General features: G+C 72.8%; 56 protein-coding genes and 2 pseudogenes (1 of these 58 cut by a window edge). 32 read left to right on the top strand and 26 right to left on the bottom strand.

Annotation, left to right across the window (positions count from 1 at the left end):
* The 3 genes in view from lnt to E1212_RS09440 are tightly spaced (at most 26 nt apart) and all read left to right on the top strand, a layout consistent with a single transcriptional unit that may run on beyond the window.
* A protein-coding gene (gene lnt, locus E1212_RS09450; protein WP_131981640.1) for an apolipoprotein N-acyltransferase crosses the window boundary here: on the top strand, window positions 1–615 show its end. The gene continues 927 nt to the left of window position 1, outside the view; 615 of the gene's 1542 nt are visible here — the last part of the coding sequence; its start codon lies off the left edge, out of view; the stop codon is at window positions 613–615.
* Window positions 612–1355: a polyprenol monophosphomannose synthase gene (locus tag E1212_RS09445; protein ID WP_203416701.1), complete on the top strand. Its 744-nt coding sequence runs from the start codon at window positions 612–614 to the stop codon at window positions 1353–1355. The genes lnt and E1212_RS09445 overlap by 4 nt, the downstream gene beginning before the upstream one ends.
* Window positions 1356–1381: 26 nt before the next feature.
* A complete protein-coding gene (locus E1212_RS09440; protein ID WP_131981638.1) occupies window positions 1382–1873 on the top strand; it encodes an FxsA family protein in 492 nt (163 codons plus the stop codon).
* 303 nt (window positions 1874–2176) lie between these two features.
* Here E1212_RS09440 and E1212_RS09435 read toward each other — a convergent pair whose 3' ends face one another.
* On the bottom strand, window positions 2177–2566 hold the full coding sequence (locus E1212_RS09435; RefSeq protein WP_119659602.1) for an RNA polymerase-binding protein RbpA: 390 nt from the start codon (window positions 2564–2566) through the stop codon (window positions 2177–2179).
* 162 nt (window positions 2567–2728) lie between these two features.
* Entirely contained in the window at window positions 2729–4126 is a 1398-nt protein-coding gene (locus E1212_RS09430) for an MFS transporter (protein WP_203416700.1), read from the bottom strand.
* 84 nt (window positions 4127–4210) lie between these two features.
* Here E1212_RS09430 and E1212_RS09425 point away from each other — a divergent pair, with 84 nt between their 5' ends.
* The 4 genes from E1212_RS09425 to E1212_RS09415 are packed head-to-tail and all read left to right on the top strand — an operon-like array spanning window position 4211 to window position 6031.
* Window positions 4211–4705 carry a peptide deformylase gene (locus E1212_RS09425; RefSeq protein WP_131981636.1) on the top strand — a complete coding sequence of 165 codons (495 nt, stop codon included), beginning with the start codon at window positions 4211–4213 and terminating at the stop codon, window positions 4703–4705.
* Window positions 4698–5648, top strand: a complete 951-nt coding sequence (locus tag E1212_RS09420) for an LLM class flavin-dependent oxidoreductase (RefSeq protein ID WP_131981634.1) — start codon at window positions 4698–4700, stop codon at window positions 5646–5648. The genes E1212_RS09425 and E1212_RS09420 overlap by 8 nt, the downstream gene beginning before the upstream one ends.
* A 36-nt stretch (window positions 5649–5684) precedes the next feature.
* A complete protein-coding gene (locus tag E1212_RS30740; RefSeq protein ID WP_275296158.1) occupies window positions 5685–5807 on the top strand; it encodes a hypothetical protein in 123 nt (40 codons plus the stop codon).
* Window positions 5804–6031, top strand: coding sequence for an SHOCT domain-containing protein (locus E1212_RS09415; protein ID WP_131981632.1), 228 nt, complete (start codon window positions 5804–5806; stop codon window positions 6029–6031). The genes E1212_RS30740 and E1212_RS09415 overlap by 4 nt, the downstream gene beginning before the upstream one ends.
* On the opposite strand, the gene E1212_RS09410 is transcribed toward E1212_RS09415, so the two are convergent.
* Window positions 6032–6817 (bottom strand): glycerophosphodiester phosphodiesterase family protein, encoded by a 786-nt coding sequence (locus tag E1212_RS09410; protein WP_131981630.1) that lies wholly within the window; start codon window positions 6815–6817, stop codon window positions 6032–6034.
* 30 nt (window positions 6818–6847) lie between these two features.
* On the opposite strand from E1212_RS09410, the gene E1212_RS09405 reads away from it, so the two are divergent.
* Window positions 6848–7549 (top strand): GNAT family N-acetyltransferase, encoded by a 702-nt coding sequence (locus E1212_RS09405; RefSeq protein ID WP_203416699.1) that lies wholly within the window; start codon window positions 6848–6850, stop codon window positions 7547–7549.
* A gap of 136 nt (window positions 7550–7685) precedes the next feature.
* Entirely contained in the window at window positions 7686–8963 is a 1278-nt protein-coding gene (locus E1212_RS09400; protein WP_131981626.1) for a serine hydroxymethyltransferase, read from the top strand.
* Window positions 8964–9002: 39 nt separating this feature from the next.
* Here E1212_RS09400 and E1212_RS09395 read toward each other — a convergent pair whose 3' ends face one another.
* Both E1212_RS09395 and E1212_RS09390 read right to left on the bottom strand, forming a co-directional pair.
* The gene (locus E1212_RS09395) at window positions 9003–9533 is read right to left on the bottom strand and encodes a winged helix-turn-helix domain-containing protein (protein ID WP_131981624.1); all 531 of its coding nucleotides are present in this window, start codon (window positions 9531–9533) and stop codon (window positions 9003–9005) included.
* A complete protein-coding gene (locus E1212_RS09390; RefSeq protein WP_131981622.1) occupies window positions 9523–10383 on the bottom strand; it encodes a TrmB family transcriptional regulator in 861 nt (286 codons plus the stop codon). The genes E1212_RS09395 and E1212_RS09390 overlap by 11 nt, the downstream gene beginning before the upstream one ends.
* Before the next feature lie 154 nt (window positions 10384–10537).
* Between E1212_RS09390 and E1212_RS09385 the strand changes: the two genes are divergently transcribed.
* Window positions 10538–14923, top strand: coding sequence for a S8 family serine peptidase (locus E1212_RS09385; protein WP_131981620.1), 4386 nt, complete (start codon window positions 10538–10540; stop codon window positions 14921–14923).
* An 80-nt stretch (window positions 14924–15003) separates the two neighbouring features.
* Here the strand turns inward: E1212_RS09385 and E1212_RS09380 are convergent, their stop codons facing one another.
* Complete coding sequence (locus E1212_RS09380) at window positions 15004–15999, bottom strand: N-acetylglucosamine kinase (protein WP_238992294.1); 996 nt, start codon at window positions 15997–15999, stop codon at window positions 15004–15006.
* Between the two features lie 274 nt (window positions 16000–16273).
* Here E1212_RS09380 and E1212_RS09375 point away from each other — a divergent pair, with 274 nt between their 5' ends.
* From E1212_RS09375 to E1212_RS09355, 5 genes are read left to right on the top strand one after another with little or no spacing between them, the layout of a single operon-like run.
* The gene (locus tag E1212_RS09375; protein ID WP_131981720.1) at window positions 16274–17161 is read left to right on the top strand and encodes a MurR/RpiR family transcriptional regulator; all 888 of its coding nucleotides are present in this window, start codon (window positions 16274–16276) and stop codon (window positions 17159–17161) included.
* Entirely contained in the window at window positions 17158–17913 is a 756-nt protein-coding gene (locus E1212_RS09370) for a sugar isomerase domain-containing protein (protein WP_131981616.1), read from the top strand. The genes E1212_RS09375 and E1212_RS09370 overlap by 4 nt, the downstream gene beginning before the upstream one ends.
* A 48-nt stretch (window positions 17914–17961) precedes the next feature.
* On the top strand, window positions 17962–19437 hold the full coding sequence (gene ngcE / locus E1212_RS09365) for an N-acetylglucosamine/diacetylchitobiose ABC transporter substrate-binding protein (protein WP_131981614.1): 1476 nt from the start codon (window positions 17962–17964) through the stop codon (window positions 19435–19437).
* Window positions 19438–19451: 14 nt separating this feature from the next.
* Window positions 19452–20375: a carbohydrate ABC transporter permease gene (locus tag E1212_RS09360; RefSeq protein WP_131981718.1), complete on the top strand. Its 924-nt coding sequence runs from the start codon at window positions 19452–19454 to the stop codon at window positions 20373–20375.
* A complete protein-coding gene (locus E1212_RS09355; RefSeq protein ID WP_131981612.1) occupies window positions 20372–21316 on the top strand; it encodes a carbohydrate ABC transporter permease in 945 nt (314 codons plus the stop codon). The genes E1212_RS09360 and E1212_RS09355 overlap by 4 nt, the downstream gene beginning before the upstream one ends.
* Here E1212_RS09355 and E1212_RS09350 read toward each other — a convergent pair.
* Window positions 21294–22472, bottom strand: coding sequence for an MFS transporter (locus E1212_RS09350; RefSeq protein WP_131981610.1), 1179 nt, complete (start codon window positions 22470–22472; stop codon window positions 21294–21296). The genes E1212_RS09355 and E1212_RS09350 overlap by 23 nt on opposite strands.
* A gap of 189 nt (window positions 22473–22661) precedes the next feature.
* Between E1212_RS09350 and E1212_RS09345 the strand changes: the two genes are divergently transcribed.
* A complete protein-coding gene (locus E1212_RS09345) occupies window positions 22662–24224 on the top strand; it encodes an MFS transporter (RefSeq protein ID WP_131981716.1) in 1563 nt (520 codons plus the stop codon).
* On the top strand, window positions 24221–26101 hold the full coding sequence (locus E1212_RS09340) for an ABC transporter ATP-binding protein (RefSeq protein ID WP_131981608.1): 1881 nt from the start codon (window positions 24221–24223) through the stop codon (window positions 26099–26101). The genes E1212_RS09345 and E1212_RS09340 overlap by 4 nt, the downstream gene beginning before the upstream one ends.
* A 143-nt stretch (window positions 26102–26244) precedes the next feature.
* Here E1212_RS09340 and E1212_RS09335 read toward each other — a convergent pair whose 3' ends face one another.
* From E1212_RS09335 to E1212_RS09300, 8 genes are all read right to left on the bottom strand, one after another.
* A complete protein-coding gene (locus E1212_RS09335) occupies window positions 26245–27399 on the bottom strand; it encodes an alpha/beta hydrolase (RefSeq protein WP_131981606.1) in 1155 nt (384 codons plus the stop codon).
* 165 nt (window positions 27400–27564) lie between these two features.
* On the bottom strand, window positions 27565–28338 hold the full coding sequence (locus tag E1212_RS09330) for an SRPBCC family protein (protein ID WP_131981604.1): 774 nt from the start codon (window positions 28336–28338) through the stop codon (window positions 27565–27567).
* Window positions 28335–28841 carry an SRPBCC family protein gene (locus E1212_RS09325; protein ID WP_131981602.1) on the bottom strand — a complete coding sequence of 169 codons (507 nt, stop codon included), beginning with the start codon at window positions 28839–28841 and terminating at the stop codon, window positions 28335–28337. Before E1212_RS09325 ends, E1212_RS09330 begins: the two co-directional genes overlap by 4 nt.
* Window positions 28838–29152, bottom strand: coding sequence for an ArsR/SmtB family transcription factor (locus E1212_RS09320; protein ID WP_131981600.1), 315 nt, complete (start codon window positions 29150–29152; stop codon window positions 28838–28840). Before E1212_RS09320 ends, E1212_RS09325 begins: the two co-directional genes overlap by 4 nt.
* A 54-nt stretch (window positions 29153–29206) precedes the next feature.
* Window positions 29207–29680: a CHRD domain-containing protein gene (locus E1212_RS09315; protein ID WP_131981598.1), complete on the bottom strand. Its 474-nt coding sequence runs from the start codon at window positions 29678–29680 to the stop codon at window positions 29207–29209.
* Between the two features lie 255 nt (window positions 29681–29935).
* A complete protein-coding gene (locus E1212_RS09310) occupies window positions 29936–30151 on the bottom strand; it encodes a hypothetical protein (protein ID WP_131981596.1) in 216 nt (71 codons plus the stop codon).
* Window positions 30152–30283: 132 nt separating this feature from the next.
* Window positions 30284–31216 carry a hypothetical protein gene (locus E1212_RS09305; protein WP_131981594.1) on the bottom strand — a complete coding sequence of 311 codons (933 nt, stop codon included), beginning with the start codon at window positions 31214–31216 and terminating at the stop codon, window positions 30284–30286.
* Window positions 31213–31734: a SigE family RNA polymerase sigma factor gene (locus tag E1212_RS09300; RefSeq protein ID WP_131981592.1), complete on the bottom strand. Its 522-nt coding sequence runs from the start codon at window positions 31732–31734 to the stop codon at window positions 31213–31215. The genes E1212_RS09305 and E1212_RS09300 overlap by 4 nt, the downstream gene beginning before the upstream one ends.
* Before the next feature lie 219 nt (window positions 31735–31953).
* On the opposite strand from E1212_RS09300, the gene E1212_RS09295 reads away from it, so the two are divergent.
* The 4 genes from E1212_RS09295 to E1212_RS09280 all read left to right on the top strand — a co-directional run bounded on the left by E1212_RS09295 (window position 31954) and on the right by E1212_RS09280 (window position 37131).
* Window positions 31954–34140 (top strand): MMPL family transporter, encoded by a 2187-nt coding sequence (locus E1212_RS09295; RefSeq protein ID WP_203416697.1) that lies wholly within the window; start codon window positions 31954–31956, stop codon window positions 34138–34140.
* Window positions 34141–34202: 62 nt separating this feature from the next.
* Entirely contained in the window at window positions 34203–35774 is a 1572-nt protein-coding gene (locus E1212_RS09290; RefSeq protein WP_131981588.1) for a phytoene desaturase family protein, read from the top strand.
* A gap of 258 nt (window positions 35775–36032) precedes the next feature.
* On the top strand, window positions 36033–36407 hold the full coding sequence (locus tag E1212_RS09285) for a DUF4399 domain-containing protein (protein ID WP_131981586.1): 375 nt from the start codon (window positions 36033–36035) through the stop codon (window positions 36405–36407).
* Window positions 36397–37131, top strand: coding sequence for a cytochrome b/b6 domain-containing protein (locus tag E1212_RS09280; protein WP_131981584.1), 735 nt, complete (start codon window positions 36397–36399; stop codon window positions 37129–37131). The genes E1212_RS09285 and E1212_RS09280 overlap by 11 nt, the downstream gene beginning before the upstream one ends.
* A 3-nt stretch (window positions 37132–37134) precedes the next feature.
* Here the strand turns inward: E1212_RS09280 and E1212_RS09275 are convergent, their stop codons facing one another.
* The 4 genes from E1212_RS09275 to E1212_RS09265 form a co-directional block, all read right to left on the bottom strand.
* Window positions 37135–37959, bottom strand: coding sequence for an oxygenase MpaB family protein (locus E1212_RS09275; RefSeq protein WP_131981582.1), 825 nt, complete (start codon window positions 37957–37959; stop codon window positions 37135–37137).
* The gene (locus tag E1212_RS29955; protein WP_203416695.1) at window positions 37956–38231 is read right to left on the bottom strand and encodes a hypothetical protein; all 276 of its coding nucleotides are present in this window, start codon (window positions 38229–38231) and stop codon (window positions 37956–37958) included. Before E1212_RS29955 ends, E1212_RS09275 begins: the two co-directional genes overlap by 4 nt.
* Window positions 38228–38629, bottom strand: coding sequence for a class I SAM-dependent methyltransferase (locus E1212_RS29950; protein ID WP_203416693.1), 402 nt, complete (start codon window positions 38627–38629; stop codon window positions 38228–38230). Before E1212_RS29950 ends, E1212_RS29955 begins: the two co-directional genes overlap by 4 nt.
* 127 nt (window positions 38630–38756) lie before the next feature.
* Entirely contained in the window at window positions 38757–39263 is a 507-nt protein-coding gene (locus E1212_RS09265; protein WP_131981580.1) for a TetR/AcrR family transcriptional regulator, read from the bottom strand.
* Window positions 39264–39490: 227 nt separating this feature from the next.
* Here E1212_RS09265 and E1212_RS09260 point away from each other — a divergent pair, with 227 nt between their 5' ends.
* The 4 genes from E1212_RS09260 (at window position 39491) to E1212_RS09245 (ending at window position 43223) form a co-directional block, all read left to right on the top strand.
* The gene (locus E1212_RS09260) at window positions 39491–39949 is read left to right on the top strand and encodes a helix-turn-helix transcriptional regulator (protein ID WP_131981578.1); all 459 of its coding nucleotides are present in this window, start codon (window positions 39491–39493) and stop codon (window positions 39947–39949) included.
* A gap of 5 nt (window positions 39950–39954) precedes the next feature.
* A complete protein-coding gene (locus tag E1212_RS09255) occupies window positions 39955–40365 on the top strand; it encodes a VOC family protein (RefSeq protein WP_131981576.1) in 411 nt (136 codons plus the stop codon).
* Window positions 40366–40380: 15 nt separating this feature from the next.
* Window positions 40381–42747: an ATP-binding cassette domain-containing protein gene (locus E1212_RS09250; RefSeq protein ID WP_131981574.1), complete on the top strand. Its 2367-nt coding sequence runs from the start codon at window positions 40381–40383 to the stop codon at window positions 42745–42747.
* Between the two features lie 89 nt (window positions 42748–42836).
* The gene (locus E1212_RS09245; protein ID WP_131981572.1) at window positions 42837–43223 is read left to right on the top strand and encodes a VOC family protein; all 387 of its coding nucleotides are present in this window, start codon (window positions 42837–42839) and stop codon (window positions 43221–43223) included.
* Window positions 43224–43611: 388 nt separating this feature from the next.
* Here E1212_RS09245 and E1212_RS09240 read toward each other — a convergent pair whose 3' ends face one another.
* Both E1212_RS09240 and E1212_RS09235 read right to left on the bottom strand, forming a co-directional pair.
* Window positions 43612–44976, bottom strand: coding sequence for an amidase family protein (locus tag E1212_RS09240; protein WP_131981570.1), 1365 nt, complete (start codon window positions 44974–44976; stop codon window positions 43612–43614).
* Between the two features lie 69 nt (window positions 44977–45045).
* Entirely contained in the window at window positions 45046–45387 is a 342-nt protein-coding gene (locus E1212_RS09235) for a winged helix-turn-helix transcriptional regulator (RefSeq protein WP_131981568.1), read from the bottom strand.
* Window positions 45388–45478: 91 nt separating this feature from the next.
* Here E1212_RS09235 and E1212_RS09230 point away from each other — a divergent pair, with 91 nt between their 5' ends.
* Complete coding sequence (locus E1212_RS09230) at window positions 45479–46429, top strand: NAD(P)-dependent oxidoreductase (protein WP_131981566.1); 951 nt, start codon at window positions 45479–45481, stop codon at window positions 46427–46429.
* Here the strand turns inward: E1212_RS09230 and gndA are convergent.
* From gndA to E1212_RS09215, 3 genes and pseudogenes are all read right to left on the bottom strand, one after another.
* Window positions 46357–47805, bottom strand: a complete 1449-nt coding sequence (gndA, locus tag E1212_RS09225) for an NADP-dependent phosphogluconate dehydrogenase (RefSeq protein WP_131981564.1) — start codon at window positions 47803–47805, stop codon at window positions 46357–46359. The two genes, E1212_RS09230 and gndA, sit on opposite strands and share 73 nt — an antisense overlap.
* A gap of 99 nt (window positions 47806–47904) precedes the next feature.
* A pseudogene (locus tag E1212_RS09220) lies at window positions 47905–48060 on the bottom strand (arginine deiminase family protein); the annotation flags it as partial.
* Window positions 48061–48101: 41 nt separating this feature from the next.
* Entirely contained in the window at window positions 48102–48890 is a 789-nt protein-coding gene (locus E1212_RS09215) for a TetR/AcrR family transcriptional regulator (protein ID WP_131981562.1), read from the bottom strand.
* Between the two features lie 98 nt (window positions 48891–48988).
* Between E1212_RS09215 and E1212_RS09210 the strand changes: the two genes are divergently transcribed.
* The 6 genes from E1212_RS09210 (at window position 48989) to E1212_RS09185 (ending at window position 54321) form a co-directional block, all read left to right on the top strand.
* Entirely contained in the window at window positions 48989–49978 is a 990-nt protein-coding gene (locus tag E1212_RS09210) for an ATP-binding cassette domain-containing protein (RefSeq protein WP_131981560.1), read from the top strand.
* Entirely contained in the window at window positions 49975–50829 is an 855-nt protein-coding gene (locus E1212_RS09205) for an ABC transporter permease (protein WP_203416688.1), read from the top strand. Before E1212_RS09210 ends, E1212_RS09205 begins: the two co-directional genes overlap by 4 nt.
* A gap of 101 nt (window positions 50830–50930) precedes the next feature.
* Window positions 50931–51128, top strand: coding sequence for a DUF1918 domain-containing protein (locus E1212_RS09200; protein WP_131981559.1), 198 nt, complete (start codon window positions 50931–50933; stop codon window positions 51126–51128).
* Window positions 51129–51236: 108 nt separating this feature from the next.
* Window positions 51237–52904 (top strand): substrate-binding domain-containing protein, encoded by a 1668-nt coding sequence (locus E1212_RS09195; protein WP_131981557.1) that lies wholly within the window; start codon window positions 51237–51239, stop codon window positions 52902–52904.
* Between the two features lie 83 nt (window positions 52905–52987).
* A complete protein-coding gene (locus E1212_RS09190) occupies window positions 52988–53845 on the top strand; it encodes a polysaccharide deacetylase family protein (RefSeq protein WP_162605398.1) in 858 nt (285 codons plus the stop codon).
* Window positions 53842–54321, top strand: coding sequence for a phosphatase domain-containing protein (locus E1212_RS09185; protein WP_131981553.1), 480 nt, complete (start codon window positions 53842–53844; stop codon window positions 54319–54321). The genes E1212_RS09190 and E1212_RS09185 overlap by 4 nt, the downstream gene beginning before the upstream one ends.
* 232 nt (window positions 54322–54553) lie before the next feature.
* Here E1212_RS09185 and E1212_RS09180 read toward each other — a convergent pair whose 3' ends face one another.
* Together E1212_RS09180 and E1212_RS09175 are read right to left on the bottom strand one after the other, a co-directional pair.
* Window positions 54554–55282, bottom strand: a complete 729-nt coding sequence (locus E1212_RS09180) for a prepilin peptidase (RefSeq protein ID WP_131981551.1) — start codon at window positions 55280–55282, stop codon at window positions 54554–54556.
* Window positions 55279–55768, bottom strand: a pseudogene (locus E1212_RS09175) (shikimate dehydrogenase); the annotation flags it as partial. The pseudogene E1212_RS09175 and the gene E1212_RS09180, both read right to left, overlap by 4 nt.

Raw genomic sequence — 55768 nt, 5'->3', positions numbered from 1 at the left:
GGGCCGGGGCAGACCTACGTCAAGCGGCATCCGATGCCCTTCGGCGAGTACATCCCGTTCCGGTCCATCGCCGAGCGCATCACCGACGCCGTCCGCCAGCAGCCGCGCGACCACCTGCCCGGCGACCGCATCGGCACCTTCCAGGTCGGCGACGTCACCCTCGGCGACGTCATCTGCTTCGAGGTCGCCTTCGACGGCATCGTCCGCGATGCCGTGAACGAGGGCGCGCAGTTCCTCGCCGTCCAGACCAACAACGCCACGTTCGGGCGCACCGAGATGACCGAGCAGCAGCTCGCGCAGTCGCGGCTGCGGGCGTTCGAGCACGGCCGGACGGTGCTGGTGTCGGCCCTGGCCGGGGTCAGCGCCGTCGTCGCCCCCGACGGCAGCGTGCTCGACCGCGCCGAGCTGTTCACCCAGGACGTCCTGGTCACCGACGTCGCGCTGGCCGACGGCCGCACGCCGGCCACCCGCCTCGGCGCCTGGCCCGAGTGGCTGCTCACCGCGATGGGCGCCGGCGCCGTCGCGCTCGTCATCGTCAACGCACGCCGCGACCGGCGCGACGACAGACCCGTCGACGACCAGTCCCGGCCCGCCGTCGAGGCGGGGGTACAGTGACGTCCGTCCTGGTGGTGATCCCGACCTACAACGAGGCTCTGACCATCGCCAAGGCCGTCGACCGCACCCGCACGTCGGTGCCCGACGCCCACGTCCTGGTGGTCGACGACGGCTCGCCCGACGGCACCGGCGCCATCGCCGACGAGCTCGCCGACCTCGACGACCACGTCCACGTGCTGCACCGCGGCGGCAAGCAGGGCCTCGGCGCGGCCTACCTGGCCGGCTTCGGCTGGGGGCTGTCGCGCGACTACGACGTCCTGGTCGAGATGGACGCCGACGGCTCGCACCAGCCCGAGGAGCTGCCGCTGCTGCTGCACGCGCTCGAGCGGGCCGACCTCGTCATCGGGTCGCGGTACGTGCCCGGCGGGCGGACCGTCAACTGGCCGTACAAGCGGCAGGCCATCTCGCGCATCGGCAACACCTACACCCGCATCGTCCTCGGGACGACGCTGCGCGACTCCACCGGCGGGTTCCGGGCGTATCGCGCCTCCGCCCTGCGCGCACTGGACATGCAGGCCGTGGCGTCGCAAGGTTATTGCTTCCAGGTCGACATGGCGTGGCGGACCATCCGGGCCGGTCTTCGGGTCATGGAGGTCCCCATCACGTTCGTCGAGCGCGAGCAGGGAGAGTCGAAGATGGACGGCAGGATCGTGCGCGAGGCGCTGTGGCGGGTCACCCAGTGGGGTGCCGCCCACCGCGGCCGGCAGCTGCGCGGACTGCTCGGAGGGAGCCGGCGGTGAGACGCTTCGGCCCGTTAGCCCTCGGCGTGATCGAACTGATCGCGCTGGTCATGGTGGCCAACTGGGTCGGACTCGGGTGGGCGCTGCTGATCCTGGCCGGCACCAGCGTCCTCGGCGTCGCCCTGCTGCGCATCGAAGGACTGCGCGCCTGGTCCGAACTGCGCGCCGCCGCGGCCGACGGCCGCTATCCCGAGGGCGAGGCCGAGACCGCCAACGCCCGGTCGGCGCGCATGGCCGACACCGGCGCGCGCATCCTCTCCGGCATCCTGTTGACCTTCCCCGGGTTCGTCACCGACCTCATCGGCCTGGTCCTGCTGGTCCCGCCCGTCCGCCGCGGCGTCGGCCGGCGGCTGGCCGCCTCGGCGTTCCGGACCTTCCCCGGCCGGCGTGGGCCCGGCGGACTCGGCCGCCCCGGCGGGCAGGGTGGTCCGGGTGCGACCGGGCCGGGTGGCATCCACCACGGCGTCGTCATCGAGGGCGAGGTCGTCGAGAACGACTCGCCCCGCGACCAGCGCTGACCCCGTCGCCCCGGCGGCCGCCGACTCGGGTCGGGCGCGCGCGAGCGTGCAGACATCGAGGCCGACTGCTGGCATGGTGCGTCGACAGGCCGACGATGGTCCCCGCCCTCGGCCGCCCAGCGGAAACGCTCGATCATGGAGAAAGGGAGGCTTCCGCCGCGCGACGGAGCCGGCCTTCTCCATGATCGATCCGGGCAGGGTGAGACGACGCCGGTAAGGGATGAGCGGACATGACAACGCGCCTGCCCCGGATGGGTTCCGGGGCAGGCGCGGTTCAGCGGACGAGACGAACGGCCGTGGCCGTCAGGCGGTCTTCTTGCGACGCGCCCCTCGGTCGGCCAGGTGGGCGGCACCGGGGATGAGCCCGGAGCGCAGCAGTTCGAGCCGCTCGTCGAGAAGCGCCTCGAGGTCCTCGATGGAGCGGCGCTCGAGCAGCATGTCCCAGTGGGTGCGCGCCGGCTTGGCCGGGGCCTCCTCGGGACGGTCAGTGGCGACACGCAGCGACTCCGAGCCGCACCGCGGGCAGTCCCACAGTGCCGGCACCTCAGCCTCGGTCGAGAAGGTCATCTCGAAGCGGTGGCCGGCGGTGCAGCTGTAGGCGACCGTCTGGCGCTCGGCGAACTCGACGCCGCGCTCGTCCTCGTAGCTCGTCGCGCCGAGGCGGGAGCCGCGCAGGGTGGAACGCTCGGACATGTGTGAAACCCTTCCGGGGCGGTAGCCCCTGGGACGAGACGTCGGTCCATTACCTCGCCGTGGTGGTCAGGTAGCGATCACAACGACATGGTGACAACGGACAGCCGAAGAGTAATGTTCCGCGTTCTCTGTGATAATGCAATTCGGGTGACGTGATGTTCCTCACCGGTAACGATCGACCGACCGGGGCACCTGGTTGCCCGCCGCGAGAATGCCGGCCCGCAGGTCGACCCGCGACAGCAGGATCATCCCGGCGATGAAGAACGTCACCAGCACGAGCACCGACCACCGGTAGCTACCCGTCAACTGGAACGCCAAACCGAACGCCAGGGTTCCGAACCAGCTCGTGCCGCGCTCGGCGGCCTGGTAGAGACTGAAGTACTCCGCCTCCTTGCCCTTGGGGACGAGCAGGCTGAACAGCGAGCGCGACAGCGCCTGGCTGCCGCCCAGCACGAACCCGATGGCCACGGCCAGGACGAGGAACGGCACCACCTGCTCGACCGGCAGGAAGAACGCCGAGGCGACGACCACCGTCCACAGCCCCAGGCTGGTCATGACGACGTTCTTGGCACCGTACCGGTTCGCCAGCCGACCCAGCGCCAGCGCGCCGCCGAAGGCCACGAACTGCACGATGAGGATCGCGATGATCAGGACGTCCTCGCCGAGCCCGAGCTCGCGGTTGCCGTAGATCGACGACGCCGAGATGACGGTCTGGACGCCGTCGTTGTAGAGCATGTACGCGATCAGGAACAGCAGGGTCTGCGGGTAGCCGCGGGCATGCCGAAGCGTCTCGCGCAGCTGGCCGAACGCCTGCCGGCCGGCCCCGCCGCCGACTCGCTCCACGCCGGTGGCGGGCCGGTCGCGGATGCCGCGGTAGGGGATGATCGTCCACGCCGCCCACCACAGCCCGGCCGACAGCAGGCTGATGCGGACGGTGTCGGACCGGCTCAGCCCGAACGGCTCCAGTGTCACCAGGGCGAGGTTCAGCGCCAGCAGCAGGCCGCCGCCCAGGTAGCCGAACGCCCAGCCGCGCGACGACACGCGGTCGCGGTCGTCCTCGTGCGCGATCTGCACCAGGATCGCGTCATAGACGACCATCGATGAGCCGAGACAGATCGCCGCGACCACCAGCAGTCCGGCCCCGAGCTGCCAGTTCGCCCCGACGACGAAGAACATCGCCGCGGCCGCGGCGGACCCCGTCCACGCGAAGCCGGCCATGAGGTGCCGCTTCTTGGACGTGCGGTCGGCGATCGCCCCCACGATCGGCAGCAGGATCGCCGACAGGATGGTCGCGAACGTGACGGTGTACGCGGCCACCGACCCGGCGGCGATGGGGATGCCCAGCACGGACAGGTCGCCGCGGCACGGGTCGCCTGTGGTGCCGGCCTCGCCGCAGGCGGCAGTCTCGGCGACCGCCGTCAGGTACGGACCGAACAGGACGGTGGCCGTCGTGGTGACGAAGGCCGAGTTCGCCCAGTCGTAGAAGTACCATGCACGGTGCTCCCTGGCCCGCTCGACGGGGTCGGCCAGCGGGCCCGACGGGGCGAGGACGCGGGTCACGCGCGGACGCTACCGGGTGCGGGGCCGTCGTGGCCAGACGACACGATGGCTCGACGATGAACGAGTGATGAGGAGACGACGACGGTGACGGTGCGGGAGATCCGCCTCTACGGCGACCCGGTGTTGCGGACGGTGGCCGATCCGGTCAAGGAGTTCGGCGAGGCGAGCCGCGCGCTGGCCCAGGACCTGCTCGACACGCTCGACCTGCCCGGGCGGGCGGGCGTGGCGGCGCCGCAGATCGGCGTGCCGCTGCGGGCGTTCTCGTACGACCTCGAGGGGCAGCGAGGCGTCGTGTTCAACCCCACCCTGGTCGCGACCGAGGGGGAGCAGGGCGGCGAGGAAGGGTGCCTGTCGGTGCCCGGCCTCTGGTTCCCGACGCCGCGGGCCGCCTGGGCCGCCGTCGAGGGCTTCGACGCCGACGGCGAGCCGGTGCGGGTCGAGGGCGAGGGCGAACTGGCCCGCTGCCTGCAGCACGAGACCGACCACGTCGACGGCATCGTCTACATCCACCGACTCGAGCCGTCGATCCGCCGGGGCGCCATGCGCGAGATCCGCCGCACGGCCTGGTTCAGTGCCTGACCGGGACCCGGCGCGACGCCGGCCGGTGCAGGTCGGGCTGCTGCTGCCGCACCTCGAGGGCTCCTACCTCGGTGGCACCGCCCGCTGGGCCGACCTCGCCGCCCTCGCCATCGCGGCCGAGGATGCCGGCTTCGACTCGCTCTGGCTCGCCGACCACCTGCTGTACCGGTTCCCCGACACCCCGCAGCTCGGCGTGACGGAGTGCTGGTCGCTCATGGCGGCGCTCGCGGCGGTGACCCGCCGGGTCGAGCTCGGCACGCTGGTCACCGTCACGCCGTGGCGCAACCCGGCGATGTTCGCCAAGGCGGTCGACGCCGTCGAGGAGATCAGCGGCGGACGGGTGATCCTCGGCCTCGGCGCGGGCTCGCACGGGCCCGAGTTCCCGGCGTTCGGCTACGACAGCTGGGAGCACCGGGTGAGCCGGTTCGAGGAGGAGATCGGCATCATCCACACCCTCCTGCGCACCGGCCGCATCGATCACCAGGGCCGCTTCCACACGATCCGCGACTGCGAGCTGCGCCCGCGCGGGCCGCGCCCCGAAGGCCCGCCGATCATGGTCGGCGCCCTGCGGCCCCGGATGCTGCGCCTGGTCGCCGCCTACGCCGACGAGTGGAACATCCCGTGGCGCCAGAGCGTCGAGGAGCTGGCCGAGGTGAGCCCGCGCGGCGACGAGGCGTGTGCCGCCGCCGGCCGCGACCCGGCCACGCTGCGGCGTTCGGCAGCACTGCAGGTCGACCTGCCCGACGTCGCCTCGCACCCGGGCAGCGAGCTGTACCGGTCCGGGCGCGGGCGCGCGATCCGTGGCGAGCCGACCCAGGTGGCCGAGACGCTGCGCGGGTACGCCGCGGCCGGCGTGTCGCACATCCAGGTCTGGCTGGACCCGAGCTCCGTCGCCGGCATCGAGTGGTTCGCCGACGTCCTGGCCGACCTCGACCGCGGCTAGGCTTCGCGACGACGTGAGCGCGTCGTGAGGGGGGCCATGACCATCGACGACGAGGACGACCTGCGGTCCGACATCGCTGCGGCGAAAGCGCTCATGCGGCTGACGTCCGGCGGCGGCCGCGAGCGAGCGGGACCGTCGTCGTCCACGCCTTCGGCGTGAAGGCGGAGGTCACCAACGTGCACAAGGACGACGGCCGCGAACTGACCGAGCGGCTGCGCGAGCGCCTCGCCGCCCCCGGACCAGCCGCGGCGGCCCCGCCGGCCCTGCCGGCCGCGGACGGGATCATCGAGCAGATCCGCCGGCTGGGCGAGCTGCACGGCGACGGGATCCTCACCGACGAGGAGTTCGCCGCGAAGAAGGCCGAGCTGCTGCGCCGGCTCTGATCAGCTCGGCGGGTCCCACTGGCCGCGCGACTCGAGGACGTCGCGGAGCAGGTCGGCGCGGTCGGTGATGATCCCGTCGACGCCGAGGTCGAGCAGCCGGCGCATCTCGGCCGGCTCGTTCACCGTCCAGACGTGCACCTGCCGGCCCGCGGCGTGCGCGGCCGCCACGGTCGCCGTCGTCACCACCGTCCGGCCCCGGAACGTCGCCGGCACCTGCAGGCAGTCGACCCCGCGCAGGACGGAGGCGGCGAACCGGCGCGCGCCGGGGGTGGACGCCGCCCCCACGAAGGCCGCGATCAGCGCCTGGCCGGCCGACGTGGCGACCGGCGAGGCCACCCGGCGCACCACGGCCCGGCGGCGCGCGTCGGAGAACGAGGCGACGCACACCCGGTCGTGGGCGCGGGTGCGGTCGAGCACCCGGGCCAGCGGCACGACGGCGCCGGCGGACTTCACGTCGATGTTCACCCGCAGGTCCGGCCAGCTGCCCAGCACGTCCTCGAGCGCCGGCACCGGCTCGACCCCGCCGATCAGCGCGCGGCGCACCTCGGCCCAGGGGAGGGCGGCGACGGCGCCGGTGCGATCGGTGACGCGATCCAGCGTGGCGTCGTGCAGGGCGACGGCCACGCCGTCGGCCGTGGCGTGGACGTCGGTCTCGACGTACCCGTAGCCGAGATCCACGGCTGCGGCGAAGGCGGCCATGCTGTTCTCGAGACCGTCGAGGGAGAATCCCCGGTGGGCCAGCGCGAGCGGGCCCGGACGGTCGAGATACGGATGAGGTCCGGGCACGGGGCCAGGCTAACCGGCACAGGAGGCGGTGTGAGCGAGGACGGGGACCTGCGCGACGTGGTGCTGCGCTGGCACGCGGGCTGGGTGACGGCGCGCGACTACCGCAGCAGCGTCGACGGCGACGTCGTGACGGTGCGCATCGGGCTGCCGGACCGCATCACCGAGACGATCCTGCTCAGCGACGACCCGGACCTCTACGCCGACGTGGCCGCGCGGATCGGCGGGCCGAGCCGCTGGCTCACGGCGCCCACCAGTGACCGCGCGCGGACCGAGGCCGCCGCCGTCGCCGCCGGGTTCGAGCTGCACCCGCCGGAGTGGCTGATGTCGCGCGCGCTCGACGACCAGCTCGGGCCGGCCGCGCCGGACGGCTACGAGGTGTGGCTCAGCGGCCGGCCGCCGGTCCTGGTCGCCGAGGTCGTGACGGCCGGCGGCGACCCGCGCGCGCTCGCGGCCAAGGGCCACCTGGCCGTCGCCGGCGCGGGCGACGCCGACGCCGTCGCCGACCGCATCTTCACCGTCCCCGCGCACCGCCGGCGCGGGCTCGGCTCCGTCGTCATGGGGGCGCTGACGGCGGCGGCCCGCGAGCGGGGCGCGCGGACCGGGCTGCTGGTCGCGTCGGCCGACGGGCGCAAGCTCTACGAGCGCCTCGGCTGGCGGCTGGAGGCGGAGATGGCGGTGGCGCACTGGTCCGGCCACGCGGCGCCCGAGGCGCCCGGAGAACCGTTAGAGTGATGCCCGTCGCGACTGGCGCAACGGCCCGGGAGACCGGGCACGGGTGGAACCGACCACCGGGGAGCAGACGTCCGTGGCACCGCGCGCCTGGGTGCCCCGGAAGACACCGACACATCGAGGGGATGTGGCTCTCGCCATGACCACCAACGACCGCGCCGCGCTGCAGGCCGCCGACCCTGAGGTGGCCGCGCTCATCACGGCCGAAGAGGAGCGGCAGCGCCAGACGCTGAAGCTGATCCCGTCCGAGAACTACGTCTCCAAGGCGGTTCTCGAGGCCACCGGGACGGTGCTGACCAACAAGTACTCCGAGGGCTACGCCGGGCGCCGCTACTACGAGGGCCAGCAGGTCATCGACCAGCTCGAGACCCTCGCCGTCGAGCGGGCCAAGGCGCTGTTCGGCGCCGACCACGCCAACGTGCAGCCGTACTCCGGCTCGCCGGCCAACCTCGCCGTCTACCTGGCCACGGCCGACGCCGGCGACACCGTCATGGGCATGTCGCTGCCCATGGGCGGGCACCTGACCCACGGCTGGAAGGTGTCGGCCACGGGGACCTGGTTCCGTCCCGTGCAGTACGACGTGCGGCGCGACACCGGCCGCATCGACCTCGACCAGGTCCGCGAGATCGCGCTGGCCGAGCGGCCGAAGCTGATCTTCTGCGGCGGCACGGCCATCCCGCGCACCATCGACTTCGCCGGGTTCGCGGCCATCGCGCAGGAGGTCGGCGCCGTCCTGGTCGCCGACATCGCGCACATCGCCGGCCTGGTCGTCGGCGGGGCGCACCCGACACCCGTCGGCCACGCCGACATCGTCACCACCACCACGCACAAGACCCTGCGCGGGCCGCGCGGCGCCATGATCCTCACCACCGAGGAGTACGCCAAGCCCATCGACAAGGCCGTCTTCCCCGGCCTGCAGGGCGGCCCGCACAACCACACGACCGCCGGCATCGCCGTCGCGCTCGCCGAGGCCGCGCAGCCGGACTTCAAGGACTACGCGCACCAGATCGTCGCCAACGCGGCGACGCTGGCCGACGAGCTGCTGGCCCGCGGGTTCGACCTGGTCTCCGGCGGCACCGACAACCATCTGATCCTCATCGACCTCACGTCGAAGGGCGTCGCCGGCAAGCCCGCCGCGCAGGCGCTCGACCGGGCCGGCCTCGAGACCAACTACAACACCGTCCCGTTCGACCCCCGCAAGCCGTTCGACCCCTCGGGCCTGCGCATCGGCACTCCGGCGCTGACCAGCCGCGGCATGGGTGACGCCGAGATGCGCGAGGTCGGCCGCTGGCTCGACGAGGTCGTCACGGCCGCCGCCGGGTCCGACGCGGACGCGCTCGAGGCGGTCATCGGGCGGGTGCGCGGCGAGGTCACCGAGCTGACCGGCCGGTTCCCGACCCCGGGCCTCGACGGCTGAGATCGCTCGACAGCCGACGGGTGACGGCGAGCGGCGGCGTCAGCGGGCGGCGGGCCGGACGAGCGAGAGCTCCGGTCCGCCGTCGAGGCGGAAGCCGACCCCGCGGGTGGCGCGGATGCTCACGGAGGCGCCGACCTCGCGGAGCTTGGCCCGCAGCCGCTTGATGACCGACTGCACCGCTGCCGGGCCGGCGATGTAGGTGCCGCCCCAGGCGTGTTCGTGCAGCTGCTGGTAGGTCCAGACCTGGCCGGGGCGGCCCGCCAGGCAGCCGAGCACCTTGAACTCGTACGGCGTCAGAGCCAGTCCGCGGCCGTGCCAGGTGGCCTCGTGCCGGGAGAGGTGGAGGGCGAGGCCGCCGACCCGCACCACCTCGTCGGGCGGCGGCGGCGACGGCGAGCGGACCGGCACGGCGGCGGCACTTCCGGCCAGCCGGCGCAGGAAACTGCCGGCGCTGCCGGCGTCGGGCGCGAGCACGAGGATGCCGGCGCCGTCGAACTGGCCCGCGAGTCGCGCCCGCTCGGCCGGGGAGCTGGTGATGCACACGACCACCGGTGCCGGGTCACTGGGCATGGCCGCCGCCCATCGTCTCGATCACCGGCTCGCGAACCGGCTCGACCGTCACCGACGCCGACCAGAGGGTGTCGAAGAGCAGCCCGAGCGCCCCGGCCAGCTCGCGGCTGCGCACGATGAGCGCGACCACGCCGCCGACGCCGGAGGCGAACAGCGGCATCAGCACGGTGTGGGAGTCGAACACGGCGAACTTCATGGGCAGGTCGCTGTGGTAGACGCGGGCCTCTTCACCGGCGGCGATCCAGGCCCCGATGTTGTCGGCGACGGCCGGGTGGTGCATGAGGCCGTGGTCGTAGATGGCGCGCGCCCGGACCCCGCGGGCCAGCGCGTCCAGCTCGGGCTGGTTGGAGCCGCCGACCTGGACCGGCCGGCGCACCACGATGTCGATGCTCTCTTCGGCCGCGGCGTGCAGCCGGTCGAAGCGGTCGCCGACGAGCTTGGGCGTGCGCAGGATCTCGACCAGCTCGCCGTCGCCGCCGGCATGGGAGCCGAACCGCCGCATGAGCTCGGGCAGCGCCGTCTCGACGTTGCGCTCGCGCTCGCGCAGCTCCTCGCGGTCGCGCTCGAGCAGCCCCGCGAACGCGACATCGGGTGCCGACGGCGCGAACCTGCTGCTGTAGCCCGCGCCGGCGTCGACCAGGCCCTTGTCGACCAGCGACCGCAGGATGAGGTAGACACTGCTGCGCGAGGTGCCGGTGATGTCGGCGATGGTGCCGGCGGCCAGCGGTGACTGCTCGAGCAGACACAGGTAGACACGCGCCTCGGTCTTGGTGAGGCCCAGCTCTTCGAGCAGCGACTCGGTCTGCACACGCGCCTCCGGGATGTCCGCTATGCCGGATGTGCGGTTCATCGTGACCCCGCACGGCCCGCCGCGTCAAACACGTCGTACAAGCTGTGGACGACATCCTCCAATTGCCCGTGAACTGCCCTGATCCCGACCCGGAATCCGCCCGTTTCCGCCCCTAGGGTCACTGCCACTGTCGGCGTCATGGGAGGTCAGGTCGATGAACATGCGGGTGCGGGCCGGGCTGGGCGTGCTGGGCGCGCTCGCGCTGGCGGCGGCGTTCGTCCCGGTCCCGACGACGGCCGCGGTTCCCGCGGCCGTCCCGGCGGCCGTCCCGGCGGCCGGGACGGCCGCCGACGCGCCGGCGCCCATCGAGGCGCAGCTGCGTCGTCAGCTGGCCGCCGAGGACACCGCCGAGCTCTGGGTCCGGTTCGAGGACGAGGCCGACCTGGCGGCGGCCGCGGCGGTCGCGGACTGGACCGAGCGAGGCGCGGCGGTGGCGGCCGCGCTGCGGCAGACCGCCGAGAGCAGCCAGGCCGCCGTCCGCGAACGGCTCGACGAGGAAGGCGTCGCGTACGAGGCGTTCTGGGCCACCAACGCCATCCGGATCCAGGCGGGCACCGCCGAGCTCGCGGCCGAGCTGGCCGCGCAGCCGGAGGTCGGCTCGCTCCACCCGGCCCGTGCCTACGAGTTGCCCGACCCCGACACCCGGCCGGCCGCCCACGCCCGCGCGGCCGCCGCCGTCGAGTGGGGCATCGCGAACATCAACGCCGACGACGTCTGGGCGCAGTACGGCGTCGCGGGCGAGGGCATCACGGTCGCGAGCATCGACTCCGGCGTCCAGTACGACCACCCGGCCCTGGCCGGCCAGTACCGCGGCGCCCGCGCCGACGGCACCGTCGACCACGCCTACAACTGGTTCGACGCCCGGGGCGTCTGCGGCGGGGCCCCGTGCGACGACAACGGCCACGGCACCCACACCATGGGCACCATGGCCGGCGACGACGCGGGCGGCAGCGCCATCGGGGTGGCGCCCGGAGCGCGCTGGATCGCGACCAACGGCTGCTGCACCGACGAGGCCCTGATCGCATCGGGCCAGTGGCTGCTCGAGCCCACCGACCCGCACGGTGAGCACCCCGACGCGAGCCGCCGGCCGCACGTCGTCAACAACTCGTGGGGCAGCCAGACACCGTCGACCGACCCGTTCATGGAGGACATCAGCCGGGCCTGGGCGGCCTCGGGGATCTTCGCGGTCTGGGCCAACGGCAACCTCGGCTCCCGCTGCCTGACGTCCAGCTCGCCGGGCAGCCGGACCGTCAACTACTCGGTCGGCGCCTACGACGTCACGGACACGATCGCCGGGTTCTCCGGCCGTGGCACCGGCCAGGACGGCGAGATCAAGCCGAACCTCTCCGCGCCCGGGGTCGACGTCCGGTCCGCCTGGCCGGGCGGGGGTTACGAGATCGCCGACGGCACGTCGATGGCCGCACCGCACGTGGCGGGCGCCGTCGCGCTCGCGTGGTCGGCGGCGCCCGCGCTGGCCGGCGACGTGGAGAGCACCATCGAGCTGCTCGACGGCACCGCCCGCGACACCGCGAACGACGAGTGCGGCGGCACCGCCGAGGACAACAACGTGTTCGGCGAGGGCCGGCTCGACGCGCTCGCGCTGCTCGACTCCGCACCGGTCGGCGACACCGGCACGCTGGTCACCACGGTCACCGACGCCGCGACCGGCGAGCCGGTCCCGGGCGCGCTGATCTCGATCACCGGACCGGTCGAGCGCGAACGGACCACCGGCGACGACGGCAGCTACACCGTCCCGTTGCGGGTCGGCGACTACGAGGTGACGGCGACGGCGTTCGGCTACGTACCGCGCTCGGGTTCGGTGACGGTCACGCAGGACGAGACGGCGACCCTCGAGCTCGCCCTGACGGCACAGGACACCGTCACCGTCAGCGGCCGGGTCACCGACGGGTCCGGGCAGGGCTGGCCCCTGCACGCCGAGGTCACGGTCGACGCCATGCCCGGCGGCACCGTGCACACCGACCCGGAGACCGGGCGGTACGCCGTCGAGGTTCCGGCGGGCGCGTCGTACACCCTCGCCGTCGCCTCGGAGTATCCCGGCTACCAGCCGGGCGCCGCCACCGTCGTCGCCGGGGACGAGGACGTGACGGCCGACATCGCGCTCGCCCGGGTGGCCGGCCGATGCACGACCCCCGGCTACGCGTACACCTACACCGGCGGCGGCACCGACCTCGACCACGGCCTGCCCGCCGGCTGGACGGTCGCCGACGGCAACGGCAGCGGCGAGGTCTGGGCGTTCGACGATCCGTACGACAAGGGCAACCTCACCGGCGGCAGCGAGGCCTCGGCCAGTGTGCAGAGCCCCGGACTCGGCGTCTACGTCGACACCACGCTGACCACGCCGGTCTACGACCTCAGCGACGACGCCGCGCCGGTCATCGGGTTCCGGCAGGCGCTCAACCAGCTCGGCGACGTCGCGGACGTCGACCTCAGCCTCGACGGCGGCGTCACCTGGGAGACCGTGCTGCGCCAGACCGGCGTCAACACGCGCGGCGGCGTGGAGCGGACGATCCCGATCCCGCAGGCCGCCGGGGATCCGGACGTCCAGGTGCGGTTCCACTACTACGACGCCCGGTTCAGCTCGTACTCCTGGCAGCTCGACGACGTGTACGTCGGCAGCCGCGAGTGCGTGCCGGTCGAGGGCGGGCTGGTGGTCGGAACCGTCACCGACGCCAACACGGGCACGCCGCTCACCGGGGCCCGCGTGGCCGACGCCGCGGCGCCGCTCGACCCGGTCGAGTCGGTGGACGGGTTCTACGCGCTGTTCGCGGCCGGTGTCACGCCCGTCCTCACGGCCGACGCCGACCGGTACGCCCGCGGCGAGCACGCTGTCGCCGTCGTCGCCGGGGGCGTGACCAGGCACGACATCGCACTCGCCGCGGGCCGGCTGGCGGTGTCCGGCGGTATCGACACGGCGCTCGAACTGGGCGCGTCGGCCGAGCACACCGTCACGCTGACCAACACCGGGACCGCGCCGGTCGCCGTCGAGCTCACCGAGCGGCAGGGGAGCAGCACGATCCTGCGGCCCGACGGCAGCAGCCTCGGCCGGGCCGACGTCGCGGCCGCCGAGGGCGCGGAGATCGTGCGGGTCGACGGCGACGCGTCGCCGCTCGGCTTCGACCCGGCGACCGACGGTGCCACCGGCGGCGCGGCCGGCTCGGCGGGCGCCGGAACGCCTGCCGACGGGCCGTGGACCGACCTCGCCGACTACCCGATGCCGGTGCTCGACAACGCCGTCGGCGAGCTGAACGGGCGCATCTTCTCCGTCGGCGGCATCGGCGGCACCGGGAACCTCGACTGGGTGAGCGCGGGCTGGACGTACGACCCGGCGACGCTGCGCTGGGAACCGATCGCCGACCTGCCGCAGGCCCGCGAGGCCGCCATGGGTGCCGTCATCGGCGAGTTGTTCTACGTCACCGGCGGGCGGTGGAGCGACCAGCGGCCCAAGAGCGACACCTGGGCCTACGACGCGCACACCGACCGGTGGACGGCCCTGGCCGCGGCGCCGATGCCCGTCTACGGCGCCGGACGGGCGGTGCTCGACGGGCAGCTGTACGTGGTCGGCGGCTGCGACAACAACTGCGGCCGCGACACCGTCTACCGCTACGACCCGCCGACGGACACCTGGGCCACGCTGGCGCCGTACCCCACCAGCACGTCGCGGCAGGCCTGCGCCGGTATCGAGGGCCGGGTGTACTGCGCCGGCGGCATCCAGCGCGACGGCCGCATCTCCGACCACACGTACGCCTACGACCCCGCCACCGACAGCTGGAGCCGGGTCGCCGACCTGCCGGCGGCTCGTTGGGGCATGGCCTATACCGGCGCGTCCGACGAGCTGATCGTCGCCGGCGGCTACGACGGCACCGCCATCACCAACGAGAGCTGGGCGTACGACCCCGACACCGACGCCTGGCTCGACCTCCCGGCGCCGGCGAACGTGCTGTACCGCGCCGGCAGCACGTGCGGCCTGAACCGGGTCGGCGGCAGCGACCGGACGGGATTCTTCCCGGTCACGACCGTGGACCAGCTCCCGACGTACGGCGACTGCCGGTCGGCCGACGTGTCCTGGCTGTCCGTCGGCGACGCGCCGGGCGTGCTGGAGCCCGGCGAGTCGGCCGACGTGACGCTGCACGTCACCGCCGGCGTCGCCCAGCCGGGGACGTACGAGGGCGGGCTCTGGGTGCGCGAGGACACCCCGTACGCCCTCGACCCCGTCGACGTGTCGCTGACCGTCGAGGTGCCACGCCGCTGGGGTGCGCTGAGCGGGACGGTGACGGGCGAGGCCTGCGGTTCGGGCGGCGAGGACGGGCCCGTCTCCGGGGCGCACGTGCTGATCGACGGCCGCGGCGCCGACGCGACCGTCCGCACCGACCGCGACGGCCGGTTCCTGCGCTGGCTGGACCGGTCGGAGATGCCGCTGACCCTCACGACGACGGCGGACGGCTATGAGTCCGACTCGCGCCGCGTCCGGCCGCCCGCTGCCGGCCCGTCGGTCGTGGAGGTGCGGCTGGCCTGCCCCTGACCGCCCACCCGACGTCGATCTTGGAGTGAGTGCGGTAGTCATCGGACATTCCGGACCGGAACCCTGCCATCACTCCAAGATCAACGTTGGGCGGGGGGCGGGAAGAGGGCGGCGTGCAGGCGGTCCGCGGCGTCGTCGCCGGCGAGCAGGGAGCGGGCGGCGAGCCAGGCGGCCCCGGCGGCTCCGTCCGATGCCACCCCGACCGGCGCCGAAGGCCAGGACGTCGCCACCCCTGCCCGCACCAAGGAAGCGAGCGGCGTGTCGCCGGTGAGCAGCGACCCGGCCAGCACGATCGGCGTCACGTCGTCGGCCTCCCGAACCACCGAAGCGGCCGCGAGCAGGTGATCGGCGGCCGCGGCGAGGATGCGGTCCGCCTCGGCGTCGGCTCCCGCGTGTGCCGTCACCAGCGGGGCCAGTTCCGACAACGTGACCGGCGGGCGGGCATGCACCGCCAGCACGATGTCGTTGGTGACGGCGCGCGACGGCGCGGCCGAGGACCCGGACGGCCCGAGCAGTGCCGTCACCATGGCCCGACCCATCGGCCCGGGAACGACGCCCCGGTCGAGGGCGGCCAGCGTCGACAGCACCGCCTCGCGGCCGAGCCAGAACCCGGAGCCGAAGTCGCCCAGCAGCCAGCCGTGGCCGTCGATGATCTGCCCGAGAACGCGGTCGGTGAACCGGGCGGTGATCGCGCCGGTGCCCGACAGCACCAGCGTGCCGTCCGGCGACGGCGTGCCGGCCACGAAGGCGGCCAGGGCGTCGGCGACGACGGTGTAGCCGCAGGTCAGACCCGCCGCCTTCCACCGTGCGGAGAGCTCGGCCGCGATCTCGGGCCGGGTGAAGTTGTGGTCGCCGGCGGTCGCGATGACGGCGGCACCGACCGCGGCCGGAGCGACGTCGGACAGGGCGGCCGCCACCGCCGCCGAGACCGCGTCGAACGCCTTCTCCGTGGCGTGCGAGGTGAGGTTGGCGCCGTCGGCCCGCCCCGAACCCAGCCGCCGGCCCGCGCCGTCGATGACCAGCGCCCGGGTGGACGTGCCACCGATGTCCAGACCCAGCGCGAGCGGCGCCTCCATCGTCCCCACGTAGCAATCCTCTCCGTCCGGTCTCACCCGGGCTGCGGCTGGGTCACGCTTCTGAAAACTCTCGTCAAACACTTGACATCCGGGCCAGGGTAGAAAGAATTCTCACCACCGCGGCCCTAGAGGGCACGGGCGAAACTGACTACCAGGCCGGGAGGTCGCGTTGGCGGAAGGGACACTACCGACGGCCGAGGCACGCACCTCCGGTGAGGCCGCGAAGCAGCCGGCGGAAGTGCCCGAGGCCGGGCCGCCGGCCGACTCCGTGCTCATGCGGATCCGGGCCGCACTGCCGGACCTGCCCGCCGCGCTGCAGCGGGTGGGGGAGCAGGTGCTGTCCGCGCCCGCCGTCGTCGCCCGGGCCACCATCCTCGAGACGGCGGAGCGCAGCGGGACGTCGGCGGCGACGGTGACCCGGTTCTGCCGGGCGCTCGGACTGCCCGGCTACGCCGACCTGCGGCTGGCCATGGCCGAGGAGACCGGGCGCTCGTCCGCCGTCGCCGGCTGGGAGATCGACATCGGCCGCGAGATCCTGCCGACGGACTCCCTGCAGGCCATGCTCGACCTCATCACGACGGCCGACCTGCGAGCCATCCAAGAGACCGCCGCCCAGCTGGACCTCGCCGAGGTCGAGAAGGCCGCCGACGCCATCGCCCACGCCGGCCGGGTCGAGGTCTACGGCATCGGCGGCAGCGCCCTGGTCGCCGGCGAGATGCAGCTGTGCCTGCACCGCATCGGCATCCCGACGTGGTCGTGGAGCGACGTCCACTCCGGCCTCACCAGCGCCGCCCTCCTCGGCCCCAGCGACGTCGCCATCGCGGTGTCGCACTCCGGCGCCACCTACGAGACGGTCGAGATGCTGTCGGCGGCCGGCAGCCGCGGCGCGTCCACCGTCGCACTCACCAGCTTCCGCAACTCCGCGCTGGCCGAGGTCGCCGACATCGTCCTCACGACCGCCATCCACGAGACGACGTTCCGGCCCGACGCCCTGGCGGCCCGGCACCCGCAGCTCATCGTGCTCGACCTCATCTACGTGGCGGTCGCGCAGCGGCGGTACGAGACCACCGGGGTGGCCCTCAACCTGACGGCGCAGGCGGTCAGCTCGCACCGGGCGCTCAGTCCCGAGCTGGCCCGGGCCCTGCGGAAGGAGCAGCGGTGAACGACGTCAGCGCGGCCGCGTACCTGGCCCGCATCACCGAGATCATTGACGGCGTCGCGACGTCGCAGCTCGACGGCGTGCACCGCGCGGCGGACATCGTCGCCCGGTCGGTGCGCGACGGCGGCGTGGTGCAGGCCTTCGGCACCGGGCACTCGCAGGCGACGGCCATGGAGATCGCCGGGCGGGCCGGCGGGCTCATCCCGACCAACCGGATCGCACTGTCCGACCTGGTCATGTACGGCGGCGATGACCCGGCGACGATCCTCGACCCGCGCACCGAGCGCGACCCGAACCTGGCTCAGCGGCTGTACGACCTCGCGCCCATCGAGGCGAACGACGTCTTCGTCATCGCGTCGAACTCCGGCATCAACGGCAGCATCGTCGGCATGGCCGAGGTCGCCCGCAAGAACGGCCACCCCGTCATCGCCATCACGTCCTTGCAGCACGGCGCGCAGGTGGAGTCGCGCCACCCCTCGGGGCGCAAGCTCACCGACTTCGCCGACGTCGTGCTCGACAACGGGGGACCGTTCGGCGACGCCGTGCTGCCGCTGCCCGCGGGCGGCGCGGTCTGCGCGGTCTCGTCCATCACCGCGGCGCTGCTCGCGCAGCTGCTCACGGCAGAGGTGGTCCGCCGGCTCATCGAGGCCGGCGACACGCCGCCTGTCTATCTCTCCGCCAACGTCCCAGGGGGAGACGTCCACAACGACGGCCTGCTGCAGCGGTACGCAGGCCGGATCCGGCGCGGTGGCTGAGCGACCGCCGGACCCATTTTCCGACATCAGTCCAGGAGAGGTTTCACGATGTCCAGCAGCATCGAACGCACCCCTGCGGCGGCCGGGACCGACCGCCGGGCCTTCCTGCAACGCCTCGCAATCACCGGCGTGGCCCTCGGGCCCGGTGGCGCCTTCCTGGCGTCGTGCGCGACCGGCGGCGGTGACGACGCCGACGACGAGGCCTCCGAGGCGCCGTCCGGCGACGTCTCCGACGACAACCCGCTCGGCATCCCCACGGACCAGCCGATCGAGGTCTACATCTTCGACGGAGGCTTCGGCGACGAGTACGCCACCGAGCTGCACCAGCCGATCTTCAACGAGAAGTGGCCGGACATCCAGATCGACCACCACGCTGCGGTCGACATCGGCGCGGAGCTGCAGGCGCGGTTCGTCGCGGGTGACCCGCCGGACTTCATCAACAACTCCGGCGACGGCCAGATGGACCCGGGCCAGCTCGTCAGCGACGGCCTGCTCGCCGACCTCACGCCGCTGTTCGACGCCCCGAGCTGGGACGACCCGAACGTGACGGTGCGCGACACGCTGTTGCCGGGCACCGTCGAGTCCGGCACCCGCGACGGCAAGCCGTACGTCCTGAACTACGCGTTCACCGTCTTCGGCCTCTGGTTCAACCAGACCCTCATGGACGAGAACGGCTGGCCGGTGCCGACGACGTGGCAGGAGATGATGGACGTCTGCGCCGACATTGCCGCCACTGGCATCGCACCCTGGGTCTACCAGGGCGTCACCGCGCCGCGGTACATGAACTGGCCGCTGCTCTCCATGGCCACCAAGCTGGCCGGTCCGGAGATCCTGGTCGCCATCGACAACCTCGAGCCGGGCGCCTGGGGCCACGAGGCGGTCATGGAGTCCGCGGCCGCCATCCGCAGCCTCGCCGAGAACGGCTACTTCCTGCCCGGCGTCGAGGGCATGGAGTTCCGCGACGCGCAGGGCCTGTGGGCGCGCGGCCAGGCCGTGTTCTGCCCGTCGGGCTCGTGGCTGGAGAACGAGGAAGCCGACGCGATCGCCGAGAACCCGACGTTCCAGCTGGCCATGATGCCCGACCCGCTGCTCTCGCCGGACTCCGTCATGCCGCTCGAGACCGTCCGCGCCACGGCGGGCGAGCCGTACGTCGTCCCGGCCGATGCGAAGAACCCGCTCGGCGGCATGGAGTACATGCGGGCCATGTTGTCGATGGAGGGCGCCCGCGGCTTCACCGAGCGGGTCACCAGCCTGACATCGGTGGCGGGGTCCTCGGAGGGCGTGCAGATCGAGGCGCCCGGTCTGGCCTCGGCACAGGCCGCGCTGCAGGCCGCCGGCGACAACGTCGTCAACTGGTTCTACCCGAGCTGGTACGGGACCATGGAGAACCCCGGCATCGACCAGGCCACCGGCGCCCTGCTGCGCGCGGAGCTCACGGTCGACCAGTGGGTCGAGCAGTGCGAGGCGGTGGCGACGGAGATCCGCGAGGACGACTCCATCGTCAAGCAGAACCGCGAGGGGTAGGTGCCCTGGTGAACATGCGGCACGGCAGGTATCTCTTCATCCTGACCTTCCTGCTCCCTCCGGTCGGGATCTACGCGATCTACATGCTGTCGCCGTATGTCCAGGCCATCTACATCTCGATGACCGACTGGAGCGGCCTCACGGCCGCCCAGACCTTCATCGGGTTCGACAACTACGTGGAGATGTGGAACGACGACCAGCTCCACAAGGCACTGTGGAACAACCTCATCCTGGTGCTGGTCGTCCCCGTCCTCACGCTGCTGCTCGGCCTGTTCTTCGCGTCCATGCTCAACGTCGGTGGCCGCAGCCGCGGCGGCGCGGTCACCGGCGTGCGCGGGTCGTCGATCTACAAGGTCGTGTACTTCTTCCCGCAGGTGCTCTCTGTCGCGATCATCGGCATCGTCTTCAAGTACGTGTTCGCGCCGGAGAACGCCGGCGGCATCCTCAACCGGGTGCTGGGGGCCGTCGGGCTCGACGGGCTGCAACGGCTCTGGCTGGCCGAGCCGGACTACCTGATCTGGATCATCGTCCTGGTCATGACGTGGTCGTTCGTCGGCTTCTACGTGGTGCTGTTCTCGGCGGCCATGCAGGCCATTCCGCGCGACATCTACGAGGCGGCGCTGCTCGACGGGTCCAGCCGGCTCACCACGTTCCGCAAGGTCACCGTGCCGCTGGTCTGGGACACCGTGCAGGTCGGCTGGGTCTACATGGCGATCCAGGCGATGGACGGCTTCGCGACGGTGCACATCATGCTGGGCATCAACGGCGGCGTCCAGGGCGCCGGCGACGTGCTCGGCGTGGCGATGTACCGCGAGGCGTTCGCCGAGGCCGACTTCGGCTACGCCGCGGCCATCGGCGTGCTCATGCTGGTGCTGACGATGGTGGCGGCGATCCTGTTCATGCGCGGTCTGCGGCGCGAGAGGGTGGAGCTGGCATGACGACGACACAGTCCCCGCCCCGCGTGTCGGGCGACGGCGGCTCGCCGCGGCGCGGCGGCCGGCGCGACCGGATGCCCGGCGTCGGCGCGGGTGAGAAGGCGGTCGGGCTGATCAACGGCGGCTTCCTGCTGCTGTGGGGGCTCATCACGGCGCTGCCGCTGCTGTGGGCGATCCTGTCGTCGTTCAAGACCAACGGCGAGTTCCGGGTCGACCCGCTCGGCCTGCCGTCCGGCGTCCAGGTGGACAACTTCTCGCGGGCGTGGTCGGCGGCCAACATCGGCCAGTACTTCCTCAACAGCGTCATCGTCGTGTCCATCTCGCTGACGCTGACCATGCTGTTCGGCGCGATGGGCGCCTACGTGCTGGCCCGTTACGACTTCCCGGGCAACCGGTTCCTGTACTACCTGTTCGTGGGCGGGCTGGTGCTGCCGGTCTTCCTGGCGCTCGTGCCGATGTTCTTCGTGGTGCGCAACCTCGGCTCGCTGCCGGTGGTCGGCCAGTTCCTGGGCCTCAACAGCTATCTCAGCCTGGCCCTGGTGTACGTCGCGTTCTCGATGCCGTTCACGGTCTTCTTCCTGACGGCGTTCTTCCGCACGCTGCCGACCTCCGTGGCCGAGGCCGGCATCATGGACGGCTGCTCTCACTTCTCGCTGTTCTGGAAGGTCATGCTCCCCATGGCCCGGCCGGGCATGATCAGCCTGGCGCTGTTCAACTTCCTGGGCCACTGGAACCAGTACGTGCTGCCGCTGGTCATCATGCAGGACGGCGACAAGCGGGTGCTGGCGCAGGGGCTGGGCACGCTGGCGGCCACCACCGGGTTCCGCGCCGACTGGACGGCCCTGTTCGCCGGCCTGGTGATCGCCCTGCTGCCGGTGCTGATCGTCTACATCGTCTTCCAGAAGCAGGTGCAGGCCGGGCTCACCGCGGGGGTGCTGAAATAGCGCTGCGCTCGGCGTGCCCGGCCACCGGGGCCAGGGCGGCGACGACGACGGCGAGGACGGCGACCCCGCCCAGCGCGACCGGCAGGGACCAGACGCCGGACACCGCGCCCACGGCGGGCGGTCCGAGCAGGAATCCCAGGTAGGCGATCGTCGTGACGGTGGAGATCGCGCCCGCCCGCCGCTCCGGGCCGGCCCAGGATCCCGTCATGCCGATGATCGTCGGCGCGCAGACCGACGTGCCGAGGCCGGCGATCGCGATGCCGGCGAGACCGGGCCCAGGGCCGTCCGAGAGCGCGGCCAGCGCCGAGCCCACGGCGGCGACGAGCGCGCCGGCGACCAGCACGGGCACCGGGCGCACCCGGCTGAGCAGTGCGTTGCCGCCGATGCGCCCGGCGACCGCCGCGGCGGCGAACACGGCCGGCGCGCTCGACGCGAGCCCGGGCCCGGCGCCGAGCGTGACCTCCAGGTGCAGCGCGCTCCAGCTCTGCCAGGCGTTCTCGACCACGTAGGCGAGCGCGCAGAGACCGCCGAACACCAGCAGCGCCGGGTCAGGCCGCCTGAAGCGCGGCCGCAGCTGCCGCCGTCGCCGCTGATCGCGTCCCACCGCGGGGGCCGCCTCGCGCGCGCCCGGCGCCAGGACCACCAGCACGGCGACCGCGATCAGCGCGAGGACGGCGCCGAGCACCGGCAGGGCCCCGGCACCGACGGCGCGCAGGCCGGCGGTGCCGAGGCTCGCCACCACGACGGCGATGGAGAAGAAGGCGTGCCCGAGGTTCATCACCGGCCGCCCGGCGACCGCCTCGGCGTGCGACCCGGCCGTGTTGATCGCCACGTCCGCGGCGCCCGACGTGGCGCCCAGCAGGAACAGCGCGACGGCGAGCGTGGTCATCGAGGTCGCGAACGCCGGCAGCACCCCGCACACGGCGAACAGCGCCACCGTCGCCGGCAGCACCACACCGCCGAACCGGTCGACGAGATGGCCGGTGACCCGCATCGACAGCAGCGCGCCCAGGCCGATCATCAGCAGGGCCAGACCGAGCTGCCCGTCGCCGACGCCGGCGCCGTCCTTCACCGCCGGCAGGATCGCGCCCCACGCGCCCCAGAACAGGCCGAAGCAGGCGAATCCGCAGATCGCCCGCAGCCGCACGCTCGCCATGGCCACACCGTACGGTGGCGGCGTGGGCGGGCGCTTGAACGGAACGGCCAGCCGGGGCGCGGCGGACTGGCGGCCGCGGCTCTCAGCCTGGTCGCTACGCTGCTCGCGCTGGATCTCCTGGGTCGCCGGACTTGACCTCAACCTTCGTTGAGGTACGAGACTGCGGACATGACGACCGACACCGACGCCATGACCCAGGATCCGCCGCCCCGCGCCGGGGCGAAGGAGTGGATCGCACTGGCCGTCCTGAGCCTGCCCGCGATGCTCGTGATCATGGACCTGACCGTGCTGCACCTCGCCGTGCCGCACCTGAGCGCCGACCTGAGCCCGACCGCCTCGCAACTGCTCTGGATCACCGACATCTACGGGTTCCTCATCGCCGGGTTCCTCATCACCATGGGTTCGCTGGGGGACCGGATCGGACGGCGCAGACTCCTGCTCATCGGCGCGGCCGGGTTCGGGCTCGCGTCCGTCCTGTCCGCGTACGCCACCAGCGCGGAGATGCTGATCGCCGCCCGCGCCCTGATGGGGATCGCCGGCGCCACGCTGATGCCGTCGACGCTCTCGCTGATCCGCAACATGTTCCACGACGACCGCCAGCGGACCACGGCGATCTCGCTGTGGATGATGAGCTTCATGGTCGGCGGCTCCATCGGGCCGCTGGTCGGCGGGGTGCTGCTCGAGGCGTTCTGGTGGGGCTCGGTGTTCCTGGTCGGCGTGCCGGTCATGGTGCTCCTGCTGGTCGCCGGGCCGTTCCTGCTGCCCGAGTACCGCGACCCCGTCGCCGGCCGGCTCGACCTGCTCAGCGCCGTGCTGCTGCTCGCCGCCGTGCTGCCCGTCATCTACGGCGTCAAGAAGCTCGCCGAGGACGGGTTCGGCTGGCTGTTGGTGGCCTCCCTGGTCGTGGGGGTGGGGTTCGCCGTCCTCTTCGTACGGCGGCAGCGCTCGCTCGACGACCCGCTCATCGACATGGAGCTGTTCCGGAACCGGGCCTTCGGCGCGACGCTCGGCGTCATGACGACGGCGACGTTCGCGATGATGGGGCTGAACCTGCTCGTCATGCAGTACCTGCAGCTGGTGCACGGCCTGTCGCCGTTCCGGGCCGGGCTGTGGGTGTTGCCGATGACGGGCGCGATGATGCTCGGGATGATCCTGGTCCCGCTGCTCGCGTCGCGGGTCCGGCCGGGCCGGCTGATCGCCGGCGGGCTGCTGGTGTCGGCCGCCGGCGTCGGCCTCATGACGCAGGTCGGCGGCTCGTCCGGCTTCGGCGTGCTGATCACCGGGACGTGCGTCATGGCGGCCGGGTTCACGCCGCCCGCCGCGCTCGGCACCGACCTCGTCATCAGCGCGGCGCCGCCGTCGAAGGCCGGTGCCGCATCGGCCGCGTCGGAGACGAGCAACGAGTTCGGCGGCGCCCTCGGCCTGGCGATCCTCGGGAGTGTCGGTACCGCCGTCTACCGTTCGGGCATGAGCTCTTCTTCGGATCTCTCGGGGCTGGACGCGTCCGCCGCCGAGGCGGCCGGCGACACCCTGGCCGGTGCCGTCGCGGTGGCGGCGGCGCTGCCCGACGGCGCCGCGCTGCTGACGACGGCGCAGGACGCGTTCACCGACGGCCTGCGGGTCACCGCCGTGGTGGCCGCGGCCATCGTGCTGGTGGGCGCCGTCCTGGCGGCGGTGCTGCTGCGACGGGTCGGGGTCTCCGGCGCAGAGGTCGCGCCGCAGCCCACCACCGTGGAGGCCGTCGCGCCATGAGCATGGAAGTCACCGCCTGGAACGCGCTCTACAACGCGATGCACGCGCAAGAGGACACCCGGCCGTTCTCGCGTGCGACGCTGCGCCGCATCGCCGGGTTCGCCCGGCCGCACCGCAGGTATCTGGTCGCTTTCGTGCTGCTCAGCGTCGTGACGGCGGTCCTGGCGGTGGCTACTCCGGTGCTCGCCGGGCGGGTCGTCGACACCATCATGAACGGCGGTCCGCAAGGCACGGTCGTCGGGCTGGCCGTGGTCATCGCCGTCATCGCGGTGGCCGAGGCCGGTGTCGGGCTGCTGCAGCGCTGGCTCTCGGCCAGCATCGGCGAGGGCCTCATCGTCGACCTGCGTCAGGCCGTCTTCGACCACGTGCTGAAGATGCCCATCGCGTTCTTCACCCGCACCCGCACCGGGGCGCTGGTCAGCCGGCTCAACAACGACGTCATCGGCGCGCAGCGGGCGTTCAGCGACCTGCTGTCCGGCGTGGTCAGCAACCTCGTCATGCTGGTGCTCGCACTCGTGGTCATGCTCGGCATCTCGTGGCAGATCACGCTGCTGGCCCTGGTGCTGCTGCCGGTGTTCGTGCTGCCCGCCCGGCGCATGGGCGGCAAGCTGGCCCGGCTCGAACGCGAGGCGGCCAACCACAACGCCGTCATGAGCACCCAGATGACCGAGCGGTTCTCCGCACCCGGCGCCACCCTGGTCAAGCTGTTCAGCCGGCCCGAGCGAGAGTCCGCCGAGTTCGGCGTCCGGGCCCGCCGCGTCCGCGACATCGGGCTGCGCACCGCCATGGTGCAGTGGCTGTTCGTCACGGCGCTCACGTTGGTCGGCGCGCTGGCGCTGGCCCTGGTCTACGGGCTGGGCGGCTTCTACGCGCTGCGCGGCCAGCTCGACGCCGGCGACGTCGTCTCCATGGCGCTGCTGCTCACGCGGCTGTACGCGCCGCTCACCGCACTGGCCAGCGCGCGGGTCGAGGTCATGAGCGCGCTGGTCAGCTTCGCCCGGGTGTTCGAGGTGCTCGACCTGAAGCCGCTGATCCAGGAGAAGCCCGGCGCGCGCGACGTGCCCGTCGGCCCGGTGTCGGTCGAGTTCGACGACGTGCACTTCAGCTACCCGGCGGCCGACAAGGTGTCGCTGGCGTCGCTGGAAGAGGTCGCCATGCTCGACACCCGCGGCGGCGACGAGGTGCTGCACGGCGTCTCGTTCACCGCCGCGCCGGGCCAGATGGTGGCGCTGGTCGGCTCGTCCGGCGCCGGCAAGTCGACCATCGCGCAGCTGCTGCCGCGGCTCTACGACGTCGACTCCGGCGCCATCCGGCTCGGCGGCGTCGACGTGCGCGACCTCACGACGGCATCCGTGCGGGCCACGCTGGGCATGGTCACGCAGGACGGCCACCTGTTCCACGAGTCACTGCGCGAGAACCTCCTCATCGCCCGGCCCGAGGCCACCGACGACGAGCTCTGGGACGTGCTGCGGCTCGCCCGGCTCGACGCGCTGGTCCAGTCGCTGCCCGACGGCCTCGGCACGGTCGTGGGGGAGCGCGGCTACCGGCTCTCCGGCGGCGAACGACAACGGCTCACCATCGCGCGGCTGCTGCTGGCCCGGCCGCGCGTGGTCATCCTCGACGAGGCGACGGCCCACCTCGACTCCACCTCCGAGGCGGCCGTGCAAGAGGCGCTCGGCGCGGCCCTCGAGGGACGGACGGCGGTGGTCATCGCGCACCGGCTGTCGACCATCCGGGCGGCCGACCAGATCCTCGTCATCGAGGCCGGCCGCGTCGTCGAGCGGGGAACGCACCTCGAGCTGCTGGCGGCCGGTGGGCGATACGCCGAGCTGCACCGCACCCAGTTCGAGACCGACTCCGTGGTGCCGTCGGGCTGATCTTCTCGCGACGCTCTCGGATCCGCTCACCACGGCGGCGCGGGTGCCTGACCCGCGGCCCACCCGGGCCGCGGGTGGCGGGCGCTGCTGGAGCGGGACCGGAGCGGCCGCCCGTGCGGCCCACCCGCGGCCGTGGCTCGCGCTCAACCCGGCCGTCGAGACACGGCCGGCCCCGCGGTGACCGACGCGAGCACGCGGGCGACGAACGCCTCGACGCCGTCGACGACGGCCTCGTGCCGGACCGAGTGGTACAGGTCGAACGCGTGCTGCGCGCCCGGGAGCTCGGCGTACACCACGGGGTTCGGCGATGCCGCCCGCAGGTGGGCGACGAGCTCGCGGGCCGCCTCGACCGGCACCAGCGGGTCGCGGTCGCCGTGCGCCACGAACACCGGCGGCGCCACGTCGGCGGCGTACCCGAGCGGCGACGACACCGGGAGCTCGGCCGGACCCATGCCGTAGTAGTACCCGTAGTAGCCGTAGAGGCAGACCGCCGCCAGCGGCCTCCGCTCCGTCGCCGGGCGCGGCGTCAGCGCGGCGATCGACGCCAGGTGCGCACCGGCCGAGCTGCCCGCGAGGACGACGCGGTCCGGGTCGCCGCCGTGCTCGGCGATGTGCTCGCGCACCCAGGCGAGGACACGCTCGACGTCGGCGAGGTGGTCGGCGAAGGTGGCGCGGGGCCGCAGCCGGTAGGTGGCGCTCACGCCGACCCAGCCCCGCGCGGCCAGGCGGTACAGCATGAGGCGACCCTCGCGGCTCTTGCTCCCACTGAAGTAGCCGCCGCCGTGGAGGTAGACGACCACGGGCGCCGGGCCGGCGGCGCTTCGCGCGCGGGAACGATAGACGTCGAGCCGGTTCCGGCGGCCGGCGTCGCCATACGGGACGTTGCGGGTCCGGGCGACGTCGCGGCGGTGCACCCAGAGCGGCCGCAGCAGGATCGAGGCCCAGGGAATCGCGCGGACGGCGTCGGCAGGGACATCACCGAAGGCCTCGGCCAATGCCGCCCGGACGACCCCCGGCGCGCTCAGGGACTGCCGTGCGACGACGACCAGCCCGGCCGCCGTCAGTCCGGCGACCCCGACGGCCGCCCAGGCGCCCGCGCCCGCGATGTCACCCTCGACGAACGCCAGTGCCGTCGACGCGGCCAGCCAGAACATCGCCAGGAACGGCAGCTCGTTGACCACCAGCCCTGCGACGAACCCCAGCGTGCCGACGACGGGGTAGCGGCGCGGCACGGAAACGAGTGCCGCCAGAGTGCCGAGGGCGAGCAGGACGGTCGAGGTGAGGTATCCGTAGGGCATGCCGCCACGCTAGGAAGATCGCCTCCGGCGCACCCATGACGGAAGTCACCAGCCGCCCATGAGGATCCGTCCGGCGCCGCCCCGACCCACATTGATCACGGAGAAGTCGGGCTTCCCAGCCGCGGGAAGCCCCGACTTCTCCATGATCAACGCGGCCGGCGCGCGTCAGGAGCGGAGTTCGCGGGCGAGCTCTGCGACGCGGCCGGCCCACGCCGGGTCGTCGACGCCGGGGTCGCCGCTGACGGTGAGGACCAGACGGGCGCCGTGGCCGGTGCCCTCGCCGAGCTCCCAGCGCACGCGGGCGCCGTCGGGCGCGGCGTAGGCGAGCAGCTTCGGCTCGTCCCGCTCCAGCACGTCGTCCGGCGCCACCCCGGCGAGTCGTTCGACGACCGGCCAGGCGGCCTCGGCCGGGGCGGTGAGCTGCCGCTCGAACCGGACCCGCCGGCCGCCGTCGTCACCGGTCGAGATCACGCCGGCGGCGAGGCCGAACTGCTCGACATAGGCGTCGTGCTGGGCGGCCGACGGCGAGGCGGCGGTGACGGGCGCGCCGTCGAGTACTTCCGTCAGGGCGACGAAGCACTGCGCCCAGCCGGAGGCGAAGCTGGCGGCACCGTACCGGTCGGTGAACGTGTGCGTGAACACCAGCCGGCAGCCGTCGCCGTCGTCGTGGAGTTCGAAGCGCAGGAGGTCGTCGCCCCAGGTGAAGGCCAGCACGCGGCCCGGCTCGGCCTCGGTGACACGGCCGTCGAACCGCTCGCCGTCCATGTCGAAGCGGACGCCGCTGCCGACGACCGGGTCGAACTCGGCGCGGGACGGGAACCACCGGCTCAGGTGGTCGGGCTCGGTCAGCGCGCGCCACACCTGGGCGCTCGGATGCCCGAACCGGCGCTCCATGTGCAGGACCGTGCGGTCGCCGTCGGTGTGCAGGGTCTCGGTCATGACTGCTCCTCGTACTGTGTCTGCAGGTCGGCGGCGCGTTGCCACGCGTCGTCGGTGTCGATGCCCCGGCCGGCGAGGGCCGCCTCGAGCAGGTCGAGCCCGGCGTGCCAGCCGCCCGCAACGGCCGGGCCGGCGCCGTCGTCGTCGATGGTGTTGACGAAGACCAGCCGGCAGCCGTCGCCGTCGGGCGTCAGCTCCCACCGCAGCGTCTCGGTGCCCCAGGTGTACTCGAGCAGCCGGGGCGGATCGGCCGCGATCATGCGGCCGGTGACGGGTTCCGGCGCGACACCGAAGCGCTCGCGCTGCTCGTCCGTGGGGTGGAAGTACAGGATCGCGCCGGGCGTCGGATCGAGCGACACGACGGCCGGGAAGCGCCAGCCGCGCAGCTCGGCGGGGTCGGTGAGGGCCCGCCAGACCTTCGCCGGCGCATGAGAGAGACGTCGCTCGAACCGGATCTCGACCCGTCCGCCGCCGACCCGCCGCACGCTGCCGGGCGCCGTCATGCGTCGCCCATGGTGTCGAGGTGGCGCTCGAGGGCGTCGAAGCGCTCGGCCCACATCCAGCGGTACGGCGCGAGCCAGGCGTCGATCTCGGCCAGCGGCTGAGGGCGCAGCTCGTACCAGCGCCGTTGCGCCTCGGGGCGGACGGTGACCAGCCCGGCCTCGCGCAGCACGCGCAGGTGTTTGGACGTGCCGGGCTGCGAGAGCCCGATCGCCTCGGTCAGCTCGCCGACCAGCCGGGGACGCTCCCGGAGCAGGTCCAGGATGCGCCGCCTGGCCGGATCGGCGAGCACGACGAACGGTTCGGACGGCATGCCACCCGAGCATAGCTGCTCAGCTATATACCGTCAACGGCATGTAAGGATGGGTCAGCGGAACTGGCCGCGAACCGCTCCGGCCGGGTGCGGCGCGTTGTGGACGTTGACGTAGTAGGCGCTCGGGTTGGCGACGAGGGCGGCCAGTTCGCTCTCCGACAGCGTCATGGTGGTGTTCTGCGCGTCCGGCACGGCCGTGATGCAGCCGTGGCTGGTGCGGTTCGGCGTGTTCAGACCCACGACGATCGGGCCGGCCACGCCGGCCGCGCCGACGTGGATGTGCGCCGCAGTCGCCGGGTCGATGCGGGTGGCGAGGAGGGCGTAGCAGAGCGTGTCGCCCTTGATGACTCCGGCGAACGCGCCGCGGCCGTCGGCGTCGCCCGGTCCGGGCACTTCCTGTGCGCCGGTGAGAACGGTGACGAGCGGCGTGATGCGCGGACCGCTGGAGGATGCGGGTGCGGCGCCCGCGACGAGCGCGGTGGCGGCGACCGTGACGAGGATCGCCGAGCGGGTCAGCACGTTGCGCATGATGCTCCTTCCGACCGAGATGGCGGAACGGCCGGCTGAGCCGTCCCGTCCTTCTACGAAGGTGATCGCCGAAAGGATGCCGTGGGGTGCGGACCACCTGCGCGCGGCATCGGCCGTTCGGTCAGGCCACGCCACCACCGAACGGACGAAATTTGCGTTTCAGAGTCACCACCTGGGGGCCGACCAGGCGAAACGCGGCGTGGCGGTGGTCGTTCGCGTTGCGGGCCCGGCATCATCGGGAGATCATTCGAGGATCTAGCCGAAGTAGTGGGCGAGCTCAGGTACCGACGGATCGCGGCCCGGCCGGGCGGCGAGGAGCAGGAGGATCACGATGTTGCGCCGGGACACGGAGTACGTGTTGACCTGGAACGCACAGAACCACAGCTGGCTGGTGCGGCCGATCGAACGCGACGGGAACCAGATCATGCAGATCGGCGGCGGCACCCAGATGGGCGATCCTGCCTGGGCCATGAGCTCGCTCGGTACGGGCTGGGACGACTAGGACCGCGCACCCTCGCGATCCGTCGTCCTGCAGTTCAGACACGCGGTGCCGGCTGTCCTACGCCATGAGCGTGGGGCAGCCGGCACCGCGTCGTTACGGCACTAGTCGACGGGCTCCTCGGACGTGCCCTCGGGGATGCTCCCGTCCTCCCGTTCGCCCGGGCGGAGGACGTCGTAATCCTCGGCCGACTCGCCCGGAGCGAGCGCGAGGTCGGGGTCGGTGACAAAGGCGAACCCCTGCTCCAGCGACACGTCCATCTCCGCCAGCGGGATGAGGCTGTTGTTGCCGAAGAGGTCGCTCACCGCGATGCCGACGAAGGAGCCGTCGGCCCGCTCGTAGACGATGCTGAACAGCAGGTGCGTGTCGGGATTCGCCGCGCCGACCAGTGCGGTCTCGTCGGTGCCGGGGATCGGCTGCTCGATACACCGGTCGGTGTCGATCTCGCAGCCGATGTTGGCGGCGAAGTCCTGGCGCGCGAACTCGTACTCGTCGGCGTATCCCGGCCCAGTGACCGCAACTTGGACCAAGCCCATGCCGTCGTCGCCGTCGACGAGCCACTCGAGCTTGGTGCCGACGTTCGTCCCGCCACCGGTGAGGCCGGTGCTCTCGGCCGGTAGGTGCTCGTGCGCCGGGTCGAGGTGCTCGACGGCGGTGTCCAGCAGCAGTTGCCTGGTCAGCGGGAAGCCCAGCTGGTATTCGTCGTCCACGGTCGGCTCCTGGGACGGCTCCTGGGACGGCACCCCGGTCTCGTGGGTGGCGGGTGCCGTCTCGTCGGTGACCTCCACAGGTGCCGGGCCGGCGCCGGCCACGTCCAGGTCGCTCGACGCCGCCGGACCGAAGCCGGGCAGCAGCAGCGCCACGCCCACCCCGGCCGCGGCCACGCCCAGCGCGCCGCCGCCCAGGGTCGCGATGCGGCGGCGGCGCAGGTGGCGCCGTCCGCGCACCAGGTCATCCGTCGCGGTGGAGCCCATCGGCGGCTCGCCGGCGAACCCCACCCTGTCGAACTGCCTGCGCAGCTCGTCGTCCTCGATCATCTCGATCGCCTCTCGGTCGTCGTCACGTCATCGGTCGACAGGGAGGCCCGCAGGCTGGCCATCGCCCGCGAGGTCTGGCTCTTCACCGTGCCCGTGGTGCAGCCGAGGTCGTCGGCCGCCTCCTCCACGGAGAGCCCGACCCAGTACCGCAGCACGATGGTCGCGCGCTGCCGCTGGGGCAGGGTCTTGAGCGCGGCGAGGAGCGCGTCGTTGTCCTCGAACGAGAGCGTCTCGGGCTCGGCGGCGTCGACACCGTCGAGCCCGACCCGTTCGCGGCGCCACGGCCGGCGCCGCTCGTCGAGGTGCGCCCGCACGATGATCCGGCGGACGTAGGCGTCCTCGGCGCCGTCGGTGTGGATCCGGGGCCAGGCCGCGTACAGCTTGATCAGCGCGGTCTGCACCAGGTCCTCGGCGGCGTGCCAGTCTCCGCACACGAGGTAGGCGACGCGGCGCAGGTAGCTCCGCCGGGCATCGACGTACGTCACGAACTCGTCAGCTCGCGCTTGACGTCTGCTCACACCACACTCCCTCGAGCGGCCTCTTCATCCTGTCACCCCCTAGACGGAGCTCGCAGGCATCCGGTTGTCGCCGCCGGCGGACGAACCCGGCGGACGAACCCGAGGACACGGCCGGGGGATAGCCCCACCCCGAGCCGGTACCTGGCACCAATGTGGGTGGTGCCGGGCGCGAGAAGCATGGGTGGCGACCTGTCGATCAGCTGCCCGGAGGGCCGCCCGGTGTCTCACACCACCAGCTCCCGCTACTCCCGACCACCCGTCACCGTCCGCATCGCGCGCTGGAGCGCGACCCACCCCGGCCGTGCGATCGGCGGCTGGTTCGCGTTCGTGGTCCTGTGCCTGGCCGCGATGAGCGTGGCCGGCATCCAGCAGGCCAGCCAGCTCGACCTCGGCATCGGCGAGTCCGGCCGGGCCGACCGCATGCTCGACGAGGGCGGCCTGGAGTCGCAGATCACCGAGAACGTGCTCATCACCCCGGCCGGTGCCGGCGCCGACTCGGCGGCTACGGAGATCGCGGACCGGATGGCCGCTCTGCCCGAGGTCGACGCCGTCGGCGATCCCGTCACCTCGCCCGACGGCGGCGCCGTCACCGTCCCCGTCACCATGACCGGCGACGAGGAGCAGGCCGAGGAGGACGTCCAGGCGCTGCTCGACGTCACCGCCGGCGTGCAGGAGGACCATCCGGACCTGCTGGTCGAGCAGGCCGGTGAGGCGTCGGTCATGAAGGGCTTCTTCGCGCTGCTCGAGGAGGACCTCGGCACGATCGCGATGCTGAGCCTGCCGATCACGCTGATCGTGCTGCTGGTGGCGTTCGGCGCGGTCCTCGCGGCCGGGGTGCCGGTGCTGCTGGCGATCTCGTCGGTCGGGTCGGCCATCGGGCTCTACGCGCTGGCGTCGCACGCGGTGCCCGACGGCGGCACCGTCACCCACCTGGTGCTGCTGATCGGCATGGCGGTCGGTGTCGACTACTCGCTGTTCTACCTGCGCCGCGAGCGCGAGGAACGGGCCAAGGGGCGCGGCACGCTCGAGGCCGTGGAGATCGCGGCCGCGACCTCCGGCCACTCCGTCGTGGTGTCCGGGCTGGCCGTCGCGGTGTCGATGGCCGGGCTCTACCTGGCCGCGGACGTCAACTTCGCCTCGATGGCCACCGGCGCGATCCTCGTCGTCGCCATCGCCGTCATCGGGTCGCTGACGGTGCTGCCGGCGCTGCTGGCGAAGCTCGGGCACCGAATCGACCGCCCGCGCGTCCCGTTCGTGTGGCGGCTGACGAACCAGCAGCGGCCGCCGCGGTTCTGGCCGGCCGTCCTGCGCCCGGCACTGCGCCACCCGGCGGCCACGCTGGTCGTCTCGGTCCTGGCGCTGCTCGCGCTGGCCGCGCCCGCCCTGAACCTGCGGCTCACCGACCCCGGCGAGGAGTCGTTCCCGCGCAGTCTGCCGGTGATGCGGAGCTACGACCGCCTGGTCGAGGCGTTCCCGAGCACGGGCGCCGCGCACACCGTCGTCGTCGAGGCGCCGGCAGGGGAGGCCGGCCGTGTCCGCGCGGCCCTCGAGGACCTGGCTGCCCGCACCGGCGCCGACAAGAACTTCGCCCACGACCAGGAGCCGGTCATCGCGCAGTCCGACGACGGCCGGTTCAGCTCGCTGACGGTGGGCGTGCCGTTCGGGCCGGACACCGACGAGGCCGCGCACTCGCTGGACGTGCTGCGCGGCGAGCTCATCCCGGCGACGACGGGCGCCCTGCCGGATGCCACGACGGCGGTCACCGGGGACGTCGCCGGCGGCGTCGACTACAACGACAACCTCTCGAGCAAGCTGCCGTGGATCATCGCGTTCGTGCTCGGCCTGGCCTTCGTCATGATGACGGTGACGTTCCGCTCCGTGGTCGTCGGCCTCACGACGGTCGTCGTCAACCTGCTGTCGACGGTGGCGGCGTTCGGCGTGCTGGCGCTGGTGTTCCAGTACTCGTGGGCCGAGGGCCTGCTGGACTTCACGTCGACGGGGTCCGTGGTGGTCTGGATCCCGCTGTTCCTGTTCGTGATCCTGTTCGGCCTGTCGATGGACTACCACGTGTTCGTCGTCAGCCGGATCCGCGAGGCCGCCGACCGCGGGCTGCCGATCCGGGCCGCCGTCCGCGAGGGCATCACCAGCTCGGCCGGCACCGTCACCAGCGCCGCCCTTGTCATGGTCGCGGTGTTCGGGCTGTTCGCGGCCATGCGCGTCATCGAGATGAAGCAGATGGGCGTCGGGCTCGCCGTCGCCGTCCTCATCGACGCGGTCGTGATCCGGGCGGTCGTGCTGCCGTCGCTGATGGCGCTGCTCGGGAACGCGAACTGGTGGGCGCCGCGGTGGCTGCGCCGGTCGCGGCCGGTTCCCGCCGCGGACCGCGAGCTGACGCCGGTCGGCTGATGCTCTGGCTGACGGCGGTCCCGGGTGGCCGCGGAGGCGGGGTTCGCGTGAGGATGGCCGGCATGGCTGACGATCTCTCGACCTTGCGGGCCCGGTACGACGCCGTCGTGGTGGGCGGCGGGCACAACGGCCTCACCGCCGCCGCCTACCTCGCCCGGGCCGGGCGCAGCGTGCTGGTCCTGGAACGGCTCGACCACGTCGGGGGAGCGGCCGTCTCGGAGCGGCCGTTCCCCGGCGTCGACGCCCGGCTGTCGCGCTACTCGTACCTGGTGTCGCTGCTGCCCCGGCAGATCGTCGACGAGCTCGCGCTGCCGATCACGCTGCGGCGGCGCCGGTATTCGTCGTACACGCCGGTCGGCGACGGCGGGCTGCTGGTCGACACGGGATCCGCGGCCGCGACGCGGGCGTCGTTCGGGTCGCTCGGCGCGGCCGCCGACCACGACGCGTGGTCGCGGTTCTACGCCATGACCGGCGAGGTGGCGCGCCGCCTGGCGCCCACGCTGACGCAGCCGCTGCTGCCGGCGGCGGAGGTCCGGTCGGCGGTCGGTGAAAGGGCCTGGCGGGCGCTGTTCGAGGAGCCGGTCGGGACGGTGGTCCGCGACACCTTCGCCGACGACACAGTGCAGGGCGTCGTCCTCACCGACGCGCTGATCGGCACCTTCGCCGCCGTCGACGAGCCGTCGCTGCGGCAGAACCGGTGCTTCCTGTACCACGTCATCGGCAACGGCACCGGCGACTGGGACGTCCCGGTCGGCGGCATGGGAGCGGTCAGCGGCGCCCTGCGCGACGCGGCGGTGGCCGCCGGTGCCGCCGTCGTCACCCGGGCGACGGTCACCGCCGTCGACCCCGCGACCGGCGAGGTGGAGTTCACCGACGGCGACGGCGTCAGCCGGCGGGTGGGTGCGGGGCACGTCCTGGCCGGGTGTGCGCCGTCGACGCTGGCCCGGCTGCTGGGCGGGGCGCCTCCGTCGCCGTGGGATGAGCCCGAGGGCGCGCAGTTGAAGATCAACCTGCTGCTGACCCGGCTGCCGCGGCTGCGCTCCGACGTCGACCCGGTGGCCGCGTTCAGCGGCACCTTCCACGTCAACGAGTCGCTGACGCAGCTCGAGACGGCATACGCGCAGGCCGCGGCCGGCGCGGTGCCCGACCTGCCGCCGTGCGAGATCTACTGCCACTCGCTGACCGACCCGTCGATCCTCGGGCCGTCGCTGCAGGAGGCGGGCGCGCACACGATCACGCTGTTCGGCCTGCACCAGCCGGCCCGGCTGTTCCGCGCCGACAACGAGGGGTCCCGGACGGCGGCCGTGAAGGCCACGCTGGCCTCGCTGAACTCCGTGCTCGCCGAGCCGATCGAGGACTGCCTCGCCGTCGACGCCGATGGCCGGCCCTGCCTGGACGCCCGCACCCCCGTCGACCTCGAGGCGTCGGTCGGCCTGCCTGGCGGGCACATCTTCCACCGCGACCTGTCGTGGCCGTTCGCCGAGTCGCCCGACGAGGTGGGCCGCTGGGGCGTCGAGACCGCCCATCCGCGGGTGCTGCTGTGCGGCGCCGGCGCCCGGCGCGGCGGGGGAGTCAGCGCCATCCCGGGCCGAGCGGCCGCCATGGCCGTGCTGGAGACCCCATCCCCGTTGTGACTAGTACCAATGCATAGGCGCTGGAGTGGGACGTCCCACTGTGTTATACGGTTGGCGCCCGCACAAGGATTGACCTGATTCCACGTCAATCCCTCCGGTCCGCGGCGGCGTATTCCAGAAAGAACGCCGAACGACGGAAGGAGAGGGATCATGTCCAGACCCTTGATGGTGTCCAGCTTCGCGCTTGCGCTCGTTCTCGCAGCGTGTGGCGGCGACGATGACACGAGTACCGCGTCCGAAGGGGGTGGCGGACCGTCCGTGGAGATCGTCGAGCCGGCGGGCGGCGCCGAGATCGGCGTGCCGTTCACGCTCGTCGTCGATTCCAGTGAGGAACTCGGCCCGACCGACACCGGGAATCATCACGTCCACGTCTATTTCGACGGCGACGACAGTTCCTATGAGGTGATCGAATCCGGCAACGGCGAGGAGCACGAGATCACCGCCGACTCGCCGGCTCTGGAGGGACTGGAGCCGGGCGAGCACACGCTGAACGTCTCGCTGCGCAACGCCGACCACTCCGCGGCGGGCGCCGACGCCGAGATCACGGTCACCGTGGGGGAGGCGGGCTCGGGCGGCTCCCCGTCCGACGACGAGAACGACGAGTCCGAGGAACCACCGGACTATGACTACTGAGCCCGGCACGCCGCGGCCGACCGTCGAGCGCAACAACGCCCGCACCCGCTGGCTGCACGCCGCCGTCTCCACGACGGTGCTGGTGTTGCTGCTCACCGGCTGGTGGCTGACACTCGGCCAGGAGGGCCGGCCGAGCCCGCTGTCGGAGCTGACCGGGCAGTCGGACGCGGAGCTGCACACCACGATCGGGTGGGTCTTCACCGGGGTCGCGGTGCTCGGCGCTGTGGCCGGCTGGCGGGCGGCGCGGACGCTGCTGACGGACTCGGTGCGGTTCCGGCGGGCCGACGTGCGCTGGTTCGCGCACTGGCCGCGGGCCGTCGTCACCGGGCGGTTCGCCCGTCATGAAGGGCACTTCGACCCGGGCCAGCGGCTGGCGAATCTCGCATTGATCGTCCTGCTGCTGGTGCTGATCGTGACCGGCATCGGGCTGTGGTCGGTGTCGGGCGGGCCGGCGTTCGTCTGGTTCAACCGCCTGCACCGCTGGGCGACGTACCTGTTCACGCCGGTGATCGTGGGGCACGTCCTGATCGCGTCCGGCATCCTGCCCGGCTACCGCGGGGTGTGGCGGGCCATGCACCTGGGCGGCCGGCTGCGCCGCCGCGACGCCGCGCGGGTCTGGCCGGGCTGGCTCGAGCGCACCGACGCCGCTGCGAGCGCTGTCGAGGATGAAGGCGTGGACGGCCCGGGCGAGGACGACGAGCCGCGGCAGGCGCGGTTTCATTGAGGATCAGGCGGCGACCTGGCCGCGCGCCTGCTCGGCCCGGCGCAGCGCGTCGCGGTAGATCGGGCCGTCGCGCACGGGCAGCGCGTTGACCACGCCGCGCAGTCCCAGGACGGTGAGCGACGCGGCGACGTCCGTCGTCGGCAGGCCGGGCAGCCGGTACAGCCGCCGCGCCCAGCGGGGGAGCAGCGCGAACCCCGCCGTCGCGACCCCCAGCCAGGCGGGGCGGCCGAGCGCGACCACCCGGCCGGGCATCGGCGGCATGGTGAGGAACCGGGCGACGTCGCGGGCCTCGGCCGTGAGCGCCAGCTCGGGGCGGATCGACCGGTAGAACTCGTCGACCTCAGCGGCGCCGGCCGGGACGGTGGCGGGATCGAGCCCGACGAGCGCCGCGGCGCGGGTCTGCTCGGCGTAGTAGCGGTCGACGTCGGCGTCGGTGAGCCCGATGCGCGCCCGCCGAGCCGTCGACACGAACGACTCCACCTCGGTGACGTGCACCCAGCGCAGCAGGTGGGGGTCGTCGACGCGGAACTCCTCGCCGGTGACGGGATCGTGCGCGCGCAGGCGGTCGTGGATGCGGCGCACCCGCCGGCCCGCTTTCTCGGCCTGCTCGGTGGTGCCGTAGACGACGGTGCCGACGTACTCGGCGGTGCGCATGAGCCGGGGCCAGCAGTTGCGCCGGATGTCGCCGTTCTGGACGACGCCGGCGACGGCGCGCGGGTGCAGTGCCTGCAGGTAGAGCGCCCGGAGCCCGGCCAGCCACAGCACCGGCTCGCGATGCACCCGCCAGCTCACGCTGTCCGGTCCGAACAGGCCGAGATCGTCGCTCATGGTCTCTCGATTCCTCGGTGGAACTCGGCCCGCCAGCGGTGCCACGGCGGCACGGCGTCCAGGTGCTCGACGGCGACGGTGTCGAGTCCGTCCTGGGCGAACGCGTCGATCTCGGCCCGGGTGAGCGGCCAGGGCGGCCCGTTCTCGCCGTTCGGGTGGGTGCCGGGTGCGGCCGTCGCGACGACCAGCAGGGTTCCGCCGGGCGCCACGAAGCGCGACACGGACGCCGTCGCCGGCGGATGGAAGGCCGGCGGCATCGACTGCACCGTCATGATCTCGACGACCAGGTCGAACGCCTGGCGCCACTGGTCCGGCGGGGCCAGCAGGTCCGCGGCGCGGTAGTTGACGGGGAGCCGGGGAATCGCGCGCGGGCGGCGGTGACGGCGCTGTTGGCGACGTCGAACGCGGTGGTCCGCGCGCCGCGGTTCGCCAGGAGCTCCGCGTCGAAGCCGGGGCCGAACCCGACGACGAGGGCGCGGACGCCGGTGAGGTCGCGGTCGCCGAGCCAGCCGACCAGCAGCGGATGCGGGGCGCCGCGGTCCCACGGGACGACGGCGGCACCGTCGGCGGCCGCGGCGTAGAGGTGCTCGAACCAGCCGGTGGGATCGTCGGCCGCCAGCGACACCGCGGCCAGGCGCCGGGCGTCCGCGTCGGGCTCCTCAGTCGTCATCCCTTCCCACGATAGTCGCGCGCCGGCGTGCGGCAGCGTGGCGAAGCCGGCCGTCTCCTCGGCCAGGCTGATCGTCGTTCCGGTGTCCGGTTCGTCCCGGTTCCCAAATGGCCGGCCTGCCGAGGCGTCAGCCGGCGGCGACCGCGTGCCGCACGAGCTCCAGCAGACGGGCCTGCTGGGCGGGGGAGTCCGCCGTCAGGGCGACGCCGCGGACCAGCGCCAGCAGGTCGGCGACGGCCAGGTCGGTCCGTGCCGCGCCGTCGTGGCGGGCCGCGGCCAGCAGCTCGGCTGCCGTCGCATGGACGACGCCGTACCAGTCGCCGTCGGCCGCGAGCGCGAGATCCCTCGTGTGCGCGAGGTGACCGGCAAGGGCACGCAGCCAGCCGTGCAGCGCATCGGCCGGCGGCTCCTGCTCGCGCAGCAGCTCAGCGTAATCGCGCAGCGCCGTCAGCTCGTCGGCGTAGACGGCGGCCAGCAGGTCGCGGCGGGTGGGGAAGTGGCGGTAGAGGGTGGCGTTGCCGACGCCGGCGCGCTTGGCGATGTCGTCGAGCGGCGCCTCGGGCCCGAGTTCGGCGAACGCCTTCGCGGCCGCCGTCACCAGCGCCTCGCGGTTGCGCCGCCCGTCCGCCCGCATGCCCCGTCCGTCCGTCGATATGTAGGGAGCTCTCCGGATACGCGGATGGCTCCCCACATAAGCTGTCAGACCGGGACGACCCTACCGCGTGGCATCGATGACAGAGCGGCTGTCATCGATGCCACCGGCACCGGTCAGGATTCGAGAAGCCCGGGCCGGCAGCGCCGGAGCAGGCTCGACCCATGACGAAGCATCTGGCCCCGCACGATCGGCGTACCATTCGGGACATGACCAGCCGGCCGACGGAGGACCAGCGACTCAGCGACCTCGCCCGCCTGCGCCGCGTCCGCGACCGCATGGACCGCGAGTACGCGCGGCCGCTCGACGTCGAGGCGCTCGCCCGGGGCGTGCACATGTCGTCGGGCCACCTGAGCCGCGAGTTCAAGCGGGTCTTCGGCGAGTCGCCGTACTCGTATCTGATGACGCGGCGTATCGAGCGGGCCATGGCGCTGCTGCGCCGAGGCGACCTCAGCGTCACCGAGGTCTGCTTCGAGGTCGGCTGCTCGTCGCTGGGCACGTTCAGCACCCGCTTCACCGAGCTGGTCGGGGTGCCGCCGAGCACCTACCGCGAGCAGATGGCCGGCGAGACCGCCGGCATGCCGCCGTGCCTGGCCAAGCAGGTCACCAGGCCGCTGCGACACCGTGAGCCGAATCGTGACGCGCCCGCGGAGGCGCAACTAGCCTGACGGCCATGGACATCCGCATCTACCACGCGTTCCTCCCGCACACCGATGCCGAGGCCGCCATCGCCTTCTACCGCGACGCGCTGGGCTTCGAGGTCGTCAACGATGTCGACTACGAGGGGATGCGCTGGATCACCGTCGGCTCGCCGGACCAGCGCGGCACGACGCTCGTCCTGCACCCGCCGGCCGTCGATCCCGGCATCACCGACGACGAGCGCCGCACCATCCTCGAGCTCATCGCGAAGGGCAGCTTCGGCGCGGTCACCCTGGCCACGCACGACCTCGACGGCCTGTTCGAGCGGCTCGAGGCCAGCGGCGCCGACATCATTCAGGAGCCGACCGACCAGCCGTACGGCGTCCGCGACGCCGCCGTCCGCGACCCCTCCGGCAACCTGATCCGCATCAACCACCTGACCTGAGAAGACGGAGACACGATGAGCGAGCCCACGGGGGCGCGGTACGCCGCGGACAGCCACGACCTGATCCGCGTGCAGGGGGCGCGCGAGAACAACCTCAAGGACATCAGCATCGAGATCCCGAAGCGCCGGCTGACGGTGTTCACCGGCGTCTCCGGCTCGGGCAAGAGCTCGCTCGTGTTCGACACCATCGCGGCGGAGTCGCAGCGGCTCATCAACGAGACCTACAGCGCGTTCGTGCAGGGCTTCATGCCGTCGCTGGCCCGCCCCGACGTCGACGTCCTCGAGGGGCTGACGACGGCCATCATCGTCGACCAGGAGCGGCTGGGCGCGAACCCGCGCTCGACCGTCGGCACCGTCACCGACGCCAACGCGATGCTGCGGATCCTGTTCAGCCGGCTGGGCGAGCCGCATGTCGGGCCGCCGCCGGCGTTCTCGTTCAACGTGCCGGCGCGCAAGGCCAGTGGCGTCATGACGTCGTCCACCGGTGAGAAGACCATCGTCCGCGACGCGATCTACCACGGCGGCATGTGCCCGCGCTGCGAGGGCCGCGGCAGCATCTCCGACATCGACCTCACGCAGCTGTACGACGACACCAAGTCGCTCAACGAGGGCCCGTTCACGATCCCCGGCTACAACGCCGACGGCTGGAACGTGCGGATCTTCGCGGCCTCGGGGTTCTTCGACCCGGACAAGCCGATCAAGGACTACACCGAGAAGGAGCTCGACGACCTGCTCTACAAGAAGGCCACGAAGGTCAAGTTCGAGAACATGAACCTGACCTACGAGGGCCTCATCCTGCGGATCCAGAAGTCGTTCCTGTCCAAGGACGTCGACTCCCTGCAGCCGCACATCCGCGCGTTCGTCGAGCGGGTCGCCACGTTCGCCGCCTGCCCGGAGTGCGGCGGCACCCGGCTGAGCGAGTCGGCGCTGTCGTCGAGGGTCAAGGGCATCAACATCGCCGAGGCCTGCGCCATGCAGATCACCGACCTCGCGGAGTGGATCCGCGGCCTCGACGAGCCGTCGGTCGCGCCGCTGCTGTCGGCGCTGGGCGAGAACCTCGACTCGTTCGTGCAGCTCGGGCTCGGCTACCTCAGCCTCGAGCGCCCGTCCGGCACGCTCTCCGGTGGTGAGGCGCAGCGCATCAAGATGCTCCGCCACCTCGGGTCGTCGCTGACCGACGTCACCTACGTGTTCGACGAGCCCACCGTCGGCCTGCACCCGCACGACATCCAGCGCATGAACGAGCTGCTGCTCCAGCTGCGCGACAAGGGCAACACCGTCCTCGTCGTCGAGCACAAGCCCGAGACGATCGCCATCGCCGACCACGTCGTCGACCTCGGGCCCGGCGCGGGCTCCGGCGGTGGGGAAGTGGTCTTCGAGGGCACGGTCGACGGCCTGCGCAAGACCGACACCGTCACCGGACGGCATCTGGACGACCGCGCCGCGCTGAAGTCGTCGGTGCGGTCGGCGTCGGGAGCGCTCGAGGTCCGCGGCGCGAGCACCCACAACCTGCAGGACGTCGACGTCGACATCCCCCTCGGCGTGCTGGTGGTCGTCACCGGCGTCGCGGGATCGGGCAAGAGCTCGCTGATCCACGGCTCGGTCTCCAGGCGCGACGGCGTGGTGGCCATCGACCAGAGCGCCATCAAGGGGTCGCGGCGCAGCAACCCGGCCACGTACTCCGGCCTGCTCGAGCCGATCCGCAAGGCGTTCGCGAAGGTCAACGGCGTGAAGCCGGCCCTGTTCAGCGCGAACTCCGAGGGCGCCTGCCCGGCGTGCAACGGCGCGGGCGTCATCTACACCGAGCTCGGCTTCATGGAGACCGTCTCGACGCCATGCGAGGACTGCGGTGGAAAGCGGTTCCAGGCCGCGGTGCTGGACTACCGGCTCGGCGGGCTGAACATCGCCGAAGTGCTCGATCTGCCGGTGGCCGAGGGGCACGCGTTCTTCGCCGAAGGCGAGGGCAAGGTGCCCGCAGCGGCCGCCATCCTGTCCCGTCTCGAGGACGTCGGTCTTGGTTATGTCAACCTGGGGCAGCCGCTGACCACGCTGTCCGGAGGGGAGCGGCAGCGGCTCAAGCTGGCCGCCCAGATGGCCGAGAAGGGCGGCGTCTACGTCCTCGACGAGCCCACCACCGGTCTGCACCTCGCCGACGTCGAGCAGCTGCTCGGCCTGCTGGACCGGCTGGTCGACTCCGGCAAGTCGGTCATCGTCATCGAGCACCATCAGGCGGTCATGGCGCACGCCGACTGGATCATCGACCTCGGCCCGGGCGCCGGCCACGACGGCGGGCGCATCGTCTTCGAGGGGGCGCCCGCCGACCTCGTCGCGACCCGCTCGACGCTGACGGGCGAGCACCTGGCGCAGTACGTGGGCGGATGACGCCGATTCGGTCAGGAATCGAGAAGCAGCGCGCGTGGTGGCGGCCGTAGCGTGATGATCACAGTCATCGTCAATGCAAGGAGATCATCATGTCGCTGCAGGTGAGCGTCGTCATGCTCGGGGTCAAGGACATCGAGCGCGCCAAGGAGTTCTACGTCGACGGCCTCGGTGCCGAACCCACCCAGGACTACCCGGGCTTCGTCCGCTGCTCGCTGGGCGACGGGCCGGACCTCGCCCTGTACGAATGGGGCGCGGTGGCCGACGACATCGGCGTTCCCGCCGACGGCTCCGGCTTCCGCGGCTTCTCGCTGCACTTCATCGCCGGCAGCCGCGAGGAGGTCGACACCGTCATCCAGGCGGCGGTCGCCGCGGGTGCCACCGTCATCAAGCCTGCCGAGGGCGCTCAGTGGGGCGGCTACGGCGGCACCTTCAGCGACCCCGACGGCCACCTCTGGAAGGTCGTCACCAACGCCTGATATCGACTAGCCGGTTCGTGGGCACCTCCTTGCCTTGGCGCGCGGAGGTGCCCACGTGTCGTCTGAAACCGGTGCGGACGTGCCTAGGCTGACGAGATGGACGCAGGTGTCGTGCAGGGTGCCACGCAGTGGCGGGACGATCGGGTTCGACCGGTGACGCTGACATCGCACATCCCCGTAACGCCGATAATGCACATTATGTCAACTAGGTGAGATCGCCACCCGGAACGGCGGCTCGCCGCCCTCCCCTCCTCGGTCGCCGTCATGGCGCGATGCCAGGACGACTACGGCATCGCCAGCCGCCGAGGCACACGATCAGCTGCGCCCGCGGGGCGATCCGACGCGGATCGTGCCCAGCGGAGCCACTGCATTGCGGGAGACTACCGGTTCACTCCACGCCAACCGGAGGCCACCGGAATCCGGGCAGGACGCCGGCCGCTTCGAGTCCGCGGCCGATCGCCAGCAGCGTCGACTCGGACCATCGCGGCCCGACCAGCTGGACCCCGACCGGCAGCCCGTCGGCGGCCGATCCGGCCGGCAGCACCAGTCCTGGAAGGCCGGTGAGGCTCGTCGGCGCGAAGACGAACCCCTGCTCGTGGTACGGCACCTCGACGCCGTCGACGGACAGCGGTGTCCCCGGCGCGCAGTGCGGATACGCCAATGTCGCCGCCGGCGGCATGAGCAGTGCGTCGTAGCGGGCGAAGAACCGCTCCCAGGCGGCGATCAGCCGGTCGCGGCGGGACAGCGCGTCGAGGTACCAGGCAAGCGTCGGCGCCGGGCCGTCGCCGGGCGCGAACACCGAGGTCAGCGTCAGCACCAGCTCGCCGAAGAGGGCCAGTTGCTCATCCCACGCGACCTCCGGCAGCGCCTCCTCGACCTGGCCCCCCGCATCGGCGACGGCGTCGGCGACCTGCCGCACCCGGTCGCTCAGCACGGAGGCCACCGGCGCCCCCGGGATCGTCGGCGCGACGGCCAGGCGCAGCGACGACGGCGCCACGGCGGGCCGGGGCGACCACGGTACCGGCGCGACATCACCATCATCGCCGTCCGGGCCTGCGACCAGCGACAACAGTAGCTCCAGGTCGTCGAGGCCGCGGGCGATGGGCCCGAGACACCCCATGATCCGCACCGGCCGCGGCCCTCCGCCCGGCACGGAGAAGAAGCCGGTCAGCGGCACCCGGTGCTCCGTCGGTTTCAGCGCGTACACCCCACAGAACGCCGCCGGCTGGCGCAACGACCCGACCAGGTCCGAGCCGATCTCCCCCGGCGTCAGCCCAGCGGCGACGGCCGCCGCGGCACCGCCACTGGACCCGCCCGCCGTCAGCTCCTGGTCCCACGGGTTGGCCGTGCGGCCGAACACCGGGTTGGCGCTCTGGTGGTCGGCCAGCCAGGCGGCCACGTTGGTGTGCCCGACGAGGTTCGCGCCGCCCGCGCGGAGCCGGGCCGCGACGGCGCTGTCGGTGCGGGCGACGTGGTCGAGCTCGACGGTGCCGATGGTGGTGCGCAGCCCGGCGACGTCGATGGCGTCCTTCAGCGTCAGCGGCACGCCGTGCAGCGGCCCCGGCCAGGCCGGCGCCGCAGCCCGCGCGCGAGCGGCGCCGGCGTCGAGCGACACCACCGCCGTCAGACCCGGATTCAGCGTGTCGATGCGGGTCAGGTGCGCTTCGAGCACCTCAGCCGGGCTCGCCTCCCCCGCCGCCAGCAGCTGGGTCAGCCGGGTCAGGGTGAGCCGGGTGAGATCGGTGTCGGCCATGTCCGAGGTCCTTCCCTCCACGTCGTCGTCACCGGTACAACGACCGGCCGGCGCCGGACTCATCGGTCCTCAGGAGTTCTCCCACGCGATCGCCTCGATGCGGTCCATGTGGTCCTCCCCCCACGTCCCCAGCGGCGCCAGAGCCGTGTTGAGCGACCGGCCGAACTCGGTGAGCGAGTACTCGACCTTGGGCGGGACCTGCTGGTACACCTCGCGATGCAGCAGCCCGGCGGTCTGCATCTCGCGCAGTTGCAGGATGAGCATCCGCTCGCTGATGCCGCCCACCGTCCTTCGCAGCTCACCGAAGCGCAACGGGCCGTCCTGGAGCGCGAACAGGATCAGGCCCTTCCACTTGCCGCCCATGACGGCGATCGCGGCGTCGAGCCCGCAGGTGAAGGTGCGACCGGCCATGGCGCTGAACTCCTCACATACAGGAATGTGGGTACCGGACAGCATTGTAGGTACTTGTGCGCGCGTCAGTGGCGAATGCAGCATCGTGGGCATGACCCACCACGAACCCGCGCCTGTCACCGTCGTCGGCCTCGGCTCGATGGGCAGCGCCCTGGCCCGCGCCTTCCTGGCCGCCGGGCACCCGACCACCGTCTGGAACCGCACCCCGTCGAAGGCCGCCCCGCTCGTCACCGAAGGGGCTCGCCAGGCCGGCACCATCGACGACGGCGTCAGCGCGAGTCCGCTCGTGGTCGCCTGCCTGACCGGCTACGACGAGACCCGGAGAGTCCTGGAGCCGGCGACGGCGGCACTCGCGGGCCGGGCGTTGGTCACCCTGAACAGCGGCACGCCCGCGGGTGCGCGCGAGTGCGCCGCCTGGGCCGCCGCGCACGGCATCCGGTTCCTCGACGGCGCGGTCAAGGACGTGCCGGACGCCGTCGGCAAGCCCGGCACGCTGCTGTACTACGCGGGCGCCGAGGACGTCTTCACCGAGCACGAGGCGACCCTGCGGGCGCTCGGCGGCGACACCGTCCTGCTGGGCGACGAACCCGACCTCGCCAAGTTCTACGAGTGCGCCGTCGGCGCCACCCTGCTGCCCACCCTGGTCGGGTTCTTCGCCGGCGCCGCGGCGGCCCGCAACCGCGGGATCGCCGCGAGCGACCTGGTCCCCTACTCCGTCCGCTGGCTGCGGATGATCGGCGAGATCCTGCCGGCGTTCGCCGCCGAGATCGACGCCCGCGACTACGGCGCGGGCGCCTCGTCGGTCGACCTGTTCCTCGCCGGCGCAGACTGGGACGTCGAGTTCGCCCGCGACGCCGGGGTCGACGGCGACTGGCTGCGGCCGCTGCACGACCTGGTCCGCAAGGCGGCCGCAGCCGGCCACGGCGCGGACAGCATCGCCGCCGTCACCGAGGTACTCGGGACGACCCGTCAGCTCCGCTCCTCCGACCGGTCCCGGGACCACAGCGTGTGGAACGAGCCCTCGCGGTCGACCCGGCGGTAGGTGTGGGCGCCGAAGAAATCGCGCTGGCCCTGGGTCAGCGCGGCCGGCAGCCGCGGCGCCCGCAGCGCGTCGTAGTAGGCCAGCGCGGTCGAGAAGCCGGGCACCGGGACGCCGAGCCGGGCCGCCGTCGACACGACCGCGCGCCAGGCGTCCTGGGCCGCGCCGATCTCGGCCGCGAACTGCTCGTCGGCCAGCAAACTCGGCAGCGCGGCATCCTTGGCGTACGCCGCGGTGATGCGGTCGAGGAAGGCCGCCCGGATGATGCAGCCGCCGCGCCAGATGCCGGCGATGGCGCCGAGGTCGAGCGCCCAGCCGTACTCCGCGCCCGCCGCCTGCATCTGGTGGAAGCCCTGCGTGTACGAGACGACCTTGGACGCGTACAGCGCCTGCTCGACCTGGGCGGCGAACCGCTCGGCGTCGGCGGCGTCGAGCGGGCCCACGTCGGCGGGACTCGGGCCGGTCAGGCCGGCGCCGACCGCGCGCAGGTCGGCGTGTCCGGACAGCGACCGGGCGAAGACGGCCTCGGCGATGCCGCTGACCGGGACGCCGAGGTCGAGGGCGATCTGCACGGTCCAGCGGCCGGTGCCCTTCTGCTCGGCCTGGTCGAGGACGACGTCGACGAACGGCTTGCCGGTCGCGGCGTCGACGTGCGCCAGCACCTCGGCGGTGATCTCGATGAGGTAGGAGTCGAGCCGGCCGGTGTTCCAGCCACGGAAGATCTCGGCGATCTTCGCCGGCTCGTAGCCGGCGGCGTGCCGGAGCAGGTCGTACGCCTCGGCGATGAGCTGCATGTCGGCGTACTCGATGCCGTTGTGCACCATCTTGACGAAGTGCCCGGCGCCGTCGCCGCCGATGTGCGTGCAGCAGGGCGACCCGTCGGCGGCCTTGGCGGAGATCTTCTCGAGCATCGGGCCGAGCGACTCGTAGGACTCGTCGGAGCCGCCGGGCATGATGCTCGGGCCGTTGAGCGCGCCCTCCTCGCCGCCGGAGATTCCGGTGCCGACGAAATGGATGCCCTGCTCGCGCAGCTTCGCCTCGCGCCGCCGGGTGTCGGCGTAGTGCGCGTTGCCGCCGTCGATGATGACGTCGCCCGGCTCCAGCAGCGGCGCGAATTCGTCGATGACCGCGTCGGTCGGGTCGCCGGCCTTGACCATGATGATCAGCCGGCGCGGCCGCTCGAGCGCGGCGACGAACTCCTCGGCGGTCTCCGTCGCCACGAACGAGCCCTCGGAGCCGAACTGCTCGACGAGGTCGTGGGTGCGGCTCGCGGTGCGGTTGTGCAGCGCGACGGTGTACCCGTTGCGGGCGAAGTTCCGCGCGAGGTTGCGGCCCATGACCGCGAGCCCGGTGACGCCGATCTGTGCCGTTCCAGCCATCAGTGCTGCTCCCCTGTCCCGCGGGCCTGGATGTGCGCGGCGGCCGGCCGCCGCCCAGGGCTCAAGTATTCACCGCCGCCCGGCGGGGGCGGCAGCCGGTCAGGCGTCGACGGCGTCGCGGCTCAGCGGGCAGGTCATGCAGTGGCCGCCGCCGCGGCCGCGTCCGAGTTCCGCGCCCACGATCGGGATCACCTCGACGCCGGCCTCGCGCAGCAGCGCGTTGGTCTGGGTGCTGCGGTCGTAGGTGAACACGACCGGGTTCGCCCACATGTGTCACTCGGGTGCCACTCCGGATGTCACTCGGGTGACGGTGCGCCGGCCCGCCGCTCGATGTACCGGCCGATGCCGTCGAGGACCAGGTCGAGGCCGAACGCGAAGTCGTCGCCGAGCAGGTCGTCCCCGACGGCGTCGTCGTAGCCCTCGAAGCCGCCCTCGGCGACGACACGGGCGAGCGTGGGGTACAGCGCGGGGTCGACGAACTCGGCGAGCATGCGGCCGTACGCCTCGTCCCACGCCGCCTGCGACGTGCCGGTGCGCGCCTCGACGTCGGCGAGTGTGCTGGCCAGCTGCGCGTGCCCGCGCACGTAGCCGCTGAGCAGGACGAGGATGCCGAGCATCTCTCCCCCGCTGAGCCCGGTGTCGTCGAGCGCGGCCAGCGCCTGCTCCATGCGCTTGATCTGGTTGGGGCCCATGGGCGGGGCGTTCAGCGGGACGTCGAGGGCCCAGCGGCGACGGCGGTAGAGGCCGGCGGTGTCGTTGGCCCACCAGCGCAGCTTCTCGCGCCAGCCGGTCAGCCCCTCGGGCATGTCGGCGATGAAGCCGGCGTTCTCGACCATGAGCTCGAGCAGGTCGGTCTTGCTGGGCACGTAGCGGTACAGCGACATCGTGGTGAAGCCGAGCTCGTCGGCGACGCGGCGCATGGAGACGGCCGCCACTCCCTCGGCGTCGGCGACCTTGATGCCGGCCTCGACGATCTGCTGCAGCGACAGTGCGGGCTTCGGGCCGCGCGTCGGCTGCTGCTGGGCGCCCCAGAGCAGCTCGAGCGTGCGGTTCGGATCGGCCTTGTGGTTGTCGGCGGCGGCCATGCACTCCCCTGTCGGTCTCGGCGCTTGACGCCCATCCTAGAACTGTGTACAACATAAACCAACGCTATACGACATAAACAATTTCTAGGAGGGTGGCTGTGACCACGAACGACGCGGCGATCGTCGCCGAAGGGCTACGCAAGCGGTACGGCAGCAGCTACGCACTCGACGGGTTCGACCTCACGGTCCGGCGCGGGGTCGTGCACGGTCTGCTCGGCCCCAACGGCGCCGGCAAGACCACGGCGGTGCGCATCCTGTCCACGCTGCTGCGCTTCGACGGCGGCAGCGCCCGGGTCGGCGGGTACGACGTCGTCACCGAGGCCGACGAGGTGCGCCGCCGCATCGGCCTCACCGGCCAGTACGCCGCGGTCGACGAGACGCTGTCGGGCCGGCAGAACCTGGTGATGTTCGGCCGGCTCTACCACCTGGGCGCACGGCAGGCGAAGCGGCGGGCCGACGAACTGCTCGAGCAGTTCGGCCTCACCCAGGCGGCCGACCGCTCCGGCCGCACCTACTCCGGCGGCATGCGGCGACGGCTCGACCTCGCGGCCAGCCTCATCCTGGCGCCCGAGGTGCTGTTCCTCGACGAGCCGACGACGGGCCTGGACCCGCGCAGCCGCAACGACGTCTGGGACGCCGTCCGGGCGCTGGTCGCCGGCGGCACGACGGTGCTGCTCACCACCCAGTACCTCGAGGAGGCCGACCAGCTGGCCGGGCGCATCTCCGTCATCGACGCCGGCCGGGTGGTGGCCGAGGGCACCGCCGACGAGCTCAAGGCCCGCATCGGCGGCGACCGGATCGAGGTCGTCGTCCGCGACGCCGCCCAGCTGCCCGCAGCCGCCGCCGTCGTCGCCCGCATCGGCACGGCCGAACCCGAGACCGACGCCGACACCCGCCGGGTCAGCGCCCCCGTCGCCGACCGCATGGCCGCCCTCACCGATGCCGTCCGTGAGCTGCAGGCCGCCGGCGTCGTCGCCGAGGACATCGGCCTGCGCCGCCCCACGCTCGACGAAGCCTTCCTGCACCTGACCGGCCACCGCGCCGAGACCGACGCCGACACCGACGCCGTCAAGGAGACCGCCGCATGAGCACGATGCTGCAGCGACCGCCCGGCCTGATCGCTCCCCCGCCCGACCGCACTCCCCTGGCGCGGCTGCGCTGGACCGCCGCCGACGCCTGGGTCATGACGAAGCGCAACATGGCGCACGTCGTCCGGGCACCGGAGGAGGTGATCATCTACTTCACGCTGCCGATCATGTTCGTGCTGGTCTTCGGGTACGTGTTCGGCAGCGGCATGGAGCTGCCCGGCGGCGGCGACTACCGGGAGTTCCTGCTGCCGGGCGTGTTCACCATGACCATGCTGTACGGACTGGGCGCCACGGCCACCGGCATCGCGTTCGACGTCGACCGCGGCGTGGTCGACCGGTTCCGGTCCATGCCCATGGCTCGGTCGGCGCTGGTGGCCGGGCGCAGCGCCGCCGACCTCATCCGGGCCGTGCTCGAGCTGGCGACACTGGTGGTCTGCGGCCTGCTGGTGGGCTGGCAGTGGCGGGGCGGCATCGCCGACGCGCTGGCCGCCGTCGGACTGATCCTGCTGCTGCGCATCGCCATCACCTGGGTCGGCATCTACCTCGGCCTGGTCGTGCCCAACCCCGACACCGTCGGCGTCATCGTCTTCCCGGCCGCGTTCCCCTTGACGGCGCTCTCCAACGTGTTCGTGGCGCCGGAGCTCATGCCCGGCTGGCTGGGCGCGGTGTCGGAGTGGAATCCGCTGTCGTCGACGGTGGCGGCCACCCGCGAGCTCTTCGGCAACCCGGGCTTCGGCGGCGACTCGTGGGCCGCGCAGCACAGCATGCTGCTGGCTGTCGCCTGGCCACTGCTGCTGCTGGCGATCTTCGTGCCGCTGTCGATCCGCCGCTACCAGAAGCTCAGCCGCTGAGGCTCGGGGCCCGGCGGCGGCCGACCCGTTGCCGTCGGGCCCGGTCCGGAGCACGCTGGACGGTGACGGGTTCGGGTTCTGCTCGAAGGAGGTCGAGGACCGTGCGCGCACACGACGGCGACCGTCTGGTGGTCGAGGGAACCAGGGTCGGATCGCCCCGCCGCGAGGGCGAGGTGCTCGAGACCCACGGGCCGGACGGCGGTCCGCCGTTCCTGGTCCGGTGGTCCGACGGCGCCCAGTGCCTGGTCTATCCGGGCACCGACGCCCATATCGAGCCGGCGGCTCCGGCGGGCGGCTGACACCCTGCGGTCTCTCGTGACACGCGTGACTTGCGTGACACAGAACTACCTGAGTCGCATTGGTCCCGGTTAGTCTGCAATCCCACTACTCGCCCGGAGCCGCAGACCATGCCAGGACGTCACGCCTCGCACCGTCAGGCCGCGCCGTCGCCCTGGTTGCGCCGGCTCGGCCTGTCCGTCATGGCCGTCGCGCTCATCGGAGCCGCCGGTCTCGGGGTCGCATCGGTGCTGGACTCCGCCGGCGGCGACTGCGCCGGACCGCTGCCCGTCACCGTCGCCGCCGACCCCACCATCGAGCCGGTCCTCAGCGAGCTGAGCCGCGCCTATGCCGCGACCGACCCCCGCCAGGGCGACCGGTGCGTGCAGATCGGCGTCAACGCGACGGCGGCCGGGGACGTCGTCGGCACGCTCGGCACCGCCGAGGGACCGCACCTGTGGATCCCGAAGACCCGCGCGTTCGGCCCGGCGCTCGAGGAGGGCGTGGCCACGGAGCTCGCGAGCGTCGCGCTGAGTCCGCTGGTCGTCGTCATGCCGAGCCAGGCGGCCGAGGCGCTCGGCGGCTCCGGCGCGGAGATCTCGTGGACCGCGCTGGTCCAGGGCGACGCCCCCGCCGTCATCGCCGACCCCGCCGCCAACGACGAAGGCATCGCGAGCCTCATCGCCGTCCGCACCGCGCTCGGCGAGGACGTCGACCGCGCCCAGCTGGTCCAGCTGATGACCCAGGTGTCGCAGTCCGCCGTCCCCACCGTCGGCGACGCGTTCGCGGCCGTGGCCGAGTCGCCGGCCGCGTTCACCGCCACCGAGCAGGCCGTCGCCGCCTACAACCGCGACGCCGGCGACGCCCGGGTCACCGCGCTCTACCCCGCCGAGGGCACGCTCGCCTTCGACTATCCCGCGCTGGCCATCGCCGGCCCCGACGAGGACGAGGCAGCCCGGTCGGCTGCGGCCGCGTTCGTCACGTACCTGGGCTCCACCGACGCTCAGGAGACCATCCGAGGGGCCGGCTTCCGCAGCCCCGACGGCACCGCCGACAGCGACGCCGGCGTCGTCGACGGCACCCGTCCGGACATGCCGGCGCTGCTCCCCGACCCCGATCCCGCCGCCGTCACCGAGCTGACCAGGCAGTGGGCCGCGCTGGCCCTCGACATGCGAATGCTCGCCGTCATCGACGTCTCCGGATCGATGAACGAGCAGGTCACCGAGGACGCCACCCGCATCGAGCTGACCCGCGACGCCGCCCTCGAGGCGCTGCAGCTGTTCCCGCCGGACGCGTCGATCGGTCTGTGGGCGTTCTCGATCCTGCAGGACCCGCCCCGAGACTATGTGCAGCTCGTCGACGTCGGGCCGATGAACGAGGTGCTCGACGACGGCACCTCGCGCCAGGAGGCGCTGGTCGCGGCGGCCGAGTCGCTGCCGTCGATCGCCGACGGCGGCACCGGCCTCTACGACACCGCGCTGGCCGCGTTCCAGGAGATGCGCAGCAGTTACCAGGCCGGCATGGTCAACTCCGTCGTGCTGCTGACCGACGGCCGCAACGAGGACGACCCCGACGGCATCGACCTCGAGACCCTGCTCACCCAGCTCACCGCCCAGTTCGACCCGGCCGCACCGGTCCCGATCATCACCATCGGCATGGGTCCCGATGCCGACATGGAGGCGCTGCAGCAGATCTCCGCCGCGACCGGCACCACGGCGTACCACGCCGAGGACCCCAGCGACATCCAGAGTGTCTTCCTTCAGGCGATGATCGAGCGGCAGTGCCGGCCCAACTGCTGACCGTCCGTGGCGCGCCTGTCCGATTCCGGATCCGCCGGACTCTATGATCATGGGTCGAGGAGGCCCTGAAGGAGGTGGCACCGGTGAACAACCTGTCCTGGCCGGCCACCATCCTCATCGGCCTGTTCATCGGCCTCATCGCGGTCGCCGCCGAGCGCTCCGGCGAGGACGGCGACGACCCGACGGCGAGCCCGTCGTCGACCGCCTCCCCCGGCGACGGCTCGGGTGACGGTTCCGGGGGTTCCGGCTCCGATGACGACGGCGGCGGCTCCGGTTCGGGCTCGGGCGCCGGCTCGGGTGACAGCTCCGGTGACGGTTCCGGCGACAGCAGCGGGGACGGCGCGCCGGACACCGGCGGAGACCCGGCCGACTACACCGTCACCCTGACCTTCGACGACGGCCCGCACCCGGTCTACACGCCGCAGATCCTCGACCTGCTCGAGAAGCACGAGGCGACCGCCGTGTTCTGCATGGTGGGCGAGCGGGTCCGCGAGCACCCCGAGGTCGTGCGCCAGGTCGTCGACGCCGGGCACGCGCTGTGCAACCACACCTTCACGCACGACGAGCAGCTCTCCGAGCGCACCCGCGAGCAGATCGTGCGCGAGATCGGCGACACCGACGAGGCGTTCGACGACGCCCTGGGCGAGGAGGCCGAGGTGCGCTGGTTCCGTCAGCCGAACACCTACGTCCAGCCGCCCGTCGAGTCCGTCCTCGACGACGTCGGCCTCGAGCCGCTCGACTGGACCGTCGACCCGAGGGACTGGTCGCGCCCGGGTGTGGTGCCGATCGTGCAGCAGACGCTCGGCCGGCTCGAGCCGGGAGCGATCATCCTGCTGCACGACGGCGGCGGCGACCGGTCGCAGACCGTGACGGCGCTCGAGCAGGTCCTGACCGGCCTCGACGCCGCCGGCTACCAGTACGTCCTCCCGGGAGACCGATGACCCGCCCCGTCGCCGTCATCGACATCGACGGCGTGCTCGCGAACGTCGAGCACCGCCTGCACCATCTGGATCGCAGCCCGAAGGACTGGGCCGGCTTCTTCGCCGCCATGGGCGACGACCAGCCGTTCCCCGAGGGGATCGAGCTGGTCACGCTGCTGGCGCACGAGCACGAGGTGCAGTACCTGAGTGGCCGGCCCGAGCGCACCCGCGCCGTCACGCAGGCGTGGCTCGCCGCCCACGGCGCGCCGCGCGGCACCATCACGCTCCGCCCCGACGACGACCGCCGGCCGGCCCGCTTGTTCAAGGTCGGCGTGCTGCGTCGCCTGGCCGAGCACCGCGACGTCGCCATGCTGGTCGACGATGATCCCGCCGTCTGCACCGCCGCCCGTTCCGCCGGATTCACCGTCTACGAGGTCGAGTGGAGCCGCCCCGACCCGACGCTCTTCTCCGCCCAGGAGGCCGACGGCCGCACCTGACGCCCACTCCCCCGTCGATCCGGGAGCTTCCGCGGCATTGCGGTCCGGAATGCCCGGTTGATCCCGCCGTTGCTCCACGATCGACTCGGCCGCGCCGGAGCCGGGCCGGGCCGTCCGCCGTCGCGGTGGCGCGGAGTCGTCGGTGGGCGTTGGAGGGTGTCGGTGCCCGCCCGTAGGGTGGGGTCCCACCCCACCGGGCGGGGTCTGTTCTCCGTCGCGGCGGCTGCGGGCATTACGCGAGGAGCAGGGCGAGCAGCGCGCCCACGAGCATCGGCGGGCCGAACGGCAGGCTCGTCCGCCGGCCCGCCCGCCCCGCCGCCAGCAGCACGATGCCGATGACACCGCCCACCACGAACGCCAGGAACACCCCGGACGCGACCGCCGCCCATCCCGTCCAGCCGAGGAGAAGCCCCAGCGACACGGACAGCTTCACGTCGCCGAGGCCGAGGTCGGCCGGGCGCAGCAGGGCCAGCAGCAGGTAGAACGCCAGGCAGGCGCCGGCCGCCGCCCAGGCCCGTCCGTACGCGCCCCACGAGTCGGTCAGGGCGGCGGCGACCGTGAGCCAGGCGCCCGCCGCGCCGAACGCCGTCAGCGTCAGCCAGTCCGGCAGCAGCTGCGTGCGCAGGTCGACGTAGGCCATGGCGACGCCGAGGAGCCCGACCGCGAGGTAGGCCGGCAGGTCCTCCGGTGCGCCGGGCGCGTCGTCGCGGGCGATCGTCAGCAGCGCCCAGACCGCCGCCGTCGCCACCGCCAGCCGCACCGCCAGCCGGGGCGCGGCCGCCAGCTCGCGGTACGGGACGGGCGTCGGCGGCCGGCCGCCCTCGACCAGTTCCGGGGACGGTTCCGGTTCGGCCGCAACCGGGACATCGACCGGTTCGCGATCCGGGATCCGGGCGATCAGCACCGGCAGCAGGGCCCCCGCGGCGAGCCCGGCCACCGCCAGGACGAGGACCAGGGTCACGCGCGGGCGCCGATCGCGGCCAGCGCCGCGGAGCGCAGGACGTCCGCAGGCACGTCGGATCCGGTCATGAGGCGCACCTGGCCGACCGCCTGGTGCACGAGGAGCTCGAGCCCGCTGGCCACGACTCCCCCGGCTTCCTGCCAGGCGGCGGCGACCGGAGTGGGCCACGGATCGTAGACGACGTCGAACAGCACGCCCCCTGCGGCCGCACCGCCCGCCGCGGCCACGGACGTCGCCAGCGGGTCCATGGCCCCCGACGGCGCTGTCGTCACCGTCACGCCGGCCTCGCCGCACGCGGGCAGGACCGCCCACGGCGCCGGCTCGGCCGGGTGTCCCAGGGCGGCCGCGACCGCCAGCGCCGCCCCCGCGCGCGCCGCGGACCGCACGTGCACGTGGACCGGGCCGCTCTCGAGGAAGGCCAGCGCCGCCAGTGCGCTGGCCGCCGTCGCTCCCCCGCCCCACAAACAGACCGCCCCGGCCCTGGGC

It is taken from the genome of Jiangella ureilytica (assembly GCF_004348545.1).
GTDB classification, from domain to species: domain Bacteria; phylum Actinomycetota; class Actinomycetes; order Jiangellales; family Jiangellaceae; genus Jiangella; species Jiangella ureilytica.
Note: the sequence above shows the minus strand (reverse complement) of the source record. Positions and strands in the feature narration are given on the sequence as shown.

What these genes read in the sequence shown, in the direction of transcription:
- E1212_RS09435 (WP_119659602.1), bottom strand. Translation starts at nt 2,566, where the DNA reads ATGTCCGAGCGTTCCACCCTGCGCGGCTCCCGCCTCGGCGCGACGAGC.
- E1212_RS30740 (WP_275296158.1), top strand. Translation starts at nt 5,685, where the DNA reads ATGACCATCGACGACGAGGACGACCTGCGGTCCGACATCGCTGCGGCG.
- E1212_RS09400 (WP_131981626.1), top strand. Translation starts at nt 7,686, where the DNA reads ATGACCACCAACGACCGCGCCGCGCTGCAGGCCGCCGACCCTGAGGTG.
- E1212_RS09395 (WP_131981624.1), bottom strand. Translation starts at nt 9,533, where the DNA reads ATGCCCAGTGACCCGGCACCGGTGGTCGTGTGCATCACCAGCTCCCCG.
- E1212_RS09390 (WP_131981622.1), bottom strand. Translation starts at nt 10,383, where the DNA reads ATGAACCGCACATCCGGCATAGCGGACATCCCGGAGGCGCGTGTGCAG.
- E1212_RS09385 (WP_131981620.1), top strand. Translation starts at nt 10,538, where the DNA reads ATGAACATGCGGGTGCGGGCCGGGCTGGGCGTGCTGGGCGCGCTCGCG.
- E1212_RS09380 (WP_238992294.1), bottom strand. Translation starts at nt 15,999, where the DNA reads ATGGAGGCGCCGCTCGCGCTGGGTCTGGACATCGGTGGCACGTCCACC.
- E1212_RS09375 (WP_131981720.1), top strand. Translation starts at nt 16,274, where the DNA reads ATGCGGATCCGGGCCGCACTGCCGGACCTGCCCGCCGCGCTGCAGCGG.
- ngcE (WP_131981614.1), top strand. Translation starts at nt 17,962, where the DNA reads ATGTCCAGCAGCATCGAACGCACCCCTGCGGCGGCCGGGACCGACCGC.
- E1212_RS09360 (WP_131981718.1), top strand. Translation starts at nt 19,452, where the DNA reads ATGCGGCACGGCAGGTATCTCTTCATCCTGACCTTCCTGCTCCCTCCG.
- E1212_RS09355 (WP_131981612.1), top strand. Translation starts at nt 20,372, where the DNA reads ATGACGACGACACAGTCCCCGCCCCGCGTGTCGGGCGACGGCGGCTCG.
- E1212_RS09350 (WP_131981610.1), bottom strand. Translation starts at nt 22,472, where the DNA reads ATGGCGAGCGTGCGGCTGCGGGCGATCTGCGGATTCGCCTGCTTCGGC.
- E1212_RS09345 (WP_131981716.1), top strand. Translation starts at nt 22,662, where the DNA reads ATGACCCAGGATCCGCCGCCCCGCGCCGGGGCGAAGGAGTGGATCGCA.
- E1212_RS09340 (WP_131981608.1), top strand. Translation starts at nt 24,221, where the DNA reads ATGAGCATGGAAGTCACCGCCTGGAACGCGCTCTACAACGCGATGCAC.
- E1212_RS09335 (WP_131981606.1), bottom strand. Translation starts at nt 27,399, where the DNA reads ATGCCCTACGGATACCTCACCTCGACCGTCCTGCTCGCCCTCGGCACT.
- E1212_RS09330 (WP_131981604.1), bottom strand. Translation starts at nt 28,338, where the DNA reads ATGACCGAGACCCTGCACACCGACGGCGACCGCACGGTCCTGCACATG.
- E1212_RS09325 (WP_131981602.1), bottom strand. Translation starts at nt 28,841, where the DNA reads ATGACGGCGCCCGGCAGCGTGCGGCGGGTCGGCGGCGGACGGGTCGAG.
- E1212_RS09320 (WP_131981600.1), bottom strand. Translation starts at nt 29,152, where the DNA reads ATGCCGTCCGAACCGTTCGTCGTGCTCGCCGATCCGGCCAGGCGGCGC.
- E1212_RS09315 (WP_131981598.1), bottom strand. Translation starts at nt 29,680, where the DNA reads ATGCGCAACGTGCTGACCCGCTCGGCGATCCTCGTCACGGTCGCCGCC.
- E1212_RS09310 (WP_131981596.1), bottom strand. Translation starts at nt 30,151, where the DNA reads ATGGCCCAGGCAGGATCGCCCATCTGGGTGCCGCCGCCGATCTGCATG.
- E1212_RS09305 (WP_131981594.1), bottom strand. Translation starts at nt 31,216, where the DNA reads ATGATCGAGGACGACGAGCTGCGCAGGCAGTTCGACAGGGTGGGGTTC.
- E1212_RS09290 (WP_131981588.1), top strand. Translation starts at nt 34,203, where the DNA reads ATGGCTGACGATCTCTCGACCTTGCGGGCCCGGTACGACGCCGTCGTG.
- E1212_RS09280 (WP_131981584.1), top strand. Translation starts at nt 36,397, where the DNA reads ATGACTACTGAGCCCGGCACGCCGCGGCCGACCGTCGAGCGCAACAAC.
- E1212_RS09275 (WP_131981582.1), bottom strand. Translation starts at nt 37,959, where the DNA reads ATGAGCGACGATCTCGGCCTGTTCGGACCGGACAGCGTGAGCTGGCGG.
- E1212_RS29955 (WP_203416695.1), bottom strand. Translation starts at nt 38,231, where the DNA reads ATGACGGTGCAGTCGATGCCGCCGGCCTTCCATCCGCCGGCGACGGCG.
- E1212_RS29950 (WP_203416693.1), bottom strand. Translation starts at nt 38,629, where the DNA reads ATGACGACTGAGGAGCCCGACGCGGACGCCCGGCGCCTGGCCGCGGTG.
- E1212_RS09265 (WP_131981580.1), bottom strand. Translation starts at nt 39,263, where the DNA reads ATGCGGGCGGACGGGCGGCGCAACCGCGAGGCGCTGGTGACGGCGGCC.
- E1212_RS09260 (WP_131981578.1), top strand. Translation starts at nt 39,491, where the DNA reads ATGACCAGCCGGCCGACGGAGGACCAGCGACTCAGCGACCTCGCCCGC.
- E1212_RS09255 (WP_131981576.1), top strand. Translation starts at nt 39,955, where the DNA reads ATGGACATCCGCATCTACCACGCGTTCCTCCCGCACACCGATGCCGAG.
- E1212_RS09250 (WP_131981574.1), top strand. Translation starts at nt 40,381, where the DNA reads ATGAGCGAGCCCACGGGGGCGCGGTACGCCGCGGACAGCCACGACCTG.
- E1212_RS09245 (WP_131981572.1), top strand. Translation starts at nt 42,837, where the DNA reads ATGTCGCTGCAGGTGAGCGTCGTCATGCTCGGGGTCAAGGACATCGAG.
- E1212_RS09240 (WP_131981570.1), bottom strand. Translation starts at nt 44,976, where the DNA reads ATGGCCGACACCGATCTCACCCGGCTCACCCTGACCCGGCTGACCCAG.
- E1212_RS09235 (WP_131981568.1), bottom strand. Translation starts at nt 45,387, where the DNA reads ATGGCCGGTCGCACCTTCACCTGCGGGCTCGACGCCGCGATCGCCGTC.
- E1212_RS09230 (WP_131981566.1), top strand. Translation starts at nt 45,479, where the DNA reads ATGACCCACCACGAACCCGCGCCTGTCACCGTCGTCGGCCTCGGCTCG.
- gndA (WP_131981564.1), bottom strand. Translation starts at nt 47,805, where the DNA reads ATGGCTGGAACGGCACAGATCGGCGTCACCGGGCTCGCGGTCATGGGC.
- E1212_RS09215 (WP_131981562.1), bottom strand. Translation starts at nt 48,890, where the DNA reads ATGGCCGCCGCCGACAACCACAAGGCCGATCCGAACCGCACGCTCGAG.
- E1212_RS09205 (WP_203416688.1), top strand. Translation starts at nt 49,975, where the DNA reads ATGAGCACGATGCTGCAGCGACCGCCCGGCCTGATCGCTCCCCCGCCC.
- E1212_RS09195 (WP_131981557.1), top strand. Translation starts at nt 51,237, where the DNA reads ATGCCAGGACGTCACGCCTCGCACCGTCAGGCCGCGCCGTCGCCCTGG.
- E1212_RS09185 (WP_131981553.1), top strand. Translation starts at nt 53,842, where the DNA reads ATGACCCGCCCCGTCGCCGTCATCGACATCGACGGCGTGCTCGCGAAC.